Annotated in this window: 58 protein-coding genes and 1 riboswitch (1 of these 59 cut by a window edge); of the genes, 33 read left to right on the forward strand and 25 right to left on the reverse strand. The window is 66.0% G+C overall.

Annotated features, from left to right (window positions below; genetic code table 11):
• The 4 genes from ppc to AC1GI4_RS11585 all read right to left on the reverse strand — a co-directional run.
• A protein-coding gene (gene ppc / locus AC1GI4_RS11570) for a phosphoenolpyruvate carboxylase (protein WP_479629594.1) crosses the window boundary here: on the reverse strand, positions 1 to 585 show its 5' end (the start). Its footprint begins 2091 nt before the window's first position; only the first 585 of its 2676 coding nucleotides appear in the window; its start codon is at positions 583 to 585; the stop codon falls past the left edge of the window.
• A 96-nt stretch (positions 586 to 681) separates the two neighbouring features.
• Positions 682 to 2127, reverse strand: coding sequence for a serine hydrolase domain-containing protein (locus AC1GI4_RS11575; protein ID WP_479629595.1), 1446 nt, complete (start codon positions 2125 to 2127; stop codon positions 682 to 684).
• 96 nt (positions 2128 to 2223) lie between these two features.
• Entirely contained in the window at positions 2224 to 2682 is a 459-nt protein-coding gene (locus AC1GI4_RS11580; RefSeq protein ID WP_479629596.1) for an EF-hand domain-containing protein, read from the reverse strand.
• 18 nt (positions 2683 to 2700) lie between these two features.
• Entirely contained in the window at positions 2701 to 3267 is a 567-nt protein-coding gene (locus AC1GI4_RS11585) for an HNH endonuclease (protein ID WP_042485172.1), read from the reverse strand.
• A gap of 95 nt (positions 3268 to 3362) precedes the next feature.
• On the opposite strand from AC1GI4_RS11585, the gene gluQRS reads away from it, so the two are divergent.
• From gluQRS to AC1GI4_RS11630, 9 genes are all read left to right on the forward strand, one after another.
• Entirely contained in the window at positions 3363 to 4214 is an 852-nt protein-coding gene (gene gluQRS, locus AC1GI4_RS11590) for a tRNA glutamyl-Q(34) synthetase GluQRS (RefSeq protein ID WP_479629597.1), read from the forward strand.
• A gap of 9 nt (positions 4215 to 4223) precedes the next feature.
• Positions 4224 to 4451, forward strand: coding sequence for a twin transmembrane helix small protein (locus AC1GI4_RS11595; RefSeq protein WP_042485175.1), 228 nt, complete (start codon positions 4224 to 4226; stop codon positions 4449 to 4451).
• 4 nt (positions 4452 to 4455) lie between these two features.
• Positions 4456 to 5019, forward strand: coding sequence for a cob(I)yrinic acid a,c-diamide adenosyltransferase (locus AC1GI4_RS11600; protein WP_294275295.1), 564 nt, complete (start codon positions 4456 to 4458; stop codon positions 5017 to 5019).
• Positions 5020 to 5058: 39 nt separating this feature from the next.
• Positions 5059 to 6342: an ergothioneine biosynthesis protein EgtB gene (egtB, locus tag AC1GI4_RS11605; RefSeq protein ID WP_479629598.1), complete on the forward strand. Its 1284-nt coding sequence runs from the start codon at positions 5059 to 5061 to the stop codon at positions 6340 to 6342.
• Between the two features lie 2 nt (positions 6343 to 6344).
• The gene (gene egtD / locus AC1GI4_RS11610; RefSeq protein WP_294275293.1) at positions 6345 to 7322 is read left to right on the forward strand and encodes an L-histidine N(alpha)-methyltransferase; all 978 of its coding nucleotides are present in this window, start codon (positions 6345 to 6347) and stop codon (positions 7320 to 7322) included.
• A 202-nt stretch (positions 7323 to 7524) separates the two neighbouring features.
• Positions 7525 to 8505, forward strand: a complete 981-nt coding sequence (locus AC1GI4_RS11615) for a ferritin-like domain-containing protein (RefSeq protein ID WP_479630395.1) — start codon at positions 7525 to 7527, stop codon at positions 8503 to 8505.
• Positions 8506 to 8539: 34 nt separating this feature from the next.
• Entirely contained in the window at positions 8540 to 9574 is a 1035-nt protein-coding gene (locus AC1GI4_RS11620) for a ferritin-like domain-containing protein (RefSeq protein WP_479629599.1), read from the forward strand.
• A gap of 131 nt (positions 9575 to 9705) precedes the next feature.
• A riboswitch (TPP riboswitch) is annotated at positions 9706 to 9796 on the forward strand.
• A gap of 48 nt (positions 9797 to 9844) precedes the next feature.
• Positions 9845 to 11695 carry a phosphomethylpyrimidine synthase ThiC gene (thiC, locus tag AC1GI4_RS11625; protein ID WP_479629600.1) on the forward strand — a complete coding sequence of 617 codons (1851 nt, stop codon included), beginning with the start codon at positions 9845 to 9847 and terminating at the stop codon, positions 11693 to 11695.
• 67 nt (positions 11696 to 11762) lie between these two features.
• A complete protein-coding gene (locus AC1GI4_RS11630; RefSeq protein WP_479629601.1) occupies positions 11763 to 12626 on the forward strand; it encodes a putative phage abortive infection protein in 864 nt (287 codons plus the stop codon).
• A 30-nt stretch (positions 12627 to 12656) separates the two neighbouring features.
• Here AC1GI4_RS11630 and AC1GI4_RS11635 read toward each other — a convergent pair whose 3' ends face one another.
• The gene (locus AC1GI4_RS11635; protein ID WP_479629602.1) at positions 12657 to 12968 is read right to left on the reverse strand and encodes an alkylphosphonate utilization protein; all 312 of its coding nucleotides are present in this window, start codon (positions 12966 to 12968) and stop codon (positions 12657 to 12659) included.
• Positions 12969 to 13075: 107 nt separating this feature from the next.
• Positions 13076 to 13771 carry a uracil-DNA glycosylase gene (gene ung, locus AC1GI4_RS11640; protein ID WP_479629603.1) on the reverse strand — a complete coding sequence of 232 codons (696 nt, stop codon included), beginning with the start codon at positions 13769 to 13771 and terminating at the stop codon, positions 13076 to 13078.
• Between the two features lie 111 nt (positions 13772 to 13882).
• Between ung and AC1GI4_RS11645 the strand changes: the two genes are divergently transcribed.
• Positions 13883 to 14269 (forward strand): hypothetical protein, encoded by a 387-nt coding sequence (locus AC1GI4_RS11645; protein WP_479629604.1) that lies wholly within the window; start codon positions 13883 to 13885, stop codon positions 14267 to 14269.
• A 20-nt stretch (positions 14270 to 14289) separates the two neighbouring features.
• Here the strand turns inward: AC1GI4_RS11645 and AC1GI4_RS11650 are convergent, their stop codons facing one another.
• Positions 14290 to 14733 carry a DUF1810 domain-containing protein gene (locus AC1GI4_RS11650; protein WP_479629605.1) on the reverse strand — a complete coding sequence of 148 codons (444 nt, stop codon included), beginning with the start codon at positions 14731 to 14733 and terminating at the stop codon, positions 14290 to 14292.
• A 63-nt stretch (positions 14734 to 14796) separates the two neighbouring features.
• Here AC1GI4_RS11650 and AC1GI4_RS11655 point away from each other — a divergent pair, with 63 nt between their 5' ends.
• On the forward strand, positions 14797 to 15309 hold the full coding sequence (locus tag AC1GI4_RS11655) for a hypothetical protein (protein ID WP_479629606.1): 513 nt from the start codon (positions 14797 to 14799) through the stop codon (positions 15307 to 15309).
• A 147-nt stretch (positions 15310 to 15456) separates the two neighbouring features.
• On the opposite strand, the gene AC1GI4_RS11660 is transcribed toward AC1GI4_RS11655, so the two are convergent.
• From AC1GI4_RS11660 to AC1GI4_RS11685, 6 genes are all read right to left on the reverse strand, one after another.
• Positions 15457 to 16341, reverse strand: coding sequence for a MipA/OmpV family protein (locus AC1GI4_RS11660; protein WP_433909158.1), 885 nt, complete (start codon positions 16339 to 16341; stop codon positions 15457 to 15459).
• A gap of 71 nt (positions 16342 to 16412) precedes the next feature.
• The gene (locus AC1GI4_RS11665; protein ID WP_294268548.1) at positions 16413 to 16796 is read right to left on the reverse strand and encodes a DUF2141 domain-containing protein; all 384 of its coding nucleotides are present in this window, start codon (positions 16794 to 16796) and stop codon (positions 16413 to 16415) included.
• Positions 16699 to 17532, reverse strand: a complete 834-nt coding sequence (locus AC1GI4_RS11670) for a sterol desaturase family protein (protein ID WP_479630396.1) — start codon at positions 17530 to 17532, stop codon at positions 16699 to 16701. Before AC1GI4_RS11670 ends, AC1GI4_RS11665 begins: the two co-directional genes overlap by 98 nt.
• A gap of 485 nt (positions 17533 to 18017) precedes the next feature.
• Positions 18018 to 18530, reverse strand: a complete 513-nt coding sequence (locus AC1GI4_RS11675; RefSeq protein ID WP_479629607.1) for a GNAT family N-acetyltransferase — start codon at positions 18528 to 18530, stop codon at positions 18018 to 18020.
• Positions 18531 to 18540: 10 nt separating this feature from the next.
• Entirely contained in the window at positions 18541 to 20310 is a 1770-nt protein-coding gene (gene recQ / locus AC1GI4_RS11680) for a DNA helicase RecQ (RefSeq protein WP_479629608.1), read from the reverse strand.
• Between the two features lie 50 nt (positions 20311 to 20360).
• The gene (locus AC1GI4_RS11685; RefSeq protein WP_479629609.1) at positions 20361 to 20639 is read right to left on the reverse strand and encodes a hypothetical protein; all 279 of its coding nucleotides are present in this window, start codon (positions 20637 to 20639) and stop codon (positions 20361 to 20363) included.
• A gap of 554 nt (positions 20640 to 21193) precedes the next feature.
• Here AC1GI4_RS11685 and AC1GI4_RS11690 point away from each other — a divergent pair.
• The 4 genes from AC1GI4_RS11690 (at position 21194) to AC1GI4_RS11705 (ending at position 24215) form a co-directional block, all read left to right on the forward strand.
• Complete coding sequence (locus AC1GI4_RS11690) at positions 21194 to 21478, forward strand: CsbD family protein (RefSeq protein WP_294268655.1); 285 nt, start codon at positions 21194 to 21196, stop codon at positions 21476 to 21478.
• Positions 21479 to 21650: 172 nt separating this feature from the next.
• A complete protein-coding gene (locus AC1GI4_RS11695) occupies positions 21651 to 22637 on the forward strand; it encodes an alpha/beta hydrolase (RefSeq protein ID WP_479629610.1) in 987 nt (328 codons plus the stop codon).
• Positions 22638 to 22686: 49 nt separating this feature from the next.
• The gene (locus tag AC1GI4_RS11700; protein WP_294268659.1) at positions 22687 to 23268 is read left to right on the forward strand and encodes an LOG family protein; all 582 of its coding nucleotides are present in this window, start codon (positions 22687 to 22689) and stop codon (positions 23266 to 23268) included.
• Positions 23265 to 24215 (forward strand): phytoene/squalene synthase family protein, encoded by a 951-nt coding sequence (locus AC1GI4_RS11705; protein WP_479629611.1) that lies wholly within the window; start codon positions 23265 to 23267, stop codon positions 24213 to 24215. The genes AC1GI4_RS11700 and AC1GI4_RS11705 overlap by 4 nt, the downstream gene beginning before the upstream one ends.
• 38 nt (positions 24216 to 24253) lie before the next feature.
• On the opposite strand, the gene AC1GI4_RS11710 is transcribed toward AC1GI4_RS11705, so the two are convergent.
• Positions 24254 to 24484 (reverse strand): hypothetical protein, encoded by a 231-nt coding sequence (locus AC1GI4_RS11710; protein ID WP_294268662.1) that lies wholly within the window; start codon positions 24482 to 24484, stop codon positions 24254 to 24256.
• Between the two features lie 121 nt (positions 24485 to 24605).
• On the opposite strand from AC1GI4_RS11710, the gene AC1GI4_RS11715 reads away from it, so the two are divergent.
• Both AC1GI4_RS11715 and AC1GI4_RS11720 read left to right on the forward strand, forming a co-directional pair.
• Positions 24606 to 26576, forward strand: coding sequence for a S9 family peptidase (locus AC1GI4_RS11715; protein WP_479629612.1), 1971 nt, complete (start codon positions 24606 to 24608; stop codon positions 26574 to 26576).
• Between the two features lie 341 nt (positions 26577 to 26917).
• A complete protein-coding gene (locus tag AC1GI4_RS11720) occupies positions 26918 to 28744 on the forward strand; it encodes an ABCB family ABC transporter ATP-binding protein/permease (RefSeq protein ID WP_479629613.1) in 1827 nt (608 codons plus the stop codon).
• A gap of 121 nt (positions 28745 to 28865) precedes the next feature.
• On the opposite strand, the gene AC1GI4_RS11725 is transcribed toward AC1GI4_RS11720, so the two are convergent.
• From AC1GI4_RS11725 to AC1GI4_RS11735, 3 genes are read right to left on the reverse strand one after another with little or no spacing between them, the layout of a single operon-like run.
• The gene (locus AC1GI4_RS11725; protein WP_294268668.1) at positions 28866 to 30107 is read right to left on the reverse strand and encodes an SAM-dependent methyltransferase; all 1242 of its coding nucleotides are present in this window, start codon (positions 30105 to 30107) and stop codon (positions 28866 to 28868) included.
• An 18-nt stretch (positions 30108 to 30125) separates the two neighbouring features.
• Positions 30126 to 30869, reverse strand: coding sequence for a molybdopterin-dependent oxidoreductase (locus tag AC1GI4_RS11730; RefSeq protein WP_479629614.1), 744 nt, complete (start codon positions 30867 to 30869; stop codon positions 30126 to 30128).
• Entirely contained in the window at positions 30866 to 31600 is a 735-nt protein-coding gene (locus AC1GI4_RS11735; protein WP_479629615.1) for a cytochrome b/b6 domain-containing protein, read from the reverse strand. Before AC1GI4_RS11735 ends, AC1GI4_RS11730 begins: the two co-directional genes overlap by 4 nt.
• 25 nt (positions 31601 to 31625) lie before the next feature.
• On the opposite strand from AC1GI4_RS11735, the gene AC1GI4_RS11740 reads away from it, so the two are divergent.
• The 4 genes from AC1GI4_RS11740 (at position 31626) to AC1GI4_RS11755 (ending at position 34184) form a co-directional block, all read left to right on the forward strand.
• Positions 31626 to 32249, forward strand: coding sequence for a flavin reductase family protein (locus tag AC1GI4_RS11740; RefSeq protein WP_294268674.1), 624 nt, complete (start codon positions 31626 to 31628; stop codon positions 32247 to 32249).
• Between the two features lie 99 nt (positions 32250 to 32348).
• A complete protein-coding gene (locus AC1GI4_RS11745; protein WP_479629616.1) occupies positions 32349 to 32831 on the forward strand; it encodes a hypothetical protein in 483 nt (160 codons plus the stop codon).
• Between the two features lie 93 nt (positions 32832 to 32924).
• The gene (locus AC1GI4_RS11750; RefSeq protein WP_479629617.1) at positions 32925 to 33458 is read left to right on the forward strand and encodes a DUF3617 domain-containing protein; all 534 of its coding nucleotides are present in this window, start codon (positions 32925 to 32927) and stop codon (positions 33456 to 33458) included.
• 327 nt (positions 33459 to 33785) lie between these two features.
• Complete coding sequence (locus tag AC1GI4_RS11755) at positions 33786 to 34184, forward strand: hypothetical protein (RefSeq protein WP_294268680.1); 399 nt, start codon at positions 33786 to 33788, stop codon at positions 34182 to 34184.
• Between the two features lie 91 nt (positions 34185 to 34275).
• On the opposite strand, the gene AC1GI4_RS11760 is transcribed toward AC1GI4_RS11755, so the two are convergent.
• The 3 genes from AC1GI4_RS11760 to AC1GI4_RS11770 form a co-directional block, all read right to left on the reverse strand.
• The gene (locus AC1GI4_RS11760; protein ID WP_433909143.1) at positions 34276 to 35037 is read right to left on the reverse strand and encodes a sulfite exporter TauE/SafE family protein; all 762 of its coding nucleotides are present in this window, start codon (positions 35035 to 35037) and stop codon (positions 34276 to 34278) included.
• 145 nt (positions 35038 to 35182) lie between these two features.
• Entirely contained in the window at positions 35183 to 35587 is a 405-nt protein-coding gene (locus AC1GI4_RS11765) for a hypothetical protein (RefSeq protein WP_433909142.1), read from the reverse strand.
• On the reverse strand, positions 35584 to 36015 hold the full coding sequence (locus AC1GI4_RS11770) for a TIGR01244 family sulfur transferase (RefSeq protein ID WP_294268685.1): 432 nt from the start codon (positions 36013 to 36015) through the stop codon (positions 35584 to 35586). The genes AC1GI4_RS11765 and AC1GI4_RS11770 overlap by 4 nt, the downstream gene beginning before the upstream one ends.
• Before the next feature lie 157 nt (positions 36016 to 36172).
• Here AC1GI4_RS11770 and AC1GI4_RS11775 point away from each other — a divergent pair, with 157 nt between their 5' ends.
• The 6 genes from AC1GI4_RS11775 to AC1GI4_RS11800 all read left to right on the forward strand — a co-directional run bounded on the left by AC1GI4_RS11775 (position 36173) and on the right by AC1GI4_RS11800 (position 43334).
• Positions 36173 to 37198, forward strand: a complete 1026-nt coding sequence (locus AC1GI4_RS11775) for a YncE family protein (protein WP_479629618.1) — start codon at positions 36173 to 36175, stop codon at positions 37196 to 37198.
• 48 nt (positions 37199 to 37246) lie between these two features.
• A complete protein-coding gene (gene crtY, locus AC1GI4_RS11780) occupies positions 37247 to 38407 on the forward strand; it encodes a lycopene beta-cyclase CrtY (protein ID WP_479629619.1) in 1161 nt (386 codons plus the stop codon).
• Complete coding sequence (locus AC1GI4_RS11785) at positions 38404 to 39879, forward strand: phytoene desaturase (RefSeq protein ID WP_294268692.1); 1476 nt, start codon at positions 38404 to 38406, stop codon at positions 39877 to 39879. Before crtY ends, AC1GI4_RS11785 begins: the two co-directional genes overlap by 4 nt.
• A 423-nt stretch (positions 39880 to 40302) precedes the next feature.
• Complete coding sequence (locus AC1GI4_RS11790) at positions 40303 to 41259, forward strand: alpha/beta hydrolase (protein WP_479629620.1); 957 nt, start codon at positions 40303 to 40305, stop codon at positions 41257 to 41259.
• A gap of 75 nt (positions 41260 to 41334) precedes the next feature.
• Positions 41335 to 42237 carry a hypothetical protein gene (locus tag AC1GI4_RS11795; RefSeq protein WP_479629621.1) on the forward strand — a complete coding sequence of 301 codons (903 nt, stop codon included), beginning with the start codon at positions 41335 to 41337 and terminating at the stop codon, positions 42235 to 42237.
• Between the two features lie 146 nt (positions 42238 to 42383).
• Positions 42384 to 43334: an IS481 family transposase gene (locus AC1GI4_RS11800; RefSeq protein WP_479629622.1), complete on the forward strand. Its 951-nt coding sequence runs from the start codon at positions 42384 to 42386 to the stop codon at positions 43332 to 43334.
• Between the two features lie 244 nt (positions 43335 to 43578).
• Here the strand turns inward: AC1GI4_RS11800 and rlmN are convergent, their stop codons facing one another.
• From rlmN to AC1GI4_RS11815, 3 genes are all read right to left on the reverse strand, one after another.
• Positions 43579 to 44787, reverse strand: a complete 1209-nt coding sequence (gene rlmN / locus AC1GI4_RS11805) for a dual-specificity RNA methyltransferase RlmN (RefSeq protein WP_042485348.1) — start codon at positions 44785 to 44787, stop codon at positions 43579 to 43581.
• Between the two features lie 165 nt (positions 44788 to 44952).
• Positions 44953 to 45417, reverse strand: a complete 465-nt coding sequence (locus AC1GI4_RS11810) for a hypothetical protein (protein ID WP_479629623.1) — start codon at positions 45415 to 45417, stop codon at positions 44953 to 44955.
• Positions 45414 to 46058: a histidine phosphatase family protein gene (locus tag AC1GI4_RS11815; protein ID WP_479629624.1), complete on the reverse strand. Its 645-nt coding sequence runs from the start codon at positions 46056 to 46058 to the stop codon at positions 45414 to 45416. The genes AC1GI4_RS11810 and AC1GI4_RS11815 overlap by 4 nt, the downstream gene beginning before the upstream one ends.
• A 145-nt stretch (positions 46059 to 46203) precedes the next feature.
• On the opposite strand from AC1GI4_RS11815, the gene AC1GI4_RS11820 reads away from it, so the two are divergent.
• The 4 genes from AC1GI4_RS11820 to recF all read left to right on the forward strand — a co-directional run bounded on the left by AC1GI4_RS11820 (position 46204) and on the right by recF (position 49744).
• Positions 46204 to 46812 carry an outer membrane protein gene (locus AC1GI4_RS11820; RefSeq protein ID WP_257575250.1) on the forward strand — a complete coding sequence of 203 codons (609 nt, stop codon included), beginning with the start codon at positions 46204 to 46206 and terminating at the stop codon, positions 46810 to 46812.
• A 151-nt stretch (positions 46813 to 46963) separates the two neighbouring features.
• Positions 46964 to 48079 carry a DNA polymerase III subunit beta gene (gene dnaN / locus AC1GI4_RS11825; RefSeq protein WP_479629625.1) on the forward strand — a complete coding sequence of 372 codons (1116 nt, stop codon included), beginning with the start codon at positions 46964 to 46966 and terminating at the stop codon, positions 48077 to 48079.
• 8 nt (positions 48080 to 48087) lie between these two features.
• The gene (locus AC1GI4_RS11830; protein WP_479629626.1) at positions 48088 to 48411 is read left to right on the forward strand and encodes a type II toxin-antitoxin system PemK/MazF family toxin; all 324 of its coding nucleotides are present in this window, start codon (positions 48088 to 48090) and stop codon (positions 48409 to 48411) included.
• 289 nt (positions 48412 to 48700) lie between these two features.
• Positions 48701 to 49744 (forward strand): DNA replication/repair protein RecF, encoded by a 1044-nt coding sequence (recF, locus tag AC1GI4_RS11835; protein WP_479629627.1) that lies wholly within the window; start codon positions 48701 to 48703, stop codon positions 49742 to 49744.
• 174 nt (positions 49745 to 49918) lie between these two features.
• Here the strand turns inward: recF and AC1GI4_RS11840 are convergent, their stop codons facing one another.
• On the reverse strand, positions 49919 to 50302 hold the full coding sequence (locus AC1GI4_RS11840) for a hypothetical protein (RefSeq protein ID WP_479629628.1): 384 nt from the start codon (positions 50300 to 50302) through the stop codon (positions 49919 to 49921).
• A 194-nt stretch (positions 50303 to 50496) separates the two neighbouring features.
• On the opposite strand from AC1GI4_RS11840, the gene gyrB reads away from it, so the two are divergent.
• Both gyrB and AC1GI4_RS11850 read left to right on the forward strand, forming a co-directional pair.
• Entirely contained in the window at positions 50497 to 52989 is a 2493-nt protein-coding gene (gene gyrB, locus AC1GI4_RS11845) for a DNA topoisomerase (ATP-hydrolyzing) subunit B (RefSeq protein WP_479629629.1), read from the forward strand.
• Positions 52990 to 53113: 124 nt separating this feature from the next.
• Positions 53114 to 53863 (forward strand): class I SAM-dependent methyltransferase, encoded by a 750-nt coding sequence (locus tag AC1GI4_RS11850; RefSeq protein WP_479629630.1) that lies wholly within the window; start codon positions 53114 to 53116, stop codon positions 53861 to 53863.
• 386 nt (positions 53864 to 54249) lie between these two features.
• Here AC1GI4_RS11850 and AC1GI4_RS11855 read toward each other — a convergent pair whose 3' ends face one another.
• Positions 54250 to 55284 carry a sensor histidine kinase gene (locus tag AC1GI4_RS11855; RefSeq protein ID WP_479629631.1) on the reverse strand — a complete coding sequence of 345 codons (1035 nt, stop codon included), beginning with the start codon at positions 55282 to 55284 and terminating at the stop codon, positions 54250 to 54252.
• Between the last annotated feature and the right edge of the window lie 8 nt (positions 55285 to 55292).

The following is a 55292-nucleotide window of genomic DNA, read 5'->3' on the forward strand; positions in this document are numbered from 1 at the left end:
CTCGTCGGTAACGTACAGCCGCTCACGGCGCAGCACGCGCGTCTGCCAGAGGAGTGCGATCTGGCGACCGATCGCCGCCTCGACATCGTCGCCGTCGGGTGTGACGGTGCGGCCCGCGTCCCGCATCGCCAGCAGTTCGGCAATGCGATTGCGGTGGTCGATCATGCTCTTGCGCCGTACCTCGGTCGGGTGCGCGGTCAGCACGGGGACGACCAGCGCCTGCGCGAGCAGTTCCATCGCGGCGTCCCGGTCAATGCCCTGTCCGGCCAGCGTCTCCAGCACATCGGCGATATCGGCGGCGGGCTCGCGCGCGATGCCCTGCCGGTCCTCGGCCAGATTGGCGAGCATCGAGAACAGCATGAAGCCGCGCACGAAATCCAGCGTCTCGTCCAGCGCGAGGCGTTCGAGCTGAAGGTCGACCGACCCGTCCTCGCCCAGCCCGCGATAGCGATCGACCGAGGCGCGGCGAATGGCCTCGGTCGCCTCGAACAGCGCGTCGCCGCCATAGCGGCGTATCACATCGCCGAGCTGTGCGCCCAGAAAGCGGATGTCGGCATTGTTGGCGATAGGAGGCAAGGTCGTCATGGCCGCCATTGCTGCAACGCAATAGGAGGCACGTCAACCGAATGAAGCTGGTAATTTTGGTATAATATCGTATTGCGATCTACGCAGGAAGTTGCGTCAGGGCGCGGTGCTCGCGTCTTTTTGAAACGGTACGTCGAACGGGCCGGTGACGATACGCCCCCGAACGTCTGGACCATTCCGGTCCAGATGAAGGACAAGATCCGACGACAGGATGAAATAGCTGTTCCCCGTCGAGGCATAGAGTGGTTCGCTCGCGCCTTCCTTGAGCGACAGCGCCAGCCCCGTTCCTTGCGCCAAGATCGAGAAGGACCCCAGGCCGGGCACGGTGTAGGTGCCTGTCAGGCGTTTGCGCGTCGCAACGTCGATCGGCGCGCTCCGGCGGGTGATGCTGCGATAGTCGGGCCAGCCATAGGCGGCGGCGACGCTGCGGGTGATCTCCATGGCCAGCTCATTACCCTGCGCGCCATTGGTCATGACGGCGACGCCGTCACCGGAGCCGGTATAGGCGACCAGGAAATTCTCATACCCCGCATTGCTGCCACCATGCGAGAAGCGGCGATCCGACGCCGGGCCGTGAACCTCCAGCCCCAGGCCATAATCGCCTTTGCCGGGTGTCAGCATGGCCGTCGCAGTCGATGGCGCGAGCAGGGTGCCCGTCATCCCCCGCGCGCTGTTGCGAACCGCGATGGCATAGCGCAGAAGATCGCTCGGCGTGCTCCACAGACCGGCCGCTGCCAGTTCGGGATAGGTGTGCGGACCACCCTCGACGGGCTTTCCGGTGCCGTCATGCGGCCAAGCCACCCAGTCGCGCCGCGTCGCGGGCAGAGGCTGGGCAAAACTGCTGTCGGTCATGCCCGCAGGCTGGAGCACTTCGTCGCGCAGCACGGCGGCGAAGGAGCGCCCCGTGACATCCTCGATCAGCTTCTGGACAACGGTGTAGCCGCCGCCCGAGTAGCGCCAGACCCTGCCCGGCGGCGTGTCGACCACGACCGGCTTGGTATTGGCGGGTGGGCGCCCGGCCAGTACCGCGTCGATATCGGGTACGGGTTGCCCCGCCGCATAGCCGGGAAAGCCATGCACCGTCGTTCCCGCGACATGGCCGAGCAATTGCCGCAGCGTGACGTGCTGCCCCGGCGGCACGGGCAGTTTCCACGCCTTGAGCCGATCGTTGACGTCGGCGTCCAGCATCAGTCGATGCTGCTCGACCAGTCGTAACGCGGCGAGCGCCGTCACCGGCTTGCTGATCGATCCGGCTTGGAACAGCGTGTCGGGCGTGACCGGCACCCCCTTCGCGCGCGTGACGCCATAACCCTTGGCCCAGGCGATCGCCCCGTCGTGCAGCACGGCGACGCTGGCCCCCGGAATATGAAGTCGCGCCATTTCGGCGGCGATCGTGCGGCGCGGCACCGGCGCGTCGGCAAGGATGACAGCGGATGTCAGCCCATGTTCGACCTGCGCGATCCGGGAGGAGGCAGGCTGGCGCGCTCCTATTGGGGACGATGCCAGAGCGATGAGGCTCGCCCCCAACATGATTGCTTTCATGGTCCCCCGCTCCGTCGACGCTATGCCGTAGTCATCGTTTTGCGCGGCTCCGAGGGCCGAAGCAACGGCCCTGACGCTGACGGGGGTACGATTGCCTCAGTTCGCATTCCCCGGCGGGGTCGCACCCGCGCCCGTCGCGACCGGGTTGGTCGGCGCCGCGGGGCGTTCGGTGCGCGAGGCTTCGCGTTCCTCCGACGTCACGGTGCCGTCGCGGTTCAGGTCCATGCGGTCGAACCGGGCGAGCATCCCCTCGAAGAACTCGCTCTCGGTGATCTCGCCGTCCTTGTTGCGGTCCAGTTCCCACAGGCGCGAATTGGTCGTGGGCATTTCGTCGGCGGTGATGATGTCGTTGCCGTCACGGTCCAGTTCGCGGAAGCGGCGCGCCATCATGCTGCCGAAGTCGATGCGGCTGGTGACCGAGGGCGGCACGAAGCCCGCCTTGGCGGCGGCGCGGTCGGCCTCGGCGCGGTTTTCCGCCTTCTTGCCACAAGCCGCGGTAGTGGCGGCCAGTGCCATCAGTCCCAGGCTCGTCAGGCCCCTTGCCCATCCACGCATTCGACACTCCCGGCTTCGTTACGCTTCCAGCTCAACGTCCCAATAGAGCCAGTCGTGCCATGTTTCATGCAGATAATTGGGCGGGAAGCTGCGCCCATGTTCCTGTAAATGCCAGTTTGTCGGGCGGATCGGCTCGATATGCAGCGGCATCGCGGCCTGGCGGGGCGTGCGTCCGCCCTTCTTCAGGTTGCAGGGTGCACAGGCGGTGACGACATTTTCCCAGGTGGTCCGGCCGCCTTGCGCGCGCGGGATGACATGGTCGAAGGTCAGGTCGCGGTGCGATCCGCAATATTGGCAGGAAAAACGGTCGCGCAGGAACAGGTTGAAGCGGGTGAAGGCCGGGAATTGCGACGGCTTCACGAATTGCTTCAGTGCGATGACCGAGGGCAGCTTGACCTTGGCGGTCGGGCTGCGCACCTCGCGCTCATAATGGGCGACGATATCCACCCGGTCGAGGAACACGGCCTTCACCGCGGTCTGCCAGGGCCAGACCGACAGCGGATAATAGGACAGCGGCGTATAGTCCGCATTCAGTACAAGCGCCGGACAACTGTCCGGGTGTCGGATCAAGTCGGGATGAAACACAGCTCCTCCCATCGATGTACGCCGACGCTCTTCGCGCAGGCGCGTGACATGGCTATGACAGCATGGGATTGGAATCGCGGTCAAGGGGGTGGGCGATGAACGGAGCGCCGCGCACTACGCGTTTCGCGCCCAGCCCGACCGGGCGGCTGCATCTGGGCCATGCGCTGTCGGCGGTGCGTGCGCACGATCTGGCGCGGGCGGGCGGCGGGCGCTTCCTGCTGCGGATCGAGGATATCGACGGCACCCGCAGTCGGCCCGAGCATGTCGATGCCATCCTTCTCGACCTGGAATGGCTGGGGCTGGAATGGGACGCGCTGTCCTTCCAGTCCGAGCGGCTGGACCTGTACGCGGCGGCGCAGGCGCGGCTGACCGACCTGCTCTATCCATGTTTCTGCACCCGTGCCGAGATCGCCGCCAGCCTGTCCGCGCCGCATGGAGCGACGCCGCTTTATCCGGGGACGTGTCGCCATCTGTCGGACGAAACCCGTGCCGCACGAATGGGCGAGCCGCATAGCTGGCGGCTGGACATGGCGCGGGCGGTGGAGCGGGCCGGGCCGCTGACCTGGCAGGACGAATATGCGGGATTGGTCGTTGCCGATCCGCTGTCCCATGACGACGTCATTCTGGCGCGCAAGGATGCGCCCGCCAGCTATCATCTGGCGGTGACGGTCGACGATGCCGCGCAGGGCGTGACCGACGTGGTTCGCGGCGTCGACCTGTTCGACGCCACCCACGTCCACCGGCTGTTGCAAGCGCTGCTCGGCCTGCCGACGCCGCTTTACCATCACCACCCGCTGATCGTCGATGCGGACGGGCAGCGTCTGGCCAAGCGGCACGGCGCGCCCGCGCTGGCGGCGATGCGCGACGCGGGGGAGGACGGCCGCGCGCTGGCCGATGCGCTGCGCCGCAATATCCTTCCCGCTGGATTTCGGCTGGCAGAGGCGTAAGCTCCGGGCATGACCACGTTTCTCGTCATCCTGCTGATCGCGGCGATGCTCGCCACCGTCGTCGCGCTGGTGCGCGGCATCATCACCTTCCTTCAGGAAGCCACGGCGGAGGCGAAGGGCGAGGGGCCGACCGCGTCGCAGCTGAAATCCAACCGGATGATGCAGCAGCGCATCTTCTTCCAGGCGCTGGCGATCACCGTCGTCGTGCTGTTGCTGTTCATGGCGGGGCGGACCTGATCCCTTGGTCAAGCTGACGAAAATCTACACCCGCACCGGCGACGAGGGCACGACCGGGCTGGTCGACGGATCGCGCCGCTCCAAGGCCGAGCCGCGCATGATCGCGATCGGCGAGGTGGACGAGGCGAACAGCGCGATCGGCGTGGCGCTATTGTCGGTCGAGGGGCCGCTGGTCGAGCGGCTGACGATGATCCAGAACGACCTGTTCGACCTGGGTGCCGATCTCGCGACCCCCGGAGAGATCGAAGGCGCGCTGCGCATCGTCCCCGAACAGGTCGCGCGGCTGGAGGCGGAGATCGACGCGATGAACGCATCGCTGTCGCCGCTGACCAGCTTCATCCTGCCCGGCGGCAGTGCGGCGTCGGCGCATCTGCATCTGGCGCGTGCCATCGCCCGGCGGGCCGAGCGCGCGACCGTCGCGCTGGCCGGGCAGGAGGCGATCAACCCGCCCGCGCTCGCCTACCTCAACCGTTTGTCCGATTGGCTTTTTGTTGCGGCACGCACGATGAACAAAAACGGCGCATCGGACGTTCTTTGGGTTCCAGGAGGGGCGCGCATGGTACGGTAAAGGGCCGACCGCGTTTCCCGCAATCCCGGGGAGCGCCCAATGTCGACCCTCGTCCCGTCCTCCGCGGCGGCCTCGAAGTCTGCCCCAAAACCCGCTGGCGATCTCGCGTCGCGCTATGCCGCAGTACGTGGCCTGACCCTGGCGCTGGCCGAGCCGCTGTCAGACGCCGATGCGACCGTCCAGTCGATGCCGGACGCCTCGCCCGCCAAATGGCACATGGCGCATACGACCTGGTTCTTCGAAACCTTCGTGCTGCGCGATCATGTGCCGGGTTACGGCTTGCACGACCCGCGCTTTCCGTTCCTGTTCAACAGCTATTACGAGGCGGAGGGAAAGCGGCATGCGCGCCACCGCCGGGGCATGATTACCCGCCCGACTCTGGACGAGGTGCGGGCCTACCGCGCGCACGTCGATGCCGCGCTGCTGGCGGCACTGCCCGATGTGCCCGCGGCGGCGCTGGAGCTGGTCGCATTGGGCTGTCACCACGAGGAACAGCATCAGGAGCTGTTCGTCACCGACATCCTGCACCTGTTCTCCGAAAACCCGCTCGAACCCGCGCTGTACGCGCCCGAGCCCAAGGCGCCGGTCGCGATGCCCGCCCCGATCGGCTGGATCGAGGGGCGGGCCGGGATCGTCGACGTGGGGCATGACGGACGGGGTTTTGCCTTCGACTGCGAAGGGCCGCGTCATCAGGCGCTGCTGCAGGGCCATGCCATCGCCGACCGCACCGTCACCAACGCCGAATGGATGCAATTCATCGACGATGGCGGCTATCATGATGCACGGCTCTGGCTGTCGGACGGCTGGGCCTGGGTGAAGGGCGAGGGCATCGCAGCACCACTCTATTGGGAACAGCGCGACGGCGGCTGGACCCGGTTCGGGCTTGACGGACGTCGCGCGATCGACCCCGCCGCGCCGGTCACGCATGTCAGCTTCTACGAGGCGGACGCCTTCGCCACCTGGGCGGGCGCACGCTTGCCGACCGAGTTCGAGTGGGAAGCGGCGGCCGCGTCGCATGACGCATCGGGAGGCAACCAGCTGGACCGCGCCGGTGCGATCGAACCGCGTCCATCCTCGGGCGGCCCGGCCTTTTTCGGCGATGTCTGGGAATGGACCGGCAGCGCCTATCGCCCCTATCCCGGCTTCCACCCCGTCGAGGGCGCGGTCGGCGAATATAATGGCAAGTTCATGAACGGGCAGTTCGTCCTGCGCGGCGGCAGCTGCGCGACACCCCGCGGCCATGCCCGCGCCTGCTACCGCAACTTCTTCTACCCTCATCAGCGCTGGCAATTCACCGGCGTCCGCCTGGCAAAGGACCTGTAATCATGCTGAAGCCCGAGATTGAGGACGGCCAGATGTCGCTCGCCGACCCTGCCTTTCGCGCCGACGTCCTCGCCGGGCTGGAGCGTCGTCCGCGCGCCATCCCCGCGCGCTGGTTCTACGACCGTCGCGGGTCCGAGCTGTTCGAGGCGATCACGGATCTGCCCGAATATTATCCGACCCGCGCCGAGACCGCGATCCTGAAGACCATGTGCCCCGATCTGGTCGCGCATGTCGGCCGGGGCCGTGCGGTCGTCGAGTTCGGTTCGGGCTCGTCGACCAAGACGCCGGTGCTGTTGCGCTGCGTCGAGCCGTCGGCCTATGTGCCGATCGACATTTCGGGCGACTTCCTGCGGGAATCGGCGCGCGGCCTGCAACAGGCGTTCCCGGACCTGCCCATCCATCCGCTGGAGGGCGATTTCATGCGCCCGCTGACGCTGCCCGCGATGGTGGCGGACGCGCCCAAGCTGGGCTTCTTCCCCGGCTCGACCATCGGCAACATGACGCCCGCCATGGCGACCGACCTGCTGCGTGCGATGCGCGGCTCGCTGGGCGAGGGGGCGATGCTGCTGATCGGCATGGACCGCACCAAGCCCAGCGAAATCCTGGTTCCCGCCTATGACGATGCGCAGGGCGTGACGGCGGCGTTCAACCGCAACCTGCTCGACCGGATCAATCGCGAGCTGGACGGCACCATCCCGGTCGACGCGTTCCGCCACCGCGCGATCTGGAACGACGACCGCTCGCGGATCGAGATGCACCTGGCGGCGGAGCGCGATGTCGACTTCACCATCGAGGGGCGCCCCTTCGCCATGGCGTCGGGTGAGACCATCCATACCGAGAACAGCCACAAATATGGCCCCCGTGACGCCAAGATCCTGCTGCGCGCAGGCGGCTGGACGCCGATCGCCCAGTGGAGCGATCCGGACGAATTGTTCGCGGTGTATCTGGCCGAAGCGCAATCGGCTCGCCTTGCCCCCTGACCGTTTCGGCGCGATTCAGGGATCTAAACGTAATTTTTGTTAAATTGATGCGTCTTTTTGCGGGGGCGTGGCGTTGTCGATCCGGTTTGGCAAAGGCTTCGCTTGAACACGAAGCCATCGGCTCGGCCCCCGCGAAAAGTACTTCTGATCGTTTCGCTATAACAGAAGAACTCTTCGCAGGTTCCTGATCGGGAGGAGCATGATGACGGAAAGCGCACAACTGCTCGACGCGTTCGACGCGCGGGTCGAGCGCCGCAACCTGCGGCGCGAATTCTTCAAGACGGCGATGGGTGCTGCGGCGGCGGGTGTGACCGCCTTCTCGCTGGCGGGCAAGGCCGGAGCCCAGTCGACGGTCACCGACACCGACATTCTGAATTTTGCGCTGAACCTCGAATATCTCGAGGCGCAGTTCTATGCCTATGCCGCCAACGGCACGGGGCTGGCCGCCAACCAGCTGACCGGCACCGGCACGCAAGGCGCCGTGACCGGCGGCCAGCAGGTCAATTTCGCGACCGGCAGCGCCGACGACGCCATTGTCGGCCAATATGCTCGCGAGATCGCGGCGGACGAGGCGGCGCACGTTGCTTTCCTGCGCACCGCGCTGGGCAGCGCGGCGGTTGCGCAACCGGCCATCAACATCTCGGGCGACGCCAATGGCCCGTTCACGGCGGCGGCCCTGGCGGCGGGCGTCATCACCAGCGGTACCTTCAACCCCTATAGCTCGCCCACCGCTTTCCTGCTGGGCGCCTATATCTTCGAGGATGTCGGCGTCACCGCTTACAAGGGCGCCTCGCCGCTCATCAGCAACAAGACCTTCCTCCAGGCGGCAGCGGGCATCCTGGCGGTCGAGGCCTATCACGCCGCGATCGTTCGCACGACGCTCTATGCACGCGGTTATGATCCGACCAACCCGCAGCCGTCGCTAATTACCGCTGCGGGCCAGATTTCGGACGCGCGCGACAGCCTGGACGGCTCGACCGACCTCGACCAGGGGATCGCTCGGTCCACGATCAACGGCCAGCTGGTGTCCAACATCGTGCCGCTTGATACGAACGGCATCGCGTTCAGTCGCTCGCCCGGCCAGGTGCTCAACATCGTGTACCTGAACAAGGCGGCCGCCACGCTGGGCGGGTTCTTCCCCGCCGGCGTCAACGGCAACCTGCGCGCCAGCGTGGCGAACTGATCCCCTTTTTCCTCCTTTGGAGAGGATTTGCATTATGAGCGAAGAACGCTTCATTCTCGACGTCATCGAAGAAGCCGCCGCCAAGCGCCGATCCGATCGTCGCAGTTTCATGCGCATGGCCGCCGGGGCCGGCGCGGTCGGCGGCCTGGCGATGCTGGGCGCCTGTAACGGAGACGGCGACAACGTCATCGTCGTGCCCACCCCGACGCCCACCACCACGCCGACGGGCTCGGTGACCGACGCCGACGTGCTGAACTTCGCGCTCCAGCTCGAATATCTGGAAGCGCAATTCTACAGCTATGCCGCGTTCGGCACCGGCCTGCCGACGTCGTCGCTGGGCGGCACGGGCACGCAGGGCACGGTCGCGATCAACACCAGCGCCACCAATGGCGCGGGCCAGCCGCGTCAGGTCCAGTTCCAGGACCCGATCGTCGCGCAATATGCGCGCGAGATCGCCTATGATGAGATCGCCCATGTCAACTTCCTGCGCACCGCGCTGGGCAGTGCGGCGGTGGCACAGCCTTCGATCAACCTGTCGGGCGACGCCAGCGGCGCGTTCACGGCGGCGGCGGTCGCGGCGGGCGTGATTGCCAGCGGATCGACCTTCGACCCTTATGCCTCGGACGAGAATTTCCTGCTGGGCGCATTCCTGTTCGAGGATGTCGGCGTCACTGCCTATATGGGCGGCGTCACCCTGCTGACCAACAAGACCTATATCGAGGCGGCGGCGGGCATCCACGCGGCCGAGGCCTATCATGCCGGTCTGGTCCGCACGACCTTGTACCGCAAGGGGCTGAGCAACGCGGCGCTCATCACCAATGCGGGCAAGATCTCGGACGCCCGCGACAGCCTGGACGGGTCGACCGATCTCGACCAGGGCATCGTGGCGACCGTCAACGGGACGCAGGTGGCCAATATCGTCCCCGCCGACAGCAACGCCATCGCCTTTGTCCGCACGCCGGGCCAGGTGCTGAACGTCGTCTATCTCAACAAGGCGGCGGTGACCGGCGGCGGCTTCTTCCCCGGCGGCCTGAACGGCAACGTCCGCACCAGCGCCGCCAGCGGATAACCCTCTCCCTCCCAAGGGTCCTTGGCCCCGATCGGTCGCTAGTCCCCTGGCCGGTCGGGGCCTTTTTTGTGGTCGCGTCGCCTGCGCGAAACCCCTTCTGCTTCGCCGCGAAACCGCTTATGCAGGGTCCATCCCCGGGGGAGCGCTGGCCTGCGCTTGAGAGGGGGGCAAGAGCCCCCGACCCGCTGAACCTGATCCGGCTGACACCGGCGTAGGGAGGGAGCGGCCCCATCTCTCATGGTCCGTTTCCTCCGCATGGAGTGGACGACTATGGCAGATATCCCCGCAAAGGCCGAAATTGGCGTGACCACCGGCCCGATCCGTGGCTCGACGAAGATTCACGTCGGCCCGCTGAACGTCGCGATGCGCGAAATCCATCTCGATCCGTCTTCGGGCGAGCCGCCGCTGCGCGTGTACGACACCAGCGGCCCCTATACCGATCCCACCGCGCGCATCGACATCATGGCGGGACTGCCGCAGATCCGCCGGAACTGGATCGAGGGGCGCGGCGATGTCGAGGCCTATGACGGCCGCGAGATCCGCCCCGAGGATAACGGCCAGCTCGGCCCCGACCGTTCGGGCGGCGTGCCGCAATTCCCGCGCACCGGGCTGAACCGCCCCTTGCGCGCCAAGCCCGGCATGAACGTCAGCCAGATGCACTATGCGAGGGCCGGCATCATCACGCCCGAAATGGAATATGTCGCGACCCGCGAGAATTTGGGCCGCGAGATGCTGCGCGAATATGTCCGTGACGGCGAGAGCTTCGGCGCTTCGATCCCCGATTACGTGACCCCCGAATTCGTCCGCGACGAAGTGGCGCGCGGCCGGGCGATCATCCCCAACAACATCAACCACCCTGAATCCGAGCCGATGGCGATCGGCCGCAATTTCCTGGTCAAGATCAACGCCAATATCGGCAATTCGGCGGTCGCCTCCAATGTCGCGTCCGAGGTCGACAAGCTGGTCTGGTCGATCCGCTGGGGCGCCGATACGGTGATGGACCTGTCGACGGGCCGCAACATCCACGACACGCGCGAGTGGATCATCCGCAATTCGCCGGTGCCGATCGGCACGGTCCCCATCTATCAGGCGCTGGAAAAGGTCGGCGGCATCGCCGAGGAGCTGACCTGGGAGATTTTCCGCGACACGCTGATCGAACAAGCCGAGCAGGGCGTGGACTATTTCACCATCCATGCGGGCGTGCGCCTGCCCTATATCCCGCTGACCGCCAAGCGCGTGACCGGCATCGTGTCGCGTGGCGGCTCGATCATGGCGAAGTGGTGCTTGGCGCATCACAAGGAGTCGTTCCTCTACGAACGCTTCGACGAGATCACCGAGATCATGAAGGCGTATGACATCGCCTATTCGCTGGGCGACGGCCTGCGCCCCGGCGCGATCGCCGACGCCAATGACGAGGCGCAGTTCGCCGAGCTCTACACGCTGGGCGAGCTGACCAAGCGCGCCTGGGCGCAGGACGTGCAGGTGATGATCGAAGGGCCGGGCCATGTGCCGATGCACAAGATCAAGCAGAATATGGACAAGCAGCTGGAGGCGTGCGGCGAGGCGCCCTTCTACACGCTCGGGCCGTTAACGACGGACATCGCGCCGGGCTACGACCATATCACCAGCGGCATCGGCGCGGCGATGATCGGCTGGTACGGCACGGCTATGCTCTGCTACGTCACGCCCAAGGAGCATCTGGGCCTACCCGACCGCGACGACGTGAAGGTCGGCGTGGTGACCTACAAGCTGGCCGCCCACGCCGCCGACCTCGCCAAGGGCCACCCGGCGGCCAAGATGCGCGACGACGCGCTGTCACGCGCCCGCTTCGAGTTCCGCTGGCGCGACCAGTTCAACCTGTCGCTCGACCCCGACACGGCAGAATCCTACCACGACCAGACGCTGCCCGCCGAGGGCGCCAAGACCGCGCATTTCTGTTCGATGTGCGGCCCGAAATTCTGCTCGATGAAGATCACGCAGGAGGTTCGGGAATTTGCGGCGAAGCAGAATGCCCCGGTCGAAACCTTCGTCGCGGCCGAGGACGCCGAGGCGGGGATGCAGGCAATGAGCGAGAAGTTCCGCGAGAAGGGCGGGGAGGTTTACCTTCCGGCGAATTTTTAAAATTTACGATTTAATGGGCATAAATTTTTATTAAATAGTGCTCCATTGTTTCAATGGAGCACATATAATGGATGGTAAGATTAGCACAGCGCTTTTTTCTAGATTAAAGGCAAAAATCCGTTTGCCTTTAATCTTCATATTTTTGATTTTTGGCGTCGTTGTGGTGTGGATGCTGTGGGGCGCTACATCCCACTTTTGGGCGGTATGGGGCGGTGCAATAGGTCCGTCTGATGAGGGTGTACCAGCTGGGACAACAGCGGCTGGTGCATGGGGAGATTCCTTTGGCGGTTTTAACGCATTAGTAGGTGCAATCGGGGCTAGTGCCGTAGCTGCGACATTATATTTGCAATATCTCTCAATCGAGGATCAAAAGAGAGATCAGCACCTGTCTCGCTTCGAAGAAAATTTTTTCAAGCTTTTGGATCTTATGCGAAGTTTGCGAGGTGAATTAGTTTATGAGCAGACGGATGCTTTTTTAAAGACACAATCTGAATACGTCTTTGTGGGAAAGGTCTTTGGCCACGATGCCATTGAGGCGGCCTATTATGAAGCTAAGCATTGGGTCTTTAAGCTGCATCATGGGAAGCCCTCCATTCGCGAGAAAATTATCGCGGGGGTTTATGATAACTATATCCACGGCAGATTTGAATTTTGTTTCTCACCCTATTTTAGAATAATATATACCTCTTTGTATAAGATAAAAAACGATAAAATATTGAGCGACGAGCAAAAGGCATATTATGCCAATATAATTAGGTCGCAGATGACTAGCTTTGAAATAGGCCTGTTGGCTTTCAATGGCACTTCGAGGCATTCAAAAGATTTATCTGAGTTAATAGTGCACTTCAGACTCCTTAAGTATCTGCCTGAGAAAAGAAAAAAAGTTCTTGGGAAAATATACGCACCAGAAGCGTACGCTCCACGTACATGATAATGTGGGAGCATTTGTTCGCTCCCGCTTTCACCGCTTTCGTACGAACTCCGCGCGCAGGACCAACCCCTTGATCCCGTCGAACTTGCAGTCGATTTCCTGCGCGTCGCCGGTCAGGCGGATCGACTTGATGAGGGTGCCGCGCTTCAGCGTCTGGCCCGCGCCCTTGACGGTCAGGTCCTTGATCAGCGTCACCTGATCGCCGTCGCTCAGCACATTGCCGACCGAGTCGCGCACCACGACCGCATCGTCGTCGCTGGCCCCACCGGCCTTGGCGGCGGCGTCGGCCGCGCTGATCCATTCGCCGGTCGCTTCGTCATACACATATTCATCGTCGGCCATCGCCCGAAATCCTTGTCCTGATCGGTGGAATGGTGCGCGCTATGCTCGCTTGCGCCAAATGATGCCAGTGCGATTACAGATGGTGCGCCCCCATCGGAACAGAGGAGTCAGGATAGCGGCGGCAGTGCCCAGTCGATCGGCTCCCGGCCATGCTGGACCAAAAACGCATTGGCCTTGGAAAAGGGCTTCGATCCGAAGAACCCGCCCCGCGCCGACAAGGGCGAGGGGTGGACCGAGGTCAGGACGCAGTGGCGCCCCGCGCCCATCTCGCGCACGAACCCGGCCTTTTTCTGGGCATAGGCGCCCCACAGGATGAAAACGACCGGCTCGGGCTTGGCGGCGACGGCGCGGATCACGGCGTCGGTGAACCGCTCCCACCCGCGTCCCTGATGCGAGGCGGCCTGTCCCATGCGCACGGTCAGCACCGAGTTGAGCAGCAACACCCCCTGCCGCGCCCAATGGTCGAGCAGGCCATGGCCGGGCGGCGCGATGCCCAGATCGGTCGCCATCTCCTTGTAGATATTGACCAGGCTGGGCGGCGGGCGGACGCCGGGTTGGACCGAGAAGGCCAGGCCATGCGCCTGCCCCTCGCCATGATAGGGGTCCTGCCCCAGGATGACGACGCGCACCTGGTCGAGCGGCGTCAGGTCGAGCGCGCGGAACCACTCGGACGGGCGGGGGAAGACACGCTGGCCGCCGGTGCGCTCCTCGGCCAGGAAGGTCTTCAGCGCCTTCATATAGGGCTCGTCGAACTCGGGCTGCAGCACCGACAGCCAGCTTTCGTGCAATCGAACATCGCTCATCACTTTGTCTTGCCGTTCGTGACGAATGCGCGCAACCGGCGTCACGGATGATCGTTATGCAGGCGATACGGTCGCCCTCCCGCGGCCGCCAGATAGGAAAGGACCTGGACCATGCAGCGTTCCACGATTCTCCTGGCCGTGATGGCCGTGATGGCCGCCGCGCTGCCGCTGGCGGCATGTGGCTCGAAGACCGAGACGGCGAATAACAGCGCCGCGGCGGCGACCTCCAACGGCACGGAGATGAGCGCGGACACGCTGGGCGCCAAGATCCGCGCGCTGCCCGAGGGCCAGCGTCGCGGCGTCCTGTTCCGCGCAATCCGCGATGCGGGGCCGAGCGGCGCCAGCTGCCAGTCGGTCACCGCGATGAAGGAAGCCGCCGCCACCAACGGCAACCCGACCTGGAACGCAGTGTGCGACGGCACCACCCAATGGACGATCGTGCTGACCGCCGACCAGTCGGCCAGCGTCACCGGCCCCGGCCCCGTCACGATTAAGTAAACCGGGTGGAGGCTCGACCGTCACCGTTCGGGTTGGTCGAGCCTTGCCAGCGTCGCGGGATCGTCCTGCCCGTCGAAGAAACGCTCCAGACCCCGGCGAAAGGGTTCGGGATCGTCCGCGACGGCGGCGAACAGGGTCAGCGAGGAGCGCAGCTTCATCGCGTCGATTCCGCCGAAAATCGCCTCGACCGAGCCGGGCGCGTCGATCGCGGCGGCAACAGCCTGATGCAGGCGCTCCCCGAGCAGCGGATGCGCCAGATAGGCCCGCGCTTCCCCCGCATCGGCGATGGCATAGAATTGCGCCGTGGCACTGCGCCCGAGCCCCGCGATCTGCGGGAAGATGTACCACATCCAATGGCTTTGCTTCCGGCCCTTGCGGAGTTCGGCCAGGGCGGTGGCGAAACTGTCCGCCTGGGCCTCGACAAAGCGGATGAGCGCGGCATCATGGGCGGACTGGTGTGACATGCAGGGGCAACCAGCCTCACCATCAAAGCGTTCCAAACCGAAGAGATTCGTCAGGAGAGAGACATGCGCCGTTTCGCCGTCCTTGCCCCCTTGGCTCTGCTTGCGCTGTCGGCGTGCGGGGGACAGGGTGGGGATACCGACTCGGATGTCGCCCCCGGCAACTTCACCCCGCCGGGCACGGCAAGGCCGACTCCGATGCCGGGCGTGGCGCAGGTCAATCCGCTGACCGCCTATGTCGGCCATTATCCGAACGATGCGGTCGACGGGGTCAGCTTCTTCGACCGAACCGAGGTGGCGACCGCGCTGCACGATGCGGTCGGCGACCAGAAACTCGTCCAGCGGATCATGTCCCGCGGCGCGGTGACGGTGCCGATCTTCCGACGCGGCGAACGGGGGATCGCCGCTCATGGCTGCACCCCGCATGACTGCGCCGACAACAACTGGACGGTGGAGATCGACCTGAAGTCGTTCAAGGCGCGGGTTTGCTATCATGACCACGACACGATGGGCGACCGCAGCCAATGGTATATGGGCGGCGCTCCGGTAACCCAGCCGGGCGAATGCCCGCAGGAGTGAAGTAACTAATTTCCTCCCCGGAACGGGGAGGGGGACCGCCGCGAAGCGGTGGTGGAGGGGGATTGCCGCGCAGGACGTCCTGTGCCGAAGCCCCCCTCCGTCAGGCCTGACGGCCTGCCACCTCCCCGTACCGGGGAGGATCAAGACTTAAAATGTGTACGCCACGCCCAGCGCGCTCAGCCACTGGCTGCGCGAGCCGACCTGCGACACGATCGGGCTGTCGGCGAAATTGCCGAGTTCGCGGCCATAGGTCAGGCCGCCGACGACCTTCCATCCCTTCAGCAGATTGCCGGTGATCGAATAGGTCGCGAGGCCGCCGACCGACCAGTCCTTCCACCCGGCGCGCGCGTTGTAGACGGGCAGGCCGCTCGCCGCGCTCTGGTCCGGCGTGATCGAGAAATAGCGCCGGGCATAGCCGCGCCCGGCATGTTCGGCGGTCGCGAACAGGCCGACCGCCGCCTTGGTCGACAGCGGGGTGAAGTAATTGACCGAGGGCTGCCAGATGCCGCTGTCATGCACGCCGGTCACGTCATGGCGATAGCTGACCGAGACGGAGAGCCGGTCATAGGGGCTGGTGACGACGCCGATCTTGCCGATGCCGACATAGCCGCCCAGCTCGACCGCCGCGCCGATCTTGCCAAGGGCTGCGACCTGCCGGTTGCCGATCCCCGAGGTGGTGGTGCGATCGAGATTGACGACGCCGATCGGCCCCGCCTGGATGTCCCAGTCGCGATTGGCCTTGTCGCCGATCAGATCGACCGAGAGGCGGTTGCCGATATAGGTGATGGTATGCCCATCGATATAGGCGAGCGCAGCGGGCGCGGGCGAAAAGGAATAGTCCTTCGACCCCTCGTAGCGCGGCAGATAGGCCGCGCCCAGGCCGACGGTGATGGTGTTCTTGCCCAGCTGCCCCGCCATTTCGGCGGCGGCGGGGTTGTTGGAAACCGTGGCGTCCTGCGCAAAAGCGGGAACGGACAGGGACAGCGCACCCAAAGCGATCAGCGGGGCGGAAACGCGCGAGGAAAGGCGCAAGACGGAAAACTCCCTGAATCAGTTATCCGAAATGCAACGCGACGGTAACGATTTCGCTCCGGCGGATTGTGTCAGAAGATGTACCGCATCTTGATCTGTTGTGTTTCGGCAACAGAATCGAGCGTGAACCGCGCCGCCGAGAAGCGCGGCGGGCCGAAGCGGATCGCCGGATTGCGCGAAAAGCCGAAGCCTTCGCGCGGGATGCCCGCCAGCGTGTCGAGCTTGGCGTTGTTGTTCTCGTCATGGATGACGGCGGCGGCGTAATTGCCGTGCGGCAGGCCGTCGAGGCGGATGCCCCGCTGCCCGGCGGGAACCGAGCGGGTTAGCGCGCGGGCATCATCGACGCATTGCGGGAAGTTATCCGGGTCGGCGGTCAGGCACAGCCGGATCATGCCCTTGGCCGAGCGCAACTGGTCGATCCCGATGTCCAGACGGCTGACCGGCGCGGCGCTCATCAATGGCAGGGCGGCCAGCACCAGAAGCACGGCGCGCGGCCTGCGCATGCGCGCGCGCGAAATCCCCGAGCCCCCGGTCGGTGCCGCACAGTCGATCCCAGAACCGGAAATAGAGTCCATAATTGCACCCATATTGCTCATGATGCCGTTGATGATGGCTTGCGGTGATGAGCCACCCCCCCAGGTGCCCCTGCCACAGGAATCGCGGAAAAATCTCCCAACCCATGTGGTTGGTCACGCCCATAACGGTCATGATGGTCAGCACCAAGCCGAGTGCGCCGATGTGAATCGGAATCACGAACACAAGTAGCGGAATTACCACAGCGCCGGTCACCGCCTCGATCGGGTGGAACGCCATCGCGGCCCAGGCGGTCGGCGGACGACTGGCGTGATGGACGGCATGCGCGGCCTTGAAGACGGCGGGCCGGTGCATCCAGCGATGCGTCCAGTAGAACCAGGTATCGTGCGCGATCAGGTACAGCAGCACCGAGACCGGCCAGTACCAGAGCGGCCAGGCGTGGATGTCGGCATAGATTTGCGTCCAGCCGCGATTTTGCCAGCCCCAGGCGACGATCCCGGCAGGTACGCCATAGATCGCGGCGGAGGCCAGGCTCCACCAGATTTCGCGCCGGATCTGCGGGTCCAGCCCGGCATAGAGGTTCGGATGCCGCGACCTGGTCGCCAGCGCGAACGCCCCCGAGGCGAGCAGATAGCGGACACCGACGATCAGCGTCATGGCGATGGCGGACAGGATCAGGGCAAGCGTCACCGGGACCTTGTACCCTATCGGGGGCGGGGCTTGAACCGCGAACGTCCGGAGCGCGGTCTTTTGTTCGCGCGGAGGCGCGGAGAGGTTGGCCCGCCCATCGGCGTCGGCCACCCATTCGTCCGCTGCCCCCGCCGCCCCGCCGATGATGAGAAGCGGCCTGTCGGCCGGGCGCACCCACTCCGCGTCTCCGCGCGAACCCAATACCAAACTCCGTTCAGGCTGAGCGAAGTCGAAGCCCACGCCCACGCATCACCCTCTCGGCAAGCGCATCCCGTGCACTTCGACTTCGCTAAATGAGAGCGGAGGTCCAAGGCCTTCCATTCCTCCCCTGTAAGGGGAGGGGACCAGCGAAGCTGGTGGAGGGGTGTCACTCCTCTCGAGAGCGGGACACCCCTCCGTCAGGGCTTCGCCCTGCCACCTCCCCTACAAGGGGAGGAATAGGCCGAGGGTGTCTATCCCCGGTGAAAGATCAGAATCCTCCGGTCGTGATAAACCCCCTCGACCGACGCGCCATAGCCCAGTTTCTCCGCCAGCCTGATCGACGCCCCATTTCCCGGATCGATGATGCAGCAGGTCCGCGCGATCCCCTGCGCCTCCGCCCAACCGAGCACCGCACGCATCGCCTCGCCCGCATAGCCCTTGCCCTGCGCTGCCGGGACCAGCGTCCAGCCCACCTCCGGCACCGTCAGTTCCGGCATGATCGCACGCCGCGATTCGAGAAGGCCGATGTCACCCATCACCTGCCCGCTCGCCCGGTCGCATACCACCCAGGCGCCATAGCCGAACACGGTCCAGCACCCGACCGACCGCAACAGCCGAATCCAGACATCTTCGCGAGCGCGAGGCTTGCCGCCGATCATGCCGTATACCGCCGGATCGGCCCACATCGCCGCCAGTGCGTCGAGATCGTCGGGATGATGGCCGCGCAGGGTCAGCCGCTCGGTCGTCAGGGTCGGGGCGCTCATACCCCGCAGCCTATCCCGCCTCGCGGATTACCGCCAGAAAGGCCTCGCCATACGCGTCCAGCTTGCGCGCGCCGATGCCCGACAACAGCGACAGCGCCGCGCGGCTGCTCGGCCGCTGCGCCGCCATGTCGCGCAGCACCGAGTCGTGGAAGATGACGTAAGGCGGCACCCCCGCCTCCTGCGCCAGCTCGCGGCGCTTGGCGCGCAAAGCCTCGAACAGCGGATTGTCTGCCGGATTGGCGGCGACGGGCGCGGCGCGGCGACCCTTTTTCTCGCGTTTGGGCGGCACGACCAGCGACAGCCGCGCCTCGCCCTTGATGAGCGCGCGCGCGGCGGGGCCGAATTCCAGCCCGCCATGGTGATTGGTGCGCAGCGCGTCGCGCAGCAGCAGTGCGCGGTGGACGGGCTTCAGCAGCGCCACCTCGTCGCCCGACACGATGTTCCACACCGACAGCGCCTCATGCCCGTTCATCAGGCTGCGCTCGCTCGACTGGCCGGTCAGCACCTGCTCGATATAGCCCGCGCCGAACATCTGGCCGGTGCGGAACACCGCCGATAGGAATTTCTGTGCGGTCGTCGTCGCATCGACCGCATCGGGGGAGCCGAGGCAATTGTCGCAATTGCCGCAATCCTCGGCCAGTTCCTCGCCGAAATGCCGCAGCAGGATCCGCCTGCGGCAACCACCCGTCTCGACCAGCGCGCCCAGTGCCGACAGCCGCGCGCGCTCGCCCGCCTGTCGTTCGGGTTCGACCTCGGCCATGCGCTGCCGTGCGCGGGCGAAGTCGTCGGCCCCCCAGAAGAGATGCGCGACCGACGGATCGCCGTCGCGGCCCGCACGGCCGGTTTCCTGATAATAGGCCTCGATCGACTTTGGGAGTCCCGCATGGGCCACGAAGCGCACGTCGGGCTTGTCGATCCCCATGCCGAAGGCGACCGTGGCGCAGATCACCATGTCTTCGGAGGCGACGAAATCGGCCTGGTTCTTCGCGCGCACCGCTGGGTCCAGCCCGGCATGATAGGCACGTACCGGGCGGCCCGTCCGCGCCAGCGCCTCGGCCAGCTTCTCGGTCGCCGCGCGGGTCTGCGCATAGACGATGCCGGGGCCGGGCGTGTCGGCCACCACGCGCGCGATCTGGAGGTTCACATTCGCCTTGGGGCTGATCGCATAGCGGATATTGGGACGGTCGAAGCCCGAGACGATCATGCCTTCGGTGGGGATGCCCAGCTGCTTGGCGATGTCGGCGCGGGTATGCGCATCGGCGGTCGCGGTCAGCGCGAGCCGGGGGACGTCGGGAAAGGCGTCCATCAGCGGTTCGAGCAGGCGGTAATCGGGGCGGAAGTCATGCCCCCATTCGCTGACGCAGTGCGCCTCGTCGATCGCGAACAGGCTGAGCGGCGCGGAGCCGAGCAGCTCGCGGAAATGCCCCGACGACGCGCGCTCGGGCGCGACGTAGAGCAGGTCGAGCTGGCCGTGGCGGAAGCGTGCCACCGTCTCGGCCCGGTTCTGGTCGACGCTGGTCAGCGTGGCGGCGCGGATACCGACCGCCTCGGCCGCGCGCAGCTGGTCGTGCATCAAGGCGATCAGCGGGCTGACCACGACGCAGCATCCGTCCATCATGACGGCGGGCAACTGGTAGCAGAGCGACTTGCCCGCCCCCGTCGGCATCACCGCCAGCGTGCGCTGCCGGTTCAGCACACGGTCGACCACCTGTTCCTGCACACCCCGGAACTGGTTGTACCCGAAAACTTCGTGGAGCTTGGCAAGGGGGTCGGCGACCATCGCCGTGCATGTAGCGATGCGGCGGGGGCGGGGGAAGGGCGGGGGTGGCCTTAGATCGGAGGGCGGGAGGCGGATCGGCTGTAATAGGTCACGAACATACCGCGTCCTCCGGCGCCCGGGGCGAAGGTCGTGCCGCTGAATTCATAGCCCTTGGCCGCCATATCCTGCATCAGCGCGTCCGACTGAACCGCCTCCATGACGTCGTTCGTACTGCCGCCGGGCATGCTCTCGATGCTCCCCGAAACCTGGCAGGCGGAGAGGCCGCAAATGACATCGATCTTGCGTCCTGCCGAGCCGATGCCCTTCAACTGGTCATAGCGGGTTTGCACGTAAATCTCCGCTCGGGCCGCATCGGGACTCTTGCGTCGTTCATAGGCCAGTCTCTGGCGCATATTCTCGATAGGGCCGCTGAGCAGGTCGACCGGCGGCGGACCATCGTCCGGTTGCGGCTGCGGCGCCGACGTAACGGGGGCGTTTCGATGGGTCGCGCGGCAGGCATGGCGGCGGCGATTTTGGCCGGTGTGGGCGTCGCGGGCAGAACCTCGGGCCCATGGCGCACCACGATGACGGGGGCAGGTTCGGGGCGAGGATCATCCCGACGATGCGTCGCATAAAGGAAGATGCCAGCCCCGATGGTCGTCACGGCGATTCCCGCCAGCACCGTATTTCGCATTCCAGACCTCCGGCATCGCCGCAAAGTGCCGCGAGTGTGCCGTCCTTTCCGCCGCAAGTCCACAAATCATAACGATTTCGATTCAATGGCCTGCTCGATTGGCGGATGGGTAGGGTCCTTTTGTCGAATAGTGCAAAGATACCAGGAAACATCCGCGCACCCCGGGGTTTTGACCCTCCATCATCCCTGAAACCAATACGGAGATGCTCGATGAACACCGATACGATGAATGGCGCCGCCACCGACTTCGGCGGTAAGGTCAAGCAGGGCATGGGCGCCATGCTGGGCGACAAGTCGATGGAAGCCGAGGGCAAGGGCGAACAGCTGAGCGGCAAGGCACAGAAGACGTTCGGCGACGCCAAGACCAGCGTCGACCAGACGGTTCGCCCGCTGCTCGACCAGGCACGCCAGTTCGTGAAGGATCGCCCCTTCGCCTCGGCGGCACTGGGCGGCGTCGTGGGCCTCGCGCTGCTGAACACGCTGCGCGGCAAGTAAGCCAAGCGGCATCAGGAAAGGGGGCGGTGCCGTTGGTCGGCGCCGCCCTTTTTTCATGTCCATCGCCCCGGCATGAGAAAAGCTCTCGTCTGTTGCGAGCAATCATGCTTTGTCGGCGATATCCGGCACCCGTAGCGTACCCCCCATCCATGCCATTGTGGAGGAGGCGGACGTGTCGCGGTTCGGAATCTTGCTGGCCTTCGGCCTGACCCTCGCCGGGACTGTCTCCGGCGAGACGATCCGAAAACCGCCTCCATTCGACAAGCATGAACGCGTCGGGGCGTGGCAACCTGCCGATGGCGGGGTGCAGACTCCGCTCTGGCCCAAGGACATAGTCCTTGCCAAACCCGATAGCGGCGACCGGCCGGAGGCGACCGGCAACGGCACCGGCATGGTCGGCGGCCGCCTCTGGCATTGGGCCAGCTATGTCACGCGGCCGACCATGACCGTTTATCGGCCAAAGGGCCGTAATAGCGGGGCGGCCATTCTCGTCCTGCCCGGCGGCGGGTTCGGAGTGGTGGCGACCGATCTGGAAGGCACCGAAATCTGTGGCTGGGCGGTGCGGCAGGGCATGACCTGCGCCATGCTGAAATACCGGGTGCCGCAGGCCTGGCCCCGCGTGGATGGCCGTCAACAGCGGCCGAAGCGTCTCCTGGCGCTGGAGGACGCGCAGCGTGCGATGGCATTGCTGCGCGCGCAGGCGGCGACCTATGGCATCGATCCACACCGGATCGGCGCGATCGGCTTTTCGGCGGGGGCCTATCTGGTCGCCAATTTGAGCAATACGACGGAGCGGACCTATCCCGCCGCCGACGCGGCCGACCGATTGTCGTCACGGCCCGATTTCGCGATCATCGCCTATACCGCGCGAATGCTGGACGACAGCAAGGGGCGCAACAGCCTGGAGCTGCGCCCCTGGGTGACGATCAGCCCCCAGGCACCGCCGACGCTGATCCTCCATGCGATGAACGATCCCATGGACAATATCCGCCAGCCACTGGCCTATGCGCTTGCGCTGAACGACGCAGGTGTCCCGGTCGATATGCGGGTCTATGCCAGGGGTGGACATGCCTTCGGCCTTCGCCCGACCGCCGATCCGATCACGATCCGCTGGCCCGGCCAGGTCCGGCAATGGCTGCAGGATATCGGCATGATGTGAACCGCAACCCCGCTTGCCCCGTCCGGCCCCATGGCCTAGCGCTGGCGGCATGAAGCGATTGGCCATTTACTGCGGGTCGGCGACCCCCTCCGACCCCCAATATATCGAGACCGCCCGGGCCGTCGGGCGCGGGCTGGCGGAGCGGGGGATCGGCGTCGTCTATGGCGGCGGGCGGCTGGGCCTGATGGGCGCGGTGGCGGATGCGGCGCTGGCGGCGGGCGGCGAGGTGATCGGCATCATCCCGCAGGCGCTGGTTGATGCGGAAGTCGCGCATCGCGGCCTGACCGAACTGCACGTCGTGCCCGGCATGCACGAGCGCAAAAAGGCGTTCACCGACCTGTCGGACGGGTTCATCACCATCGCGGGCGGCACCGGCACGATGGACGAGCTGTGGGAGGCGCTCAGCTGGGCGCAGCTGGGCTATCATGCCGATCCGGTCGGGCTGCTCAACACGGGTGGCTATTACGACCATCTCGTCGCCTTCTGGGAAAAGATGGGCGAGGTCGGTTTCCTGCGGCCGCAGCACCGCGAGCTGCTGATCGTCGACACCACGCTCGACGGGCTGCTCGACCGGATGGGCGCGCATGTGCCGACCCAGCCGATCGTGCGCATGAACGCGGACGACCTGTGAGCGACACTGCCGCCCCGACCGAGCGCGATGCGCTGGTGGCGGCGGCGCGGGACTCGATCGCCAAGGGCTCGAAGAGCTTCGCGGCGGCGAGCCTGTTGTTCGATCCCGAGACGCGCGCGCGGGCCTGGCTGCTCTATGCCTGGTGCCGCCGCTGCGACGACATCGCCGACGGGCAGGATCATGGCCATGGCATGACCCGAGTCGCCGATGCGCCCGCGCGGCTGGCCGAATTGACCGAGAAGACCGAGGCGGCGCTGGCGGGCCGGGTGGTCGGCGACCCGGCCTTCGATGCGCTGCGCGTGGTGGTGGCAGAGACGGGGATGCCGCATCGCTGGCCCCGCGACCTGATCGCCGGGTTCGCGCTGGATGCCGAGGACTGGCGGCCCGAGACCGAGGACGACCTCTATCGCTATTGCTATCACGTAGCGGGCGTCGTCGGCTGCATGATGGCGGTGACGATGGGCGTCGCGCCCGATGACGACGCGGTGCTCGACCGCGCCTGCGACCTGGGGATGGCGTTTCAGCTCGCCAATATCGCACGCGATATTGCCGAGGATGCGGGGGCAGGGCGGCATTACCTGCCCCGCGAGTGGCTGGCCTATAAAAGTATCGCACCCGATGCGATCATGGCCCCCTCGCACCGGCCGGGCCTGAGCGCGCTGGCGCGGCGTCTGACCGACCAGGCCGCCCGGTTCGAGGCGAGCGCGCGGATGGGCACGCCCGCGCTATCCTATCGCTCGGCATGGGCCGTGCTGTCCGCGGCGGCGATCTACGGCGCGATCGGCCGAAAGGTTGCCAAGCGGGGGCGCAGGGCCTGGGACAGCCGGGTCGGGACAGGCAAGCTGGAAAAGCTGGGCTTCATGACGCGCGCCGCTGTGCAGGCGGCGAGGCGGGACAGGATGCGGATCGTGCCGCGTGATCCGACCCTGTGGACGCGGCCGCGCTGAATCCTCACCGTCGCGCAGGCTGAACGGGGGGCGGGGCGTTACCCCCGCGTCGGCTTGCGCTCGGCCTTGGCCATCTGCGCGCCCATGCGGCGGCAATCGGCGCCGATCACGGGATAGGGCACGTCGGTGTTGGCGGCGATGCGATTGGCCAAATCGGCGCGGCACTGGGCCATCGTTGCGTAGCGGGCGGGCACCATCCGTGCCTCGGTGCAGTCCACACTGCCGTCGCCACAGCCCAAGATCGCCATCACGTAGAAAATCGGTTCCATACAACCGCCTCCCTGCGACTTTCAACGTCGGGGCATGGCCGGTGTTCCGTATTTCCCCCTTGCCGCCCACATCGCGAGGTGACATGCTGAAGTAATACGGTTCATGAACGGGGAGCATGAGATGGTATTCAAGGCATTACTCGCGGCCGGTGCGGCGATGATCGCGGCGCAGGCGACTTTGGCGGCGGACGTGCCGCTGATCCCGCGTGCCAAGCTGTTCGGCAATCCGACCAAGATCGGCGGGAAATTGTCGCCCGACGGGAAATGGATCAGCTTCATCGCGCCGCGCGATGGCGTGTTGAACGTCTGGGTCGCGCCCATCGCCACCCCCGATCAGGCGCGTCCCCTGACCGCCGAGAAGACGCGGCCGATCCGCCAGGCCTTCTGGTCGCCCGATTCCAAGTCGATCCTGTTCGTCAACGACAAGGGCGGCGACGAGAATTTCCTGCTCTACGGCGTCAATGTCGCGACCGGCGAGCAAAAGGCGCTGACCCCGTTCGAGAAGACGCGGGTCCAGATCATCGGCACCAGCGAGACGATCCGCGACCATATCCTGGTCGGCGTCAACAATCGCGATCCGCGCTGGCATGACGTCTATGACCTGAACCTGACCACCGGCGCGCTGACCAAGGTGATGCAGAATGACGGCTATGCCGGGTTCCTCGCCGACGACCAGTTGAAGCTGCGGCTGGCGTCGAAGGCACGGCCCGATGGCGGATCGGACTATTACCGGGTCAACGGCACGACGGTGGAGGCGCAGCCGGTGGTGCAGTACGGCCTGGACGATTCGCTGACCACCGCGCCGATGGGGTTCACCGTCGACGGTAAGACGCTCTACTGGATCGACAGCCGCAACCGGAACACCGCCGCGCTGATGGCGCAGGACATGGCGACGGGCCAGATGACGGTGGTGGGCGAGAGTCCCAGGGCCGATGTCGACAGCGGCCTGTTCAACCCGCGCACCGGCCGGGTCGAAGCCTATGCCGTCGACTATCTGAAGAACGAATATGTGCCGGTGGGCGACGCGGTGAAGGCCGACCTGGCGTTCCTGAAGGCACAGAACAAGGGCGAGTTTTCCATCGGATCGCGCACCGATGCGGACGACAAATGGCTCGTCACCTTCGATCCGGTCACCGCGCCCGCCTCGACCTGGCTGTATGACCGCAAGGCGAAAAAGCTGACGCCGCTTTACGTCAGCCGCCCCGAACTGGCCGATGCGCCGCTGGTGCCGATGGAGGCGGTGGAGATCCCGGCGCGCGACGGGCTGAAGCTGGTGTCCTATCTGACCCGGCCGAAGGGCGTGACGGGTCCCGTGCCGATGGTGCTGTTCGTCCATGGCGGCCCCTGGGCCCGCGACGGCTATGGCTATAACGGCTATCACCAGTGGCTCGCCAATCGCGGCTATGCCGTGCTGTCGGTCAATTATCGTGGGTCGACTGGGTTCGGGAAGAAGTTCATCTCGGCGGGCGACCTGCAATGGGGCCGCAAGATGCATGACGACCTGATCGACGCGGTCGACTGGGCGGTCAATCAGGGGGTGACGAGCCGCGACAAGGTGGCGATCATGGGCGGCTCTTACGGCGGCTACGCCACGCTGGCGGGCCTGACCTTCACGCCCGACACCTTCGCCTGCGGCGTCGACATCGTCGGGCCGTCCAACCTGTTCACCCTGCTCAAGACGATCCCGCCCTATTGGGAGGCGGGCAAGCAGCAATTCTACAAGCGGATGGGCGATCCCACCACCGAGGAGGGCCGCGCGCTGCTCAAGGAGCGTTCGCCGCTGACCTTTGTCGACCGGATCAAGAAGCCGCTGCTGATCGGGCAGGGCGCCAACGACCCGCGCGTCAACGTGGCCGAAAGCGACCAGATTGTTGAGGCGATGGCGGCCAAGTCCATCCCCGTCACCTATGTCGTCTTCCCGGACGAAGGGCATGGCTTTGCCCGGCCGGTCAACAGCATCGCCTTCAATGCGGTGGCGGAAAATTTCCTCAGCCCCTGCCTGGGCGGCCGCGCCGAGCCGATCGGCGATACGTTGAAGCCCTCTACCGCGCAGTTGAAGCATGGCGCGGAGTTCGTGACGGGGTTGAAGTAGATGGAAAGCCCCTCCTCCCGACAGGGGGGAGGGGTTTGGGGTGGGGGGCCTTGCCACGGGCGACGTGGCTGGGTGGCGAAGCCCTCCCCCATCCCCTCCCGCCTGCGGGAGGGGAGCGGCTAGAGGCGATCGTTCGCCTTCATTACATCGGGTAAGCCATAGTTTCCCCCAAATACTACAAGACTCCCCTCCCGCAGGTGAGTTTCAGATAAACGATGCGGGGCATCGTTTATCTGAAACTGGGCTTGGGGGAGGGAAGGCCACAGGCGACCCCGCTCGCGACCCCCCAAAACACCACCCGCCATTGAACTTGCCGCCGACTTCCCCAACATGGGTTCGACATGCCCCCGATAGATCCCACCGCCGGCACGGCCGACCGGCCGCTGCTGCCGACGCTTCGTCGTTTCCTCCCCTATCTCTGGCCCGCCGGAGAGCCTGGGCTTCGCGCGCGGATCGTGGGGGCGATGGCGCTCGTCATCCTGTCCAAGCTCGTTCAGGTGCTGGGCGCGGCCTATACGTTCAAATATGCCGTCGACCGGATGGCCGGGGGCGACCGGGGGGCGCTGACGCTCGTGATCCTGCTGGTCGTCGGCTATGCGGGCGCACGGTTCGCCACGACGCTGTTCGACAATCTGCGCAACGCGGTGTTCGAGATGGTCGGGCAGGACGCAACCCGGCGGCTGTCGGCGGACGTGTTCCGCCATCTCCACCGCCTGTCGCTGCGTTTCCATCTGGAGCGGCGGACGGGGGCCGTGACCAAGGTCGTCGAGCGCGGCACGAAGAGCATCGACACGATGCTGTACTTCCTGCTGTTCAACATCGCGCCGACCGTGCTGGAACTGGCGCTGGTGCTGACCATTTTCGGGCGTAGCTTCGGCCCCGTGCTGGTGGTGACGACGATCGCGATGGTCGTCCTCTATATCGTCTTCACCCGCAAGGTGACCGACTGGCGCAATGCGCTGCGCACGCAGATGAACGACCTCGACACCGGCGCGGTCGCGCATGCGGTCGATTCGCTCCTGAATTTCGAGACGGTCAAATATTTCAATGCCGAGGAGCGTGAGGCGCGGCGGTACGAAACCGGCGTCGCCGCCTATGCGCGCGCCGCGACCAAGTCGGAAAATTCGCTCGCCTGGCTCAATGTCGGGCAGGCGGCGATCACCAGCCTGATGCTGGGCTTCGCGATGGCCTGGGTCGTGCGCGAATGGAGCCGGGGCACGGCATCACCGGGCGACGTGGTGCTGGTGTCGACGCTGTTGTCGCAGCTGTTCCGGCCGCTCGACCTGCTCGGCATGGTCTATCGCACCATCCGCCAGGGGGTGATCGACATGGGCGCGATGTTCGACCTGATCGACACGCCCGCCGAAGTCGTCGACACGCCCGGCGCGCCGCCCTTGCGTGTGACCGGCGGGCACGTCCGATTCGACCAAGTCGTGTTCGGCTACGACCCCGAGCGCATCATCCTGAAGGGGCTGACCCTCGACATACCCGCAGGCACCACCTGCGCGGTGGTGGGGCCGTCGGGCGCGGGCAAGTCGACGCTCGCGCGGCTGCTCTATCGCTTCTACGACGTGAATTCCGGTGCGATCACCATCGACGGCCAGCCGGTGTCGGCGGTGGCGCAGGACAGCTTGCGGGCCGCGATCGGCATCGTGCCGCAGGACACGGTGCTGTTCAACGAGACCATCGGCTACAACATCGCCTATGGCCGCGAAGGCGCCGATCAGGACGATGTCGAGCGTGCGGCCAGGGGCGCGGCGATCGCCGACTTCATCGAGCGCCAGCCCCAGGGCTATGCGACGCGGGTCGGCGAGCGCGGGCTGAAACTGTCGGGTGGCGAGAAGCAGCGCGTGGCGATCGCGCGCACGCTGCTGAAGAACCCGCCGATCCTGATCCTGGACGAAGCGACCAGCGCGCTCGACAGCCGAACCGAGGCGGACATCCTGGCCACGCTGCAGGCGATCGAGCGCGGGCGCACTACTTTGGTCATCGCGCACCGGCTGTCGACCGTGGTCCATGCCGACCAGATCGTCGTCCTCGACGGCGGCCGGGTGGCCGAGCGCGGCACGCATGGCGAATTGCTGGCCAGGGGCGGGCTCTACGCCGAAATGTGGACGCGTCAGGCCGCCGAGGTCGAACAGGCCGAAGAGGATGCGCTGCCCGCCTGAACGATCCATCCCTCGGGGCATGTCTCTGCGGAACGGCTGGCAATGGGAAGGGGTGTCACCGCCAGCGGCGACACCCCTCCCGGACTGCGACCTCCCCTTGGCAGGGGAGGAATGACACGGCTCAGTCCCGCAGCGCGCGTTCGCCCTCGAACATATAATCCCGCGTGACCGGCACCGAGAGCCGCCCGCGCGTCAGCTGCACCTGGTAGTTGCACAGGCCGCCATTGCGGAACGCCGCGCCCGCGCCCGCGAGATAGAACAGCCACATGCGGTAGAAACGCTCGTCATACAGTTCGACGATGCGGTCCTTCGCCGCCACGGTGCGGTCGTACCAGATGTCCAGCGTCCAGCCATAATGGCAGCGCAGCACCTCGACATCGGTCAGGAACATGCGCAGCCCCTCCTGCGCGCGGACGATCTCCGACAGCGCGGGGTTGTAGCCGCCGGGGAAGATATATTTGGTCGTCCAGTCGTCGGTGACGCCCGGCCCGTTCAGCCGCCCGATCGTGTGGAGCAGCATCACGCCGTCCTCGGTCAGCAGGTCGCGGCACTTGCGGAAGAAGGTGCGATATTGCGGCGGCCCGACATGCTCGAACATGCCGACCGACACGATGCGGTCGAACTGGCCCCCAAAAGCCTCAGGGGTGACGCGGCGATAGTCGATCAGCTCGAACTTCACCTTATCCGATACGCCCAGCGCCTCGGCCCGCGCGCGCGCGACCTTCAGCTGTTCCTCGGACAGGGTGACGCCCAACACTTCCGCGCCGCACTTCTGGTGCAGGTACAGCGCCATGCCGCCCCAGCCGCAGCCGATGTCGAGCACCCTCATCCCCGGCTCGATCGCCAGCTTGGCCGCGATATGGGCCTTCTTGTCGCGCTGCGCGCGCTCCAGATCGTTCTGCGGATCGGTGAAATAGGCGCAGCTATATTGCTTGTCGGTGTCGAGGAAGAGTTCGTACAGCGTGCCCGACAGGTCGTAGTGATGCGCGACGTTCTTCTTCGACCGCCGTTCCATGTTGATCCGGTCGATGCGATGCTTGATCGCGCCCGCCGCGCGAACCAGTCGCGACGGGTTCAGGTTCGCACGCCCCGCCTCCCATTTGTCGTTGGCGGTCAGAAGCTCGACGAGATCGCGGACATCGCCCTTCTCGACGACCAGGCGGCCGTCCATGAAGGACTCGCCCGCCGCCAGCGCCGGATTGCGGACGATCTGCCCGGCGACTTGGCGATCCGTGAAGCGGATCGCGACATCGGGGTAACCGGGTTCGGGCGAGCCGAACTCGCGGACCTTTCCGTCATGATGGGTGAGAGACAGGCGGCCCTTGCGAACCGCGCGCGACAGAAACAGATCGATCAGCGCCATACGGCACGCCCTAGTGTCTTAAATCCCGGCATACCAGTCATAATCGACGTGATCTTCCCAGTAACCGCCCTTGCCCAAACCTATGTTAGCCAGGCTTTCGACCGCATCGATCCGCATCAGATATTTGGCGTGCTTGTATCCCAGCTGCCGCTCGACGCGCAGCCGCAGGGGGGCGCCGTGCCCGATATCCAGCATCCGCCCGTTCATGCCCCAGGCCAGGATCGTCTGGGGATGGAAGGCGTCGATCAGGTCGATCGATTCATAATAGGGCTGGCCGCCATAGAGGTCGGCACAGGTGAAGACGATGTAGCGCGCCCGCGTGCTGATATCGGCGGCCTTCAGGATATTGCCCAGCATCGGCCCCATCCATTCGCCGATCGCGCTCCACCCCTCGACACAGTCGTGGCGGGTGATCTGGCGGCGTGCGGGGAACTCGCCGATCTGGCGCAGCGACAGCGACAGCGGCTTGCCCACCAGGCCGCCGACCTTCAGCCGCCAGTCCTCGAACCGATTGGCGGCCAGCGCGGTATATTCGGGCGTGCCGGGGTTGCGCGTGCCGTTGGTGCGGAAGATCGGCGACATCTGGTCGCGGCGATATTCGGGGGCGAGCGCCCCCCGGTCCATCAGCGCGCGTTGCAGGCCTTTCTGCATATCCTCGCCCGCGAACAGGATCTTGCGCGCGGTCGGCTGCTGGATCACCTTGTCGCAACCGGCGAGCAGCAGTCCCGCGCCGCCGGTCAGGATCGTACGACGCCGAATCATTCGGAAACCCTCCAGCGGCCGGTAATCATCGACCGCATCTCGTTCAGCGGCCCCGCCAGGATGACGAGCACCAGATGCACGATCAGAAACAGCGACAGCGCGGTCGCGGTGATGAAGTGGATGGAGCGCGCCGATTGCCGCCCGCCCAGTACCTCCAGCACCCAGGGCCAGGCGGCGTTCATGCCCGGCGACAGCGCGATCCCGGTCAGGATCGCGAGCGGCAGCGCGACGAACACCACGCCCGCATAGCTCAGCTTCTGGAAAAGATTGTAGGCGCGAGGATTGTGCGCGTCATGGAAGCGCAGCGCCAGATGCTGGCGAAAGTCCGCCCAGATCGCCGCCGGACGCAACTCGCGCCCCCGGATTCGCAGGTCACGCTGGAAATGCCGCGTGACAAGGCTGCCGATCATATAGGCGAGCAGCCCGAAGCCCAGCACCAGTGCGAAGAACAGATGCCAGCGCCGCGAGATCGCCAGATTATAGCGCGCCGGGATGGTCAGCCAGGCGGGGAAATGCGGCAGGGTCGCCCAGGCGTGATCGAAGTTCGCGCCATATTGCCCCCAATAGAGCCGGGGATGCGCGTTGGAGATGCCCAGTCCCGACCCCAGCAGGATCAGCACCGCCACCGCATTGACCCAGTGCCAGATGCGCGTCACCCAGCCATGACGGCGGATGACGGTTCCGGCACCCTCGGGGGCTCTTTCCGGCTCGGTCGGCGTTCCGGCTTCCATTCCCACTCCTTCTTGGTGACCGTCCATGATCGATAACTGGCATTTCTACGAACCCGTCAACGGTCATGGGCTGGCGCATGATCCCTTGAACGCGATCGTCGCCCCCCGCCCGATCGGCTGGATCGGCAGCCGGTCGGCGGCGGGCGTCAACAATCTGGCACCCTACAGCTTTTTCAACGTCTTCAACTACCGTCCGCCGCTGATCGGCTTTTCGTCGCAAGGGTGGAAGGATTCGGTCGCCAATATCGCCGAGACGAAGGCGTTCACCTGGAACCTCGCCACCATGACCCTGGCCCAGGCGATGAATGCCAGCGCCGCGACCGTGCCTGCCGAAGTCGACGAGTTTTCCCTGGCAGGCGTGACGGCCGAGGATGGGCGACTGGTCGCCGCGCCGCGCGTGGCCGACAGCCCGGTGTCGTTCGAATGCCGCCTGACCCAGTTGATCCGGCTGGAAACCAAGGAGGGGAAGGAACTCGACCAGTGGCTGGTCATCGGCGAGGCGGTGGGCATCCATATCGCCGCCGACCTGATCGAAAACGGCATCTACCAGACCGCCCGCGCCCGCCCGATCCTGCGCGGCGGCGGCCCGGCCGATTATTTCGAGGTGACGGAGGGTGCGCGTTTCGAAATGCGACGGCCCGACGCCTGATCGGTCGAGGAGATGGGGCGGCCCCGGACGCCCGAAATTGGTTACGGCTTTGTAACCTCCAGCTGTCATGATCGGGCCGACATTTTGAAAAGGCCCGTCATGCTAACCGAGCTTCGGGGCCATCACGCCAGGCTTGTCCGCTGGCTGGATGACCATCGCAACCTGTGCGACGCCGCACAGCCCGATTACCGAGCCCTGCGGCATGTCCGGTGGCAGATCGCCCAGGCCAGTCGCCAGCGCCTGGCCTTCCTGACGGGCACCGTCTTCCCGTTCGTCGAGAAGCATGGCCATCTGAAGGCCGCCGTTGGGTTGCTGACGCTGCGCAACGAGACACCGGCCTATGGCCAGGTCCTGTCGGCCTTCATCGCCCGCTGGTCGATGGAGGCGGTGATGGCCGATCCGGGCGGCTATGCGCTGGCGGCGCAGGACTATCGCCGCGATGCCGACAAGCGGCTGTTCGCGGAGGAACGTCATCTACGCCTCCTGACGACCGAGGTCGAATGGCCGCCGGGCGGCGTTTTCGTCGTGCCGAACCACAACGCTGCGTCGACCGGCCTCCCTTCGTCCCGCCCGGTATCATAGCCGAAACCGAAACCCGGGGACGATCCATGTGTTGGTGTACCACCGGCGGAACGGCAACAGCCGATACCGCCCGCCAACGAAGGAGGGTTTCGCATGAAGTTGTTCGTTCCGCTGATCCTGATCGGCGCGCTGCCGCTCGCCGCCTGCGACCAGAAGACCGGCTCGACCACCGTGACCAGCAATGCGGCGACCGGCGAAGTGACGGAAACCCAGACCGGATCGGGCTCCGCCGTCGCCAAGCTGGAACCCGGCAAATGGGAGGTGAAGACCCAGGTCAGCGACCTGAAGATGGCCAACATGCCCAAGGGCGTCAGCTCGACCCCGCCCGCCCAGACCAACAGCATCTGCCTGACCGCCGAACAGGCCGCCAAGGGCCCCGCCGAACTGTTGAAGCAGGCGCAGTCGGATTGCACCGTCAAGAGCTCGACCTTCGAGGGCGGCAAGGTGGAGAGCGAGCTGACCTGCAAGATGCCCGGCGACATGACGATGCACAGCAAGACCAGGGGCAGCTTCACGGCGACCAGCTTCACCACCGATCAGGACATGGAGGTGACCGGCGCGCATCCGATGTCGCAGAAGATCCATACCGAGGGCCGTCGCATCGGCGCCTGCGACGCGGCGAAGTGATCCGGGACCGGGTCGGGGGCAAGATCCCGGCCCGGTGCCTTGGCACCCGATGGCGCGTTAAAACTTGATTTAGATTGGTCTGTCAGAATGCCCGTCCAGCAGGAGGCCTTCGATGACCAATTAGCAAAGCATGTTCGTCGCACTCGGCCCCGGCCCGGTGCGCGATGACGAGGCGGAACGGTCGGGGGGGGGCCGCTACCGCCGTTGATCTTCCCGAATTGCCTGCCTGCCACCGTTCCGACGTCGTGGCGAAGGCCATCATGATGGTGCCGAGACTCCCCGATGCTGCCCGAATGGCTTGAAATGCGTGATATGCTGGTGCGGTCCATGAGCGAGCACCGCGCCCTCTGCCAAGCGGCGACGCCCGATCCGGTCGCCCTCAGCCGCAGCCGCTGGCTGCTGTCCAATGCCAGCCGCCAGCGCGCCAGCTGGCTCGTCCATACCGTCAATCCCGTTGCCGAGCGGCTGGCCCATACGCCCGGCGGTGCCGCATGGCTGGCGTTCCAAGCGACCGCGACCGACTATCGCCAGGGCATCTCCGCCTTCCTGTCGCGCTGGCCGATCGAGGCGACCGTCGCCGACTGGGCCGGGTATCGCCGCGATGTCGTCGCCCTGCGCGGCACGATAGCACCGCGCCTCCGCCAGGAAGAATTCGCGATCCGCGCGCTGGCGGCGGCGCTGGAGGCTCAGGGCGATATCCCGGCGGTCGTCACGCGTCAGGCATAGCCTTCGCATGAAGGGACGGCGCGTCAGATGACGACCGGCTGTTTCCGGACGCCGTCCTTGCTCGTTTCCGCAGCGGGCGGGGCGGTGCCGATCAGGCGATATACCCTCGATAGAAGAACACCGCCGTCGTCACCGTGGTCAGCAACAGCGTCCAGCCCCGGACCAGTCCGGCGGGCAGCCTGCGCCCGATCAGCGCACCGCTCCAGCCGCCGATGACGCCGCCCGCCAGCATCGGCAGGCACTGCGCCCAGGCGACCATCCCCGTGACCACGAAGACCAGTGTCGCCGCGGCATTGGCGGTCGCCAGCATCAGCGTGCGCGGTGCGGCCAGCTGCGCCGGGTTGCGCCCGGAGAGCAGACCCCAGGCAGCAGTCAGCATCATGCCGATGCCGCCGCCGAAATAGCCGCCATAAATGCCCAGCACGGCCTGCGCGGCCATCAGCGCGCGCGGCCCCGGCTTGGCGATCCGCGCCAGCCATTCCGAGGCGTGGCGGCCGCCCGCGATCGCGATCGTCGCGGTCAGCAGCAGCCAGGGCACGATCAGGTCGAAGGCACGGGGCGGCGTCAGGAACAACAGGATGCTCCCCACCAGCGCGAAGACGAAGGTCAGCGCCGCCATCCGCCGCATCGTCACGCCCATCACCGGCTCCAGCCCGTGACGATAGGCCCAGACGCTCGCCATCGCGGCGGGCTGGAGCGCGACATTGGACGTCGCATTGGCGATGGTGGAGGGCAGGCCAAGCGCGATCAGCGTCGGCATGGTCGAAAAACTGCCGCCGCCCGCCAGCGCATTCATCGCGCCGCCGACAAAGCCCCCGGCCGCGGCGAGCGCGAGGAAGGTCCAGTCGATCATGGGGGGCCTTGCCCCTCCACCACCCGGCTGCGCCGGGCGGTCCCCCTCCCCAAGCGAGCTTGGGGAGGATTTTGGATTACCATTCCTCCCCATCTCCGATGGGGAGGGGGACCATCCAAAGGATGGTGGAGGGGCCTTCCCCCCGTCAACGTGGCGCCAGCCGCCGGATGTCGAGCACGTCCACCCCGGCGAGCAAAACCGGCCCGAAACGCCCCTCGACCTCCGCGACGATTCCCTCGGCGGTCGAGCGTACCCGCGTCCAGGGGATTTCGCGCACCGCGATCCGGCGGCCCTGCAGCTTGATCGCCGCGACCCGACCATCGGTCGCCACGGCCAGCGCACCCTGGCCATCGGCGCCGACCACGGCGCCCGCGACGGTAAAGCCCGCCAGCGCCGCCTCGGCCGCGGCGGCGACATCCTCGGGCGAGCCGACCCGGTGGTCGCGGCGGCGGGTGCACAGCCAGGCGATACCCGCCCCGCCGAGCACGACGCCCGCGCCCAGCCCGGCCAGCACCCCGGTCGGCACCGTACCGACGAGCGGCAGGATCATCCGGCGTTGCCCGCCAGCGCATCCAGCGTCGGGCGCAGGCCGGACAGGTCGTAACCCGCCCCTTCGGCCTGCATCACGATCAGGGTCGGGTTGCGTCCGGCCTTGGCGGCCGCCAGCGCCCACAGATTGCAGCTGCGCGTACCCGACCGGCAATAGGCCAGCACCGGCCCCTTGGCCTCGACCAGCGCCTGGGTCATCTGGTCGACCATCTCGTGGCTGAACCCGCCGGGCGTCACGGGGATGGCGGTATAGGCCAGCCCCTGATCCTCGGCGGCGGCGCGAATCGAGTCGCCGGTCGGCTGGCCCGGCTCCTCGCCGTCGGGACGGTTGTTGACGATGGCGGCATAGCCCGCCGCCTTGATCGCGGCGACGTCCTCTGGCCGGATCTGGGGAGCGACGGCGACGCTTTCGTTCAGGGTGCGGATCATGCGGTTCACCTATTCAATGGGCCGTTTCACCGCAACCGGCGGCGAGCCTGCTTTGCCCGAAAAGACGCATCAGTTCCGCATCGGCTCCGTCGCCCGGCGGAACATACGGCCGCGCGCCACGTCTGGCTGTCATCCCCCGTTGTTCAGGAGTCGCCCCATGCCGCTGATCGATCGCCGTCAGGGCCTGTGGAGCCTGGCCGCCCTGGGCGTGGCCTCAGCCCTTCCCCTTGCCTGGGCGCGCCGGGCGCAGGCGGCGGCCGTGCAGCGCGGTGTGCTGGCGGTCGTCGAAAAGGGCACGGGGGGCGTCGCCTTCTATCGCGTGCCCGATGGCGAGCGGCTGGGCCAGGTTCCGCTGGGTATCCAGCCGCACGAGATGGTCGCCGATGCGGACGGCCGCTTCGCCTATGTCGGCGGTTACGGCGTGAAGGGCTGGCAGTTCGGCGGCGAGGGCGGGCATCAGCTCTGGGCGATCGACCTGCAGGCACGCAGGCTGGCCCGCACCATCGACCTGTCGCCGCACCGTCGCTGGCACGGGATGCGGATGGACGCCAAGGGGCGCCTCTATGCGCTGTCCGAAACCGACAGCCTGCTCGCCCGATTCAACACGCCCGCCACCGCCGACAGCCCCGACCGGATGATCCCGGTCGGCGGCGCGCGGAGCCACTATTTCGTGGTGAAGGCCGATGGTGCCCGCGCCTATGTCGCCGATACGATGAGCGGCATGGTCATCATGGTCGATCCCGACGATGCCAGCTTCGCGCCAGTCAAACAGCATATTGGCAAGGCCCCCGAGGGGCTGGCGCTCAGCCCCGACGAGCGCACTCTCTATGTCATCGATCGCCCGGCTGGGGTTCTCCACGCGCTCGACGCAGTGACGCTCCAGCCACGTGCCCGCACGAAACTGCGCGGCGAGGCGGTGCGGGTGGTCGTGGCAAGTGACGGCCGCTTGATCGTGTCGAACACCGCCGACAAGAGCCTGACCCGCCATTCCTCCACGACCCTGGCCGAGGAAGCCCGCCTGCCGCTGCCCGCCGCCGCGCCGGGGCTGAACCTGCCCGCCGGAGGGTCGATTCTCTATGCCGCGCTGGAGAATAACCGGATCGCGATCGTCGATCTGGCGGCATGGAAGATCACCGGGGGCTTTGCGACCGGCGACGCGCCCGACACCGCCGTCCTTCTGTAATGGTACCGGCCCTTTGCGTCGGCCACGCTTTCCGGTAGCGGTAAAGCGATGGCTGCCAAAATCTCCTGCGATGTCGCGATCATTGGCGCAGGCCTGGCCGGGGGCCTGATCGCCCTTGCGCTTAAGGCCCGCCACCCCGCGCTGGACGTCCGGCTGGTCGATACGGGCGAGACGATCGGCGGCAACCACCTCTGGTCCTTTTTCGGCAGCGACGTGGACAAGCGCGACCGCTGGATCGTCGAGCGGCTCGTCGCGCATGGCTGGCGCAGTTACGATGTCGCCTTTCCGGCCCACTCGCGCACCCTGAACCAGACCTATTATTCGATCGAGAGCCACCGGCTCGACGCCGAGGTGCGCCGGGTCCTGCCGCCGCACGCGCTGATCCTGGGACGCAAGGTGCTGGCGGTATCGGCCACGGCCGCCGTCTTCGCCGATGGCGACCGGGTGGAGGCGACGGGCGTGATCGACGCACGCGGCGCGGGCGACCTGTCCTCGCTGTCCTGCGGCTGGCAGAAATTCGTCGGGCAGGAGCTGAAGCTCGCACGCCCGCACGGCGTCGAGCGGCCGGTGGTGATGGACGCGACCGTCAAGCAGCTCGACGGCTATCGCTTCGTCTACACCCTGCCCTTTGCCGAGGACCGGATCTTCGTCGAGGACACCTATTACTCGACCTCGGCCGAGCTGAACCGGCGCGCCATCGTCCAGCGGATCGAGCGCTATGCCGAGGCACGTGACTGGGTGGGGGCCGAGGTGGTGCGCGAGGAGGCGGGCGTGCTGCCCGTCGCGATGGGCGGCGATTTCGACGGTTACTGGCGCAGCGGCGGGGCCAAAACGCCTAAGGCCGGGATGCGCGCGGGGCTGTTCCACCCGACCACGGGCTATTCGCTGCCCGATGCGATCCGCATGGCCGCGATGCTGGCCGATCGGCGCGACTTTGCGGGCGCCGACCTGCACGACGCGACCTATCGCATGGCGCGCGATGCCTGGGACGCACGCGGCTTTTACCGTATGCTCGACACGATGTTGTTCAAGGCCGCGGAGCCGGATGAGCGATACCGCGTTCTGGAGCGTTTCTATCGACTTCCGCCCGACCTGGTCGGGCGTTTCTATGCGGGGCAATCGACCATGGCCGACAAGGCACGAATTCTGACCGGACGGCCGCCGGTGCCGATCCTGCGCGCCATCGCCGCTTTGCGAGGTCGGGCATGAAGAGCGCGGTCGTCATCGGATCGGGTTTCGGCGGGCTGGCGCTGGCCATCCGCCTGCAATCGGCGGGCGTGCAGACGACAATCGTCGAGGCGCGCGACAAGCCGGGCGGGCGCGCTTATTATTGGGAGCGTGACGGCTTCACCTTCGACGCCGGGCCCACGGTCATCACCGATCCGGCCTGCCTGGAGGAGCTGTGGGCGCTGACCGGCCGGTCGATGTCCGAGGATGTGAAGCTCGACCCCGTCAGCCCCTTCTACCGGCTGAACTGGGTCGACGGCACCAATTTCGACTATAGCAACGACGACACCCAGCTCCGCTCGGAAATCGCCAAGCTGAACCCCGCCGATATCGAGGGCTATGGCAAGTTCCTCGACTATGCCGAGGGCGTGTACCGCGAAGGCTATGAGAAGCTCGGCCATGTCGCGTTTCTCGACTTCGCCTCGATGGTGAAGGCCGCGCCCGCGCTGGCGAAATACCAGGCATGGAATTCGGTCTATGCCATGGTGTCGAAGTTCGTGAAGTCGGAGAAGCTGCGCGAGGCGCTGTCCTTCCACACGCTGCTCGTCGGCGGCAATCCGATGACGACCAGCGCCATCTATGCGCTGATCCACAAGCTGGAGCGCGACGGCGGCGTCTGGTTCGCGCGCGGCGGCACCAATCGCCTGGTGGCGGGCATGGTCGCGCAGTTCGAGCGGATCGGCGGTGTCATCCGCCTGGGCGATCCCGTCACCCGGATCGAGACGCTGGGCGACCGCGCGACCGGCGTCGTCACCAAGAGCGGCCTGACCATCCAGGCCGATGCCGTCGCGACCAATGCCGACATCATGCACAGCTATCGCGACCTGCTGTCTGACAACCGCTCGGCGCGGCGGACGGTCAACCGGCTGGAGCGCAAGCGCTATTCGCCGTCGCTGTTCGTCGTCCATTTCGGCATCAAGGGCGCGTGGCCGGGCATCCCCCACCACATGATCCTGTTCGGCCCGCGCTATAAGGGCCTGCTGACTGATATCTACGACACCGGCGTGCTGTCGGAGGATTTCTCGCTCTACCTCCACCACCCGACCGTCACCGACCCAAGTCTGGCGCCCGAGGGGCATTCGACCTTCTATGCGCTGGCGCCGGTGCCGCACATGGGCAAGTTCCCGATGGACTGGGACGAGGTCGGGCCGATCCTGGAAAAGCGTATCCTGGACGAAGTGGGTCGTCGCCTGATCCCCGACATTCACGAGCGGATCGTGACCAAGTTCCACTACGCCCCGGCCGATTTCGCGACCGACCTGAACGCGCACATGGGCTCGGCCTTCTCGCTGGAGCCGATCCTGACCCAGAGCGCCTATTTCCGGGTCCATAATCGCGACGATTCGATCCCGAACCTGTATTTCGTCGGGGCGGGCACGCATCCGGGCGCAGGGATTCCGGGCGTGGTCGGCAGCGCCAAGGCGACGGCGGCACTGATGCTGGGGCGGCAGTAAGGGCACCGGCCTACTTTCCCATTTAATGGACGGTAGGCCGGTATTTTTAGGTAATTGTCACTTTGCCGACAGCCCCACAATCGGGACATTTGGGCTTCATGCGGTCAATAGCATCAGAAAGCGTCGTATAGGTGCAGGTAAATCCTTCACCAGAAAAGCCAGACAGACTATATTCCTCATACTGCCTTGAAAAAGGAGCGTCGTTCTCGCGCCAAATGACTGCTCCCTTGTGACCGCATTCGCATGTGATAGGCTCGGTGTGCCTTGTTGTCATAAGACCTCCTTTTTTAATATTACCATATAGGAGGATCGACCCCAGAGCAAATGCGACGACTGTACGACTTTTCGGAGAGATGAGGGCCTACCAATCACTTCGGTTCTTCGTTGGCAAAGTTGAAATAATGTGGTCAAAAGGAGTAGGTCATGTCATTGGTCACGCTGCTCGCCGCCATTCTCGCTACCGCCACGCCGATGGCCGATCGCGACATTGCTGCCCCGGGCCCACAGGGGCCGCTGAAAGGCAGCTGGACCGGGCCGGAAGGACCCAGGGTGCCGGTCGTCCTGATGATCCCCGGATCGGGCCCGACCGACCGCGACGGTAACAGTCCGCGCGGCCTGAAGGCCGCCTCGTTGCGTCTGCTGGCGGAAGGGCTGGCGAACAGGGGCATCGCCAGCGTGCGCATCGACAAGCGCGGCATGTTCGCCAGCGCGGGCGCGATCCCCGATGCCAACAAGGTGACGATCGACGACTATGCCGCCGACACCCGCGCGTGGATCGCCGCGATTCGTGCGAAGACCGGAGCCCCTTGCGTCTGGGTGCTGGGGCATAGCGAGGGCGGGCTGGTCGCGCTCGATACCGCCGCCGCCAGACCGGCCGGACTGTGCGGCGTCATCGCCGTCTCCACCCCCGGACGACCGCTGGGTGAGGTCATGCGGGCACAGCTCCATGCGAACCCCGCCAACGCGCCCCTGTTGCCCGATGCCGACCGCGCAATCGATGCACTGGAGGCCGGGCGGACCATCCCCGCCACCAGCCTGACGCCGCCGCTGCCGATGCTGTTCGCCGACGCGGTCCAGCCGTTTCTGGTCAACAGCTTTGCCAAGGACCCCGCGAAGCTGGCGGCGGCGACCGCAAAGCCGCTGCTGATCGTGCAGGGTGAATCCGATCTGCAGGTCACGGTCGAGGATGCGAAGATCCTGAAGGCCGCCCAGCCGAAGGCGACCCTGGTGTTGCTGCCCAAGGTCAATCATGTGCTGAAGACGGTGGAGGGCGACAACCGCGGCGCGAACCTGGCGACCTATGCCGACCCGAACCTGCCGCTCGCGCCCGGTGTGGTGACGGCGGTGGTGGACTTCGTCACGAACCACCCGGCGCAATAAAGTCCGATCCGGTCACAAAGCCGACATGATTGGCACCGATCGTTGCCCGGTCGTCACGACACCGGGAGAGTTCTGATGCGCCGTCTTGCCTGCCTGTTCCTGGCCACCTTGACGGCCGCCACGCCACCGACGCCGGAGCGGGTGATCGCACCGGATGGTCGCGAAACCCTGTCGGTCAACGGCGTCACCCGCTCCGTGCTGATCGATCCGGCGGCGCTCGGCATTCCGATCATCACCAAGAGCTATGCCGACGCGGCGGGTATGAAGCCGGGCATGATCGAACTTGGATTTCGTGTCGGGCCGGTGCGGATCGACGGAAAATCCGCCGTGGCCGAGGTCCAGTCCGGTGCGGGCGCAGCGTTCAAGCGGCGGATCGCCTTTGCCGAGCAGCCCTATGCCAAGGGTTTTGACGGCGTGTTCGGCCCCGCCAGCCTGGCCGATCCCGTTATCCGCTTTCGCCTGCGTGAGCCTCAAGCGGGCGAGCGAACCGTCAGCCTGCCGATGGTCGGCGGGGGCGGCGTGTTCGGCGACTGGGGATCACGCTATGTCGTGATAGCAGTCGAGGGGGAGCCGATGCGTGTGATCTTCAATCCCCGTAATCCGCGCAGCACGACCAATGCGGGCGGTGCGGTTCGGCTCGCCCGGGCGTATGGCGGCGAGCTGTCCGGTGCGCCGACCCAGCAGGAAATCGTCTTCGGGGTAACACGACCGATCCGGACGATGACGTTGAAGACGCCCGTGGCGATCGGCCCGTTCGCGATGTCGCAATTGGGCGTGCGAACCGTCGATTTCGGCAGCACGGCGACGATCGCGGATGCCGATGCGCCGGCGGGTGACCCCGATGAAGTCGTCGTGACCGGCAAGGGAAAGCATAATGCCAAGAAAGACTGGCTGTCGATCGGCGCGGACCAACTGAACCGTTGTTCGTCGATCGTCTTCGACAAACCCGCCAGGCAGGTCCGGCTAAGCTGTCTCTGACCCTCTTTCCCCTGTGAGAATCTTGTCGCGCAACTGCTGGTAACGGGAAGGGTATGGTGATGCCGGAGCCGCTGGTATAGCGGCTCTAGGTGTTTGATCCCGGCATTTGATGGTGCATCATCGGCGCAAGCCTGGAAGGAAGCCTTATGGGACAGGTTTTACACGGGAGCGCCCGCACGACAGAGGCAGTCCGTCGAGCGATACAGCATAGTCAAGAGAGCCTGAGGGTTCTGGCGAAGCGCCACGGGATCAACCAAAAAACCGTGGCGAAGTGGAAGAAGCGCACAGCGGTCAAGGATCTGCCGACCGGACCGAAGAATCCGCACTCCACGGTACTGACCATCGAGGAGGAGGCTGTCATCGTGGCCTTCCGCCGGCATACGTTACTGCCGCTGGATGACTGCCTCTACGCGCTTCAGGCGACGATCCCACACCTGACGCGCTCGTCGTTGCATCGCTGTCTACAGCGTCACGGGATCAGCCGCCTGCCCGAGGTCACCGGCGACAAGGCTCCGAAACGCAAGTTCAAGACGTACCCGATCGGCTACTTCCACATCGACATTGCCGAGGTTCAGACTGCCGAAGGCAAACTACGACTGTTCGTTGCAATCGACCGGACCAGCAAGTTCGCGTTCGTCGAATTGCATCAGGAAGGCGGCAAGATGATCGCGGCGCAGTTCTTGCGCAATCTGGTCGCGGCCGTGCCCTATCGTATCCACATCGTGCTGACAGATAACGGCATCCAGTTCACCAACCACGCTCATCACAAATATGCCTTCCACCACATCTTCGACCGCGTGTGCGAGGAGAACGGCGTCGAGCACCGGCTGACCAAGGTAAAGCATCCGTGGACCAACGGGCAGGTGGAACGGATGAACCGAACCATCAAGGACGCGACCGTCAAGCGCTATCACTACGACAGCCACGACCAGCTACGGCAACATCTCGGCGACTTCGTCGCCGCCTACAACTTCGGCCGCAGGCTCAAGACGCTCAAAGGCCTCACGCCCTACGAGGCCATCTGCAAAGCATGGCAGAACGAGCCAGCACGCTTTACATCAAACCCGCACCATCAAATACTGGGACCAAACACCTAGAGCAAGATGACATAAGATGAACTTACCCCTCCCCTTCAGGGGAGGGGCCGGGGGAGGGGCGTTTCCGCAAACGTGCGGTCTGTGGCGAGGCCCCACCCCAACCCCTCCCCTGAAGGGGAGGGGCTTACGTTGGTTCAAGGCAATATCATCACAGTCTAACTGGGGGGGCGGGGGGGCCGCCTCCCTATGCCCACTCCCCGGCGCGTCCCTTTCCCACGGGCATGTTTGCAGGGAAGAAAAAGACTCAGCCCAAAGCCGCGAACTTCTCTTCCGCCTCGCGGTCGAGCTGCGCGCGGCTCTTCTTCTCGGCGGCTGTCTTCAACTGGCCGCAGGCCGCGTCGATGTCGCGCCCGCGCGGGGTGCGGACGGGGGCCGAGATGCCGCCCTCGAACACGATGTCGGAGAAGCGCCGAATACGCTCGGGCGTCGAGCATTCGTAATCGGCGCCGGGCCAGGGGTTGAACGGGATCAGGTTCACCTTGGCGGGCAGGTCGTAATGACGCAGCAGCCGAACCAGCTCATGCGCATCGGCGTCCGAGTCGTTCTTGTCCTTCAGCATCACATATTCGAACGTAATGCGCCGGGCGTTGTTCGCGCCCGGATAGTCGGCGCACGCCTGAAGCAGTTCCTCGATGCCGTATTTCTTGTTGAGCGGCACCAGTTCGTCGCGCACGTCCTTGGTCACCGCATGGAGCGACACGGCCAGGTTCACGCCGATCTCGGCACCGGCGCGCGCCATCATCGGCACGACGCCGCTGGTCGACAGGGTGATGCGACGCTTGGAGAGCGCCAGGCCGTCACCGTCCATCACCAGCTTCAGCGCATCGCGCACCGCATCGAAGTTATAGAGCGGCTCGCCCATGCCCATCATGACGATGTTGGTCAGCATGCGGCCTTCCGGCTGGCTGGGCCATTCGCCGAGCGAGTCGCGGGCCAGCATGACCTGCCCGACGATCTCGCCCGCGGTCAGGTTGCGGACGAGGCGCATCGTGCCGGTGTGGCAGAAACGGCAGTTCAGCGTGCAGCCGACCTGGCTCGACACGCACAGGGTCCCCCGATCGGCGTCGGGGATGAACACCATCTCGTAATCCTGCCCGTCGGCCGAGCGGAGCAGCCACTTGCGCGTGCCGTCGTTCGACACCTGCGCCTCGACCACCTCGGGACGGCCGATGACGAAGCGTTCCTCCAACCAAGGATGCTGCGCCTTGGCGATGTCGGTCATGTCGGCGAAGCGCGTCGCGCCGCGATTGTAGAGCCAGTGCCAGATCTGCTTGGAGCGCAGCTTGGCCTGCTTCAATTCCATGCCGCCCGACAGCAACGCCTCGCGCAGCTGATCCTTGGTCAGGCCGATCAGGTCGACGCGACCATCGGGACGCGGCTGCACGCCACGCGGCACGGGCACGGGATCGATGTGCCCCGGAATGGGCATGAGGGCGGCCGAAACTGTCTGCATGGCGTCCCCATAGCGCAAAATCGCGGACATTTCCATCCTCCCCGATACGGGGAGGTGGCAGGCCGGAGGCCTGATGGAGGGGGGCTTCCACACCGGATGTCCTGTGCGGTGATCCCCCTCCACCAGCTTCGCTGGTTCCCCTCCCCGTGCCGGGGAGGATTGGGTTCACCCCACGCACGCCAGCGTCGCCGCGTCGATCGCGGACGCGGCGCCCGCCAGGGCATAGGTGTCGGCGAAGGGGCGGTGGCGCTGGTCGACGGCGGAGAGGCTCATGCTGCGGCCCGAGCGCATCGCCATGACCAGCGCGTGGTCGGTGGCGGCGTCGGGGGCCCAGACGTCCCTGTCGCTGCCGACCAGCGGAAAGCGCCGCTCGCCGATCGCCAGCGTGACCGTCGCGGCGCGGTTGCGGGGGAGGCTGAGGCGCGCGTGGAAGGATTCGCGCAGACGCTTGGCGGGCCAGGTGCCGACGCTGGCAAAGCCGCCCGTCCGGCCGTTCGCCAGCACCGGCCTGGCGATGGCATAGCAGCGATCGGGATCGCGAAACGCGCCCCAGCCCTTGTAGATGCCGATCGTCTCGCGCGCGAGGACGGGGGTAGCGACCAGCGCAAGGCAGAGCGCCAGCCGCTTCATGGGCCAGCCCGGTGAATCACGGTTTCGACGCCGCCCTCGATCATCACGATCGATCCCTGCGGCAGGCGTTCGGCCACCGGCACGCCGCACAGCGAATCGTCGGCCAGGCCCAGCATCAGCCCGCGCAGCACCCGGCTGGACAGGCCATGCATCAGGATCAGGCGATCGCCGTCATGCCCGGCGGTGTCCGCCAGCCACGCCGACAGCCGCGCCGCCATTGCCGCATAGGTCTCGCCGTCCGGCGCGCCGACCGCCATGCCGTGCGGGTGCACGATGGGGCCGTGAATCGCAGTCAGCGTCGCGAAATCCTGTCCGCCCCAGCTGCCGAAACCCAGTTCGATCAACCGGACATCATGCCGCGTCACATGCCAGTCGAGCGCCAGATGCTCGGCGATCACCGCCAGGGTCTGAAGCGCGCGGCCCGTCGGCGAGGACCAGAGGGTCAGGGCGGGGGACGTGCCCAGCCGTTCGCGCAAGGCTTCGCCGATGGCGTCGGCCTGGGCAAATCCCCGCCGGGTCAGCGGCGTGTGCAGTTCGACCCGGTCGCCCTGGATGCGTCCGATCCGGTTGAACACCGTCTCGCCATGCCGGGCGATATAGTCGCGGCCTTTCCGGGCAGGCGATGCTTGCAGGGGCGTCATGACCCGCCATCCCTGTCGCGGCTGTTGCGTCTATGCAACGCTTTTTCCTGTTTAGCTGAGGTTCATGCAACGTCCGCGCTTTCGCGCCATTGGTGCGGCAACCGCCGAATGTAACGGCGGCCGGTACAGTAATGGAGTATAGTGTATGCGTAAGCTCATGCTCGCCGCCCTGGCGACCTCGGCAGCCATCGCCGCTGCGGCCCCCGCCGCCGCCCAGACCGCACAGCCCTTCACGGGTTTCCGCGTCGAGGGCCTGATCGGCTATGACAGTCTCAACGATCGTCAGGGTCAGGACAAGAGTTCGAGCGATGGCGTGCTCTATGGCGCCGCGATCGGTTACGACATTCCGGCAGGCCCGGTGGTGCTGGGCGCCGAGGGCGAGATTTCGGGCAGCAGCTCGGACACGCGCAGCAACGGCATCCGCGTGCCCGGCGACCAGTTCCGCCTGGGGGCGGGGCGCGACCTCTATGCCGGTGCGCGCGTCGGCTACATCATCTCGCCGGTCGCGATGGGTTACCTGAAGGCCGGTTACACCAATGCCAAGTTCGATGCGCGCTATACCACGGCGGGCGTCACCACCTCGAACGACCAGGAAGTCGGCGGCTATCGCCTGGGCGCAGGCCTCGAATATGCGATCAGCCCCAACACCTTCGTAAAGGGCGAATATCGCTATTCGCATTATGACGAACTGGACGGCGTCGGCATCAACCCGAACCGCCACCAGCTGATGGCCGGTCTGGGCCTGCGCTTCTAAGCCGGGATTCTTTTCCACATTAACGGTGGTTTTACCACCAGTGTAAGAGGGGTCGGAGCCTTGCTTCGGCCCCTTCTTGGCGGGTAGGAACCAAGGCCATTTATCATTCGGACTCGGGGACCATGCGGTCGTTCCGGCGGGGGATCAGGAAATGAAGGCGACGATCGAACGCGCAACGCTGCTCAAGGGGTTGAGCCATGTCCAGTCGGTGGTGGAGCGGCGGAACACGATTCCGATCCTCTCCAACGTGCTGCTGGAGGCGACCGCCGAGGGCCAGCTGCGCATGATGGCGACCGACCTGGACCTCCAGATCAACGACAGCGTCGCCGCCGCCGTCGACCAGCCGGGTTCGACCACCGTGTCGGCGCACACGCTGTTCGACATCGCCCGTAAGCTGCCCGAGGGCGCGCAGGTCCAGCTGACCGCCGCCGAGGGCCGCATGACCATCGTGGCGGGCCGCGCGCGCTTCTCGCTCGGCACCCTGCCGCGCGACGACTTCCCCGTCATCGCCGAGGGCGAGCTGCCGACCCAGTTCGAGCTTTCGGTGGAGCTGCTCAAGCAGATCATCGACAAGACGCGCTTCGCCATCTCGACCGAAGAGACGCGTTATTACCTCAACGGCATCTTCCTGCATGTCGCCGAGGATAACGGCCAGCCCGTGCTGAAGGCCGCCGCCACCGACGGCCATCGTCTGGCCCGCGTCACCATCGAGCGCCCGAACGGTGCCGAGGGGATGCCCGACGTGATCGTGCCGCGCAAATGCGTGGGCGAGCTGCGCAAGCTGCTCGACGAGGTGGACGGCTCGGTCGGCGTGTCGCTGTCGGGCACCAAGATCCGCTTCGACCTGGGCCAGGCGATTCTGACCTCCAAGTTGATCGACGGCACCTTCCCCGATTACAGCCGCGTGATCCCGACCGCGAACGACAAGATCCTGAAGCTGGACCCCAAGGCGTTCATGCAGGGCGTCGACCGCGTCTCGACCATCGCGACGGAGAAGACCCGCGCGGTGAAGATGGCGCTGGACCGTGACCGGATCACCCTGTCGGTGACCAGCCCCGAAAACGGCACGGCGTCGGAAGAGGTGCCGGGCGAATATACTTCGCTGGGCTTCGAGATCGGCTTCAATAGCCGCTATCTGCTCGACATCCTGGCACAGATCGACAGCGATACGGTCGAGGTTCACCTGGCCGACGCCGCCGCCCCGACCCTGATCCGCGAGAATGACAAGGCCCCTGCGCTCTACGTGCTGATGCCGATGCGGGTGTAAGCGGTCGGATGGGATTGCTTTACTATCCTCGACCCGGCGAGATCCTGATCTGCCGGTATGACGAGGTGGTAATTGAACCCGAAATGCGAAAGGCGCGCCCCGCGCTCGTCGTAGGGCCGCGTCTTCGTCGTCGAGGGCGGTTGGTGACGATCGTTCCGCTCAGCACCACCGATCCGGAGCCGCCCGAGGCCTATCATTGCCGGATCGCCCTGGCTGAACCCTTGCCGCTGCCGTTCGACAGTCCGGTGATGTGGGCGAAATGCGATCTGTTGTCGTCGGTTTCGCTGGATCGGCTCGACCGGTTCAAGCTGCCGAGACGGCGTGGCGATTAGGGTCGGCAATGGGCGACGGGACGTGTCGAACCGGCCCAGTTGCGGGATGTTCGAGCCGCCATCCTCTGTGGCCTCGGGCTCGATTCCTTGACAAAATGGCTCTGATCTAATATATGCATCGTGTTCCCGCTCTGTCTCGGCATCGGTCTTGGAGACTGTCCTTTCGGGGGCAGCCGGCTTCATCTTGGCGATAACAAGCCTTTGAAGTCGTAGGTGGGAAAGGGCTGCTTCGGCGGCCCTTTCTTTTTTCGTGCGAGGCACGGATTTCTGCCATAGCCGTCTGGCAACCATGCTCACCCGTCTTGTCCTCACCGATTTCCGGAATCATGCCGACCTCGCGCTGTCACCGGCGGCGGGGTTCGTCGTGCTGACCGGCGAGAATGGGGCTGGCAAGACCAACGTGTTGGAGGCGGTGTCGCTGCTCGCGCCCGGTCGGGGGCTGCGCCGCGCGGCGCTGTCGGCGATGGCGCGGCAGGGGGGCAAGGGCGGGTTCGGTGTCGCGGCGACGATCGTCGGCGATGTCGAGATCGCGACCGGCGCGCTGGCTTCCGCACCCGAGCGGCGGGTCGTTCGGGTGCAGGGGGCGGCGGCAAGCGCCAATGCGCTGGCGGACTGGCTTTCGGTGCTGTGGCTGACCCCGGCGATGGACCGCCTGTTCGTCGAGCCCGCATCCGAGCGGCGGCGGTTCCTCGACCGGCTGGTGCTGGCGCTGGCCCCGGCGCACGGGATGCACGCGACCCGCTATGACGCGGCCATGCGCGAGCGCAACCGGCTGCTGGCGAGCGATGGCCCGGTCGATCCCGACTGGCTGAGCGCGCTGGAGGCGCGGATGGTCGAGCATGGCGCGGCGCTCGACGCTGCGCGTGTGGCGGCGGTGGCGGCGCTCGACCAGCGGCTGGAGGAGGCACCCGACAGCGTGTTCGCCCGGGCCGCGCTGGCGCTGGAGGGGGAGGCGGTCGAGCCGGCGGCATTTGCCCATGCGCTGGCCATGGGACGCAGGCGCGATGCGGCGGCGGGGCGCACCTTGGTCGGGCCTCACCGGGCCGACCTGTCCGTGACGCATGTCGCCAAGGGGCAGGCGGCGGCGCTATGTTCGACGGGGGAGCAGAAGGCGCTGCTGCTCGGCATCGTACTGGCCCATGCCGATCTGGTGACCGAGCAGCGCGGGCTGCCCCCTGTGCTATTGCTGGACGAGGTGGCGGCGCATCTCGATCCGTCGCGCCGCGCCGCGCTGTTCGAGCGGCTGGCGGGGCGGGGGCAGGTGTGGATGACCGGGACCGAGCCCGGGTTGTTTACGGATGTGCCGGGGGAGGCGACGCGGGTTATGTTTTAGGTTGGGGCTCGGTGAGACACTGGAGCCCTCCCCCATCCCCTCCCGCCTGCGGGAGGGGTGCGTTACCGGGTGGCGTTCGGCACGCCTTCGAAGTGGATTCCTAAGGTTCGACCAAAGCACGCCCCTCCCGCAAGCGGGAGGGGATGGGGGAGGGCAGGTGTCTCACCGAGACCATCACCCCCGACAGACCCGCATCGCCACCCCATCCAGCGCCCGGTCATAGCTTGCCGTCTCACCCGCGCTCAGAAATCCCTGCTTCGCCACGAAGCGGTTCGCGTCGCGACGGATGCGCGCGACCGCATTCCAGAGCGTCTGCGTCTCGGCCTGCGACAGGCGACGCGCCTTGCGGGCGGTGCTGATATCCGCCTGGAGGATATTGGCGCGCATCGCGATATGGGCCTGGCGCGGATCGCGGATGGTGCCGCCGGTCGGCGCCTTGAGCGTCCGCTGCCGCGCCAGATCGCAGCTGGGATAGTCCTTCCGCCACGACTGCGCCGATAGCGGGGCGGCGGCGAGCGTCGCCAGCATGACGGGGAGGAGGAATATCTTACCAGTCATAGCCATCTCCGATGCCAAAAGCGGGATCAGGATACGCGCCGACGGAGCGTCCGGCTCCCGACCGGGGCATGAAATCGGCGTCACAAACGGCGTGCCGTCGCCCGGTTTTTCCGCCCGGCGCAAGGGCGTGCGAAAGGGCCGCCGCCCCTCCCATTTCGCTTTCTTTGGGGCCCTGTAATTCCTATATACTCGCTATGGCAGATACCCCCCAGACGAACGAATATGGCGCCTCCTCGATCAAGGTGCTGAAGGGCCTCGACGCGGTGCGCAAGCGGCCGGGCATGTATATCGGCGACACCGACGATGGCTCGGGCCTCCACCACATGGTGTTCGAGGTGTCGGACAACGCGATCGACGAAGCGCTGGCGGGGCATTGCGACCGCATCGACATCCAGCTGAACGCCGACGGCTCGGTCAGCGTGACCGATAACGGCCGCGGCATCCCGACCGGCATCCACCCCGAAGAGGGCGTGTCGGCGGCCGAGGTCATCATGACCCAGCTGCACGCGGGCGGGAAGTTCGAGAACACCTCGGACGACAACGCGTACAAGGTTTCCGGCGGCCTGCACGGCGTCGGCGTGTCGGTGGTCAACGCGCTGTCCGAGTTCCTGGACCTGACCATCTGGCGTGACGGCGAGGAGCATTACATGCGCTTCGCCCACGGCAATGCGGTCGCGCCGCTGAAGGTCGTCGGCAAGGCCGAGCCGGGGCAGAAGGGCACCCGCGTGACCTTCCTGCCGTCGCCCGCCACCTTCAAGATCACCGAGTTCGACTTCGCCAAGCTCGAACATCGCTACCGTGAGCTGGCCTTCCTAAACTCGGGCGTGCGCCTGTTCCTGACCGATGCGCGGCACGAAGAGCCCAAGACGGTCGAGCTCTATTATGAAGGCGGGATCGCCGCCTTCGTGAAGTGGCTGGACCGCTCCAAGTCGCCGCTCTTCCCCGAACCTATCGCCATCCATGGCCAGCGCGATGCGATCGGCATGGACGTCGCGCTGGAGTGGAACGACAGCTATTACGAGAACGTTCTGGCGTTCACCAACAACATCCCCCAGCGCGACGGCGGCACGCATATCGCGGCCTTCCGCGCCGCGCTGACCCGCACGCTCAACAATTATGCCGACAAGTCGGGCCTCCTGAAGAAGGAGAAGGTCACGCTGACCGGCGACGACATGCGCGAAGGCCTGACCGCGATCGTTTCGGTCAAGCTGCCCGATCCGAAGTTCAGCAGCCAGACCAAGGACAAGCTGGTGTCGTCCGAGGTGCGCCAGCCGCTGGAATCGCTGATCGCCGACAAGCTGGCCGACTGGCTGGAGGAAAATCCCGCCAACGCCCGCGCCATCATCGCCAAGGTGATCGACGCGGCGGCGGCGCGCGAAGCGGCCAAGCGCGCGCGTGAGCTGACCCGGCGCAAGGGCGTGATGGACATCGCCTCGCTGCCCGGCAAGCTGGCCGATTGCCAGGAGCGTGACCCCGCCAAGTCCGAACTCTTCCTGGTCGAGGGTGACTCGGCCGGTGGTTCGGCCAAGCAGGGGCGCAACCGCCATTTCCAGGCGATCCTCCCCTTGCGCGGCAAGATCCTGAACACCGAGCGCGCGCGGTTCGACCGCATGATTTCGTCCAAGGAAATCGGCACGCTCATCCAGGCGATGGGCACCGGCATCGGCCGCGACGATTTCAACGCGGACAAGCTGCGCTACCACAAGATCGTCATCATGACCGACGCAGACGTCGACGGCGCGCATATCCGCACGCTGCTGCTGACCTTCTTCTATCGCCAGATGCCCGAGCTGATCGAGCGCGGGCACCTCTATATCGCCCAGCCGCCGCTGTATAAGGCGACCAAGGGGCGGTCGGAGGTCTACCTGAAGGACGACACCGCGCTCGACGAATATCTGGTCGAGGCGGGCGTCTCCACCATGGTGCTGGAAGGGGCTGGCGGCGCGCGGTCGGGCAACGACCTGAAGGCGCTGGTCGATCATGCGCGGCGGATGCGGACGCTGATGCGGTACGTACCGCGCCGTTATGACGCCTCGATCATCGAGGTGCTGGCGCTGGCGGGCGCGCTCGATCCGGTGCTGACCCGCGAGCAGCGCATGGCGACGGTGGTCGAGACCACGCGGCGGCTGGAATCGGGCGATCACGAGGCGCGCTGGTCGGCGCGCCTCACGGAAGATGGCGGTGTCCATTTCGAGCGTCTGTGGCGCGGCGTGACCGATCACCACATCGTCGAGGCCAGCTTCATCGCCTCGGCCGAGGCGCGCAAGCTGCATAGCCTAGCCGCCGAACAGGCCGAGAGCTTCGCGCACGCCGCCAAGCTGGTGCCGCTGCGCAACGCCGCGACCGAGCCGTCGGCGGACGTCGTGCCGACCGATGAGGACGGCAACGCCACGACGCTGGCGCGCGGCGAAACCCGCGTCGCGCGGCCGAGCCAGTTGCTCGAGGCGATCCTGACTGCGGGCCGCAAGGGCCTCGCCATCCAGCGCTACAAGGGGCTGGGCGAGATGAATGCCGAGCAGCTGTGGGAAACCACGCTCGACCCGGCGGTTCGCTCGATGCTGCGCGTGACCTCGGACGATGTCGCGGCGGCGGACGAGGTGTTCAGCCGGTTGATGGGCGAAGTGGTCGAACCGCGCCGCGAGTTCATTCAGGACAATGCGCTGAACGTGGCGAATCTGGACGTGTAAGCCAAATAATCCCGCCCTCCGTTCGGGCTGAGCGAAGTCGAAGCCCAAGGGAATCGCGTGGCCTTCGACTGCGCTCAGGCGGAACGGAGCGGTGAATGGACCAGTCAAGCAGGAGAGAGCAGGCATGAAGGCGATCGCACTGGGGCTGATGCTGGCGGCGGGCGGAACCGTCGCGGTGGCGCAGCAAAAGCCTGCCGCTCCGGCCAGGGTCCCGGCCTTTATCGCCGCCGCGCTGGCCGACCCCGCGCGCGCCGACCAGGCGGGGGACGACGAACGCCGCCAAGCCGCCGCTGTCCTCGCCTTTTCCGGTGTGAAGCCCGGCGACACGGTGATCGATTACCTGCCGGGCAAGGGCTATTGGACGCGCGTCTTCTCGGGCATCGTCGGGCCGAAGGGCCATGTCTATGCCTATTGGCCCGCCGCCGGGCAGAAATATGCCGAGAAGTCGCTGCCCATGATCCAGGGCTGGAACCTGCCCAACGCGACCGCGCAGGTGCAGGCGGTGAACCTGCCCGCCTCGGACAAGCCGGTCGACCTGTTCTGGACGGTGCAGAATTATCACGACGTCGCCAACAATGCGGGCGAACCGGCGCTGCGCGCGTTCGACCAGGCGGTGTTCAAGCTGCTGAAGTCGGGCGGCACCTATGTCATTATCGATCATGCCGACACGGCGGGTCGGGGGCTGGCCAATACCAACACGACGCACCGGATCGATCCGGACTATGTGAAGCGTCAGGTCCAGTCGGTCGGCTTCCGGTTCGTTGGCGAAAGCAAGGTCCTGCGCAACCCGGCGGACGATCATTCGAAGAATGTATTCGATCCCGCCATTCGCGGGCGGACGGATCAGTTCGTCTACAAGTTCCGCAAGCCCTGAGGTCGATGGCTTAAGCCCCTCCCGCAGGCGGGAGGGATTTGGGGAGGGCGGGCACCTCGTAGAGACGGTCGCTTGTGGCGTGCCCTCCCCCATCCCCTCCCGCCTGCGGGAGGCGAGCGGCTAAAGGCGGGCGTTGGGACGTGGCTTTCGACTTCGCTCAGGCTGAACGGGTGTTGGGGAAGACCTGTCCCTCGCTCCGTTCAGCCTGAGCCCTTCGGCTGGCTGGCAAGCTGGCCGCTCAGGACAAACTTCGGCACTTTGCGTTGAAGTCGAAGGCCACGGATCGTCCGCAGCCGCGAAACCTAGACCGTAATGACATTGCCTTGAATCAACGTAAGCCCCTCCCCTGAAGGGGAGGGGTGGAGTTCACCTCATGTCATCTTGCTCTAAACCGGCACCCGCAACACCGCCCGCACCCCGGAATGGGCCGGGTCATATTCCACCGCCGTCTGCAGGCTCTGCGCCATCGCGCGGACCAGCTTGGCGCCCAGCCCGGTGCCTTGCGGCTTCTGGTCCGGCGCCATGCCGCAACCATCATCCTCGACCGTCAGCACGCAATGTCCGTCAGCTTGCGCCACGGTGATCCGCACCTCGCCGCCGCCATCGGGATAGGCATATTTGCAGGCATTGGTGACCAGTTCGGTGACGATCACCCCGATCGACACGGCGCGGTCGGTCGTGACCCGGATCGGCTCCGCGGTCAGGGTCAGCGTGCGCGGGCAGGCATCGCTTGACCAGCTTTCGCCCAATTCGTCGATCAGCGCGCCCAGATAGTCGCTCAGGTCGACCTGTTCCACGTCGTTGGCGGTATAGAGCCGCCGATGCACCTGCGCGATCGCGCGGATGCGGCGTTGGGTATCCTCCAGCGCCTCGCGAGCGCGCTCGTCAGTCATCACGCCCTTTTGCAACCCGATCATTGCGGAGACCAGTTGCAGCGAGTTGGCAACGCGGTGGTTCACTTCGCTCAGCATCGCCTCCAGCCGTGCGTTGGTCGCGCGCAACTCGGCCTCGGCATCCGCCTTGCCCCGTTCCAGCCGGGCGCGATCGAGGACCTGGACGAAGCTGGCGGACAGCAGGTCGAAGAAATCCTCGCCGACCGTCTTCACCACATAATCGGCGGCGCCCGCCTTCAGCGCGGCGACGGCGATGCGCCCCTCATCCGATCCGGTAACGTAGACGACCGGGGGCGGCGCGGGCAGTGCGGTGATCGCGGCCAGCGTCTCCAGACCGTCCATGCCCGGCATATAATGGTCGACCGCGACCAGGTCGAAGCCGCCGCCCGCCGCCATGTCGACGCCCTCGGCCCCCGAAGCGGCGCTTGCCACGTCATAGCCGTGCCGCCCCAGCGCACGCGACACCAGCCGTCGCAGCGCATCGTCGTCGTCGATATAGAGGATGCGGGGAACCGCGCCGCTGGTCATGGCGGGGC

The sequence above is a fragment of the Sphingomonas sp. 77B genome, assembly GCF_056497825.1.

Bases quoted from the DNA above. Each gene is read 5' to 3' on its own strand.
- AC1GI4_RS11795 (WP_479629621.1), top strand. From the start codon at position 41,335: ATGCGCCGTCTTGCCTGCCTGTTCCTGGCCACCTTGACGGCCGCCACG.
- AC1GI4_RS11710 (WP_294268662.1), bottom strand. From the start codon at position 24,484: ATGGAACCGATTTTCTACGTGATGGCGATCTTGGGCTGTGGCGACGGC.
- AC1GI4_RS11580 (WP_479629596.1), bottom strand. From the start codon at position 2,682: ATGCGTGGATGGGCAAGGGGCCTGACGAGCCTGGGACTGATGGCACTG.
- AC1GI4_RS11760 (WP_433909143.1), bottom strand. From the start codon at position 35,037: ATGATCGACTGGACCTTCCTCGCGCTCGCCGCGGCCGGGGGCTTTGTC.
- AC1GI4_RS11820 (WP_257575250.1), top strand. From the start codon at position 46,204: ATGCGTAAGCTCATGCTCGCCGCCCTGGCGACCTCGGCAGCCATCGCC.
- AC1GI4_RS11575 (WP_479629595.1), bottom strand. From the start codon at position 2,127: ATGAAAGCAATCATGTTGGGGGCGAGCCTCATCGCTCTGGCATCGTCC.
- AC1GI4_RS11790 (WP_479629620.1), top strand. From the start codon at position 40,303: ATGTCATTGGTCACGCTGCTCGCCGCCATTCTCGCTACCGCCACGCCG.
- ung (WP_479629603.1), bottom strand. From the start codon at position 13,771: ATGAGCGATGTTCGATTGCACGAAAGCTGGCTGTCGGTGCTGCAGCCC.
- AC1GI4_RS11840 (WP_479629628.1), bottom strand. From the start codon at position 50,302: ATGACTGGTAAGATATTCCTCCTCCCCGTCATGCTGGCGACGCTCGCC.
- gyrB (WP_479629629.1), top strand. From the start codon at position 50,497: ATGGCAGATACCCCCCAGACGAACGAATATGGCGCCTCCTCGATCAAG.
- AC1GI4_RS11720 (WP_479629613.1), top strand. From the start codon at position 26,918: ATGCCCCCGATAGATCCCACCGCCGGCACGGCCGACCGGCCGCTGCTG.
- AC1GI4_RS11650 (WP_479629605.1), bottom strand. From the start codon at position 14,733: ATGTCACACCAGTCCGCCCATGATGCCGCGCTCATCCGCTTTGTCGAG.
- AC1GI4_RS11620 (WP_479629599.1), top strand. From the start codon at position 8,540: ATGAGCGAAGAACGCTTCATTCTCGACGTCATCGAAGAAGCCGCCGCC.
- AC1GI4_RS11635 (WP_479629602.1), bottom strand. From the start codon at position 12,968: ATGGCCGACGATGAATATGTGTATGACGAAGCGACCGGCGAATGGATC.
- egtB (WP_479629598.1), top strand. From the start codon at position 5,059: ATGTCGACCCTCGTCCCGTCCTCCGCGGCGGCCTCGAAGTCTGCCCCA.
- AC1GI4_RS11700 (WP_294268659.1), top strand. From the start codon at position 22,687: ATGAAGCGATTGGCCATTTACTGCGGGTCGGCGACCCCCTCCGACCCC.
- AC1GI4_RS11595 (WP_042485175.1), top strand. From the start codon at position 4,224: ATGACCACGTTTCTCGTCATCCTGCTGATCGCGGCGATGCTCGCCACC.
- AC1GI4_RS11800 (WP_479629622.1), top strand. From the start codon at position 42,384: ATGGGACAGGTTTTACACGGGAGCGCCCGCACGACAGAGGCAGTCCGT.
- AC1GI4_RS11850 (WP_479629630.1), top strand. From the start codon at position 53,114: ATGAAGGCGATCGCACTGGGGCTGATGCTGGCGGCGGGCGGAACCGTC.
- rlmN (WP_042485348.1), bottom strand. From the start codon at position 44,787: ATGCAGACAGTTTCGGCCGCCCTCATGCCCATTCCGGGGCACATCGAT.
- AC1GI4_RS11740 (WP_294268674.1), top strand. From the start codon at position 31,626: ATGATCGATAACTGGCATTTCTACGAACCCGTCAACGGTCATGGGCTG.
- AC1GI4_RS11810 (WP_479629623.1), bottom strand. From the start codon at position 45,417: ATGAAGCGGCTGGCGCTCTGCCTTGCGCTGGTCGCTACCCCCGTCCTC.
- AC1GI4_RS11815 (WP_479629624.1), bottom strand. From the start codon at position 46,058: ATGACGCCCCTGCAAGCATCGCCTGCCCGGAAAGGCCGCGACTATATC.
- AC1GI4_RS11775 (WP_479629618.1), top strand. From the start codon at position 36,173: ATGCCGCTGATCGATCGCCGTCAGGGCCTGTGGAGCCTGGCCGCCCTG.
- AC1GI4_RS11785 (WP_294268692.1), top strand. From the start codon at position 38,404: ATGAAGAGCGCGGTCGTCATCGGATCGGGTTTCGGCGGGCTGGCGCTG.
- AC1GI4_RS11830 (WP_479629626.1), top strand. From the start codon at position 48,088: ATGGGATTGCTTTACTATCCTCGACCCGGCGAGATCCTGATCTGCCGG.
- AC1GI4_RS11755 (WP_294268680.1), top strand. From the start codon at position 33,786: ATGAGCGAGCACCGCGCCCTCTGCCAAGCGGCGACGCCCGATCCGGTC.
- gluQRS (WP_479629597.1), top strand. From the start codon at position 3,363: ATGAACGGAGCGCCGCGCACTACGCGTTTCGCGCCCAGCCCGACCGGG.
- AC1GI4_RS11750 (WP_479629617.1), top strand. From the start codon at position 32,925: ATGAAGTTGTTCGTTCCGCTGATCCTGATCGGCGCGCTGCCGCTCGCC.
- AC1GI4_RS11730 (WP_479629614.1), bottom strand. From the start codon at position 30,869: ATGATTCGGCGTCGTACGATCCTGACCGGCGGCGCGGGACTGCTGCTC.
- AC1GI4_RS11630 (WP_479629601.1), top strand. From the start codon at position 11,763: ATGGATGGTAAGATTAGCACAGCGCTTTTTTCTAGATTAAAGGCAAAA.
- crtY (WP_479629619.1), top strand. From the start codon at position 37,247: ATGGCTGCCAAAATCTCCTGCGATGTCGCGATCATTGGCGCAGGCCTG.
- AC1GI4_RS11670 (WP_479630396.1), bottom strand. From the start codon at position 17,532: ATGACGCTGATCGTCGGTGTCCGCTATCTGCTCGCCTCGGGGGCGTTC.
- AC1GI4_RS11615 (WP_479630395.1), top strand. From the start codon at position 7,525: ATGACGGAAAGCGCACAACTGCTCGACGCGTTCGACGCGCGGGTCGAG.
- AC1GI4_RS11735 (WP_479629615.1), bottom strand. From the start codon at position 31,600: ATGGAAGCCGGAACGCCGACCGAGCCGGAAAGAGCCCCCGAGGGTGCC.
- AC1GI4_RS11655 (WP_479629606.1), top strand. From the start codon at position 14,797: ATGCGCCGTTTCGCCGTCCTTGCCCCCTTGGCTCTGCTTGCGCTGTCG.
- recF (WP_479629627.1), top strand. From the start codon at position 48,701: ATGCTCACCCGTCTTGTCCTCACCGATTTCCGGAATCATGCCGACCTC.
- AC1GI4_RS11690 (WP_294268655.1), top strand. From the start codon at position 21,194: ATGAACACCGATACGATGAATGGCGCCGCCACCGACTTCGGCGGTAAG.
- recQ (WP_479629608.1), bottom strand. From the start codon at position 20,310: ATGGTCGCCGACCCCCTTGCCAAGCTCCACGAAGTTTTCGGGTACAAC.
- AC1GI4_RS11725 (WP_294268668.1), bottom strand. From the start codon at position 30,107: ATGGCGCTGATCGATCTGTTTCTGTCGCGCGCGGTTCGCAAGGGCCGC.
- egtD (WP_294275293.1), top strand. From the start codon at position 6,345: ATGCTGAAGCCCGAGATTGAGGACGGCCAGATGTCGCTCGCCGACCCT.
- AC1GI4_RS11665 (WP_294268548.1), bottom strand. From the start codon at position 16,796: ATGAGCGCCGCGCCGGTCAGCCGTCTGGACATCGGGATCGACCAGTTG.
- AC1GI4_RS11675 (WP_479629607.1), bottom strand. From the start codon at position 18,530: ATGAGCGCCCCGACCCTGACGACCGAGCGGCTGACCCTGCGCGGCCAT.
- AC1GI4_RS11770 (WP_294268685.1), bottom strand. From the start codon at position 36,015: ATGATCCGCACCCTGAACGAAAGCGTCGCCGTCGCTCCCCAGATCCGG.
- AC1GI4_RS11715 (WP_479629612.1), top strand. From the start codon at position 24,606: ATGGTATTCAAGGCATTACTCGCGGCCGGTGCGGCGATGATCGCGGCG.
- thiC (WP_479629600.1), top strand. From the start codon at position 9,845: ATGGCAGATATCCCCGCAAAGGCCGAAATTGGCGTGACCACCGGCCCG.
- AC1GI4_RS11645 (WP_479629604.1), top strand. From the start codon at position 13,883: ATGCAGCGTTCCACGATTCTCCTGGCCGTGATGGCCGTGATGGCCGCC.
- AC1GI4_RS11855 (WP_479629631.1), bottom strand. From the start codon at position 55,284: ATGACCAGCGGCGCGGTTCCCCGCATCCTCTATATCGACGACGACGAT.
- AC1GI4_RS11765 (WP_433909142.1), bottom strand. From the start codon at position 35,587: ATGATCCTGCCGCTCGTCGGTACGGTGCCGACCGGGGTGCTGGCCGGG.
- AC1GI4_RS11745 (WP_479629616.1), top strand. From the start codon at position 32,349: ATGCTAACCGAGCTTCGGGGCCATCACGCCAGGCTTGTCCGCTGGCTG.
- dnaN (WP_479629625.1), top strand. From the start codon at position 46,964: ATGAAGGCGACGATCGAACGCGCAACGCTGCTCAAGGGGTTGAGCCAT.